Genomic DNA, 57,671 nt, shown 5'->3' with positions numbered 1-57,671 from the left:
GAGGGCCACGAGAGCCAACCTCTGCACGGTCGGAACCAGGTCCCAACCCACCCGCAAGCGTAAAGACCGACGCGAATTCGGACGGCGAGCCTGACCCGAATGGCGTCCTACACGGTGCGTACCCCTGCACCAGCCTAAGACGGCGTTGCTCCTACCCCAGGCCATCACCGCACCGAAAAGCGCATTCATACCGGTTGGTCGTGAGGACATGTCGTGCCGCTCTGTGGAAGGGGTCGCAGACTTTGGTGAGTTGTGGCGGTCCCCCGTCGCACTTCCTCGACCGACGCAAGAGTTCAACGTCCGCCAAGGCGTTCGGGTCTGAGACAGGGCGCCGCTCAAGAAGAACGTCCCCGGACGGTGGGCGAGTCACCTCGCCCGCCGCCCCCTCACACTCTGGTGTACTCCGCGACGGGTAGGTTGTCCAGCCCTTTGTCTGGCCTTGAGCTTTTCCCGAGGTCGGTGCCAGGGAACGCGACCTGGCGGCCGGCGCCCCCTTCGTCGCCAGAGCTGCCGTGTCCTACCGCCGTCCCACACCGGCTCCCTTCTGTTGTCAAGAGGTCGTGGCGAGGGTGCGATGGTGGGGCTGGGGTCGGGCGTAGCGTCGGTGTCGCGGGTCCGGGAAGTGGCTGATCCGAAGTGTCGATGTGCGGGGGTAGGTCGGCCGCGCTGGATTCTTGAGACGCCCCGCAGTGCCCTCCCGGACCCGTGCCCGCCAAGTGCTCGGCGTCGCGTTCGGCGTCGGCGAGGAGCTGGCGATAGATGGCGTCGGAGACCCGGCGCTTGAGGCACCTCAGCGCCTCGAGCGGCTTCTTACCCTCGGCGCGCTTGCGCCGGTAGTAGGCGCGGCCGTCGGTGTCCTGGCACAGTTGGGTGACCGCGGCGATGTGGATCATGTGGTTCATCCGCCGGTTCCCCGCGGGGGAAAGCCGGTGCCGGTTCTGCTCCCCGGACGACGCGTCCAGCGGCGCCGTCCCCGTCCACGACGCGAACCGGTTGCGATCGGCGAACCGGGTCACATCACCGACATCGGCCAGGACCCGCGCAGCGACCACCGGCCCGACGCCATAGATCTCCATCAAGCGGGACCGGCGGGCCACGACGATCGCCTTCAGCTCGGCGGTGGCCTTCTTCATCTTGACCTCGATCGCGACGAGCTCGGCCAGCTCTTCCACAGCGATCCGCCGACGGGTCCGGCCGGCGATGTCGCGGGGGCGCACGCTCGAGAGCATGGCCTTGGCCTGGGCGGTGGAGAGGTCCCGTTTCGAATGTCCGGGAAGGAGTTCAGCCAACAGCGCCTGCAGCCGGTTGACGGTCTCCACCCGGCGCGGGTCAGGGCCTCACGCCGGTCGGCGAGCATCCGCAGCGCCTCGAGCTCCCCGTCGACCTTCAAGACCCGCAGTCCCTCGGTGCGGACGGCGACGACCGCGATCGAGTGCGCGTCGAGGGCGTCGGTCTTGCGGTTGTGGCCGGTGTCGAACAGGCGCACCCGGGCGGCGAGCTTGGCCGGGACGTCGACGACGATCTCCCCGTCCTCGAGCAGCCGCTGAGCCAGCGGGCGACCGGCGCCGTTCGCGCCCTCGACCGCCCACACTCGATGAGGCCACGCCTTGACGTACCTGCGCATGCCGGCGTAGCCCGCCGAGTTGGTCGTGAACCGGCCCGAGCCGAGCAACTGCTCTCGGCCGTCGACAACCTCGATCGTCGCGGACAACTTGTGGGGATCGACCCCAATGATGACGTGCTCGTCGTTGTGCCTGCTGCGCTCCACGTGATGCTCCCGCCTGTTCGTGCCGATGAGGGGACGGCGAGGTGGGCAGTGCTACTACGAGCTACTACGAGCAGGGCAGTCCCTTCTTGAGCCACGCCTCGTCACGGTGACCGACGGGCTGCAGACCGGTAGTGAGCCACACCGATCCTGCTGGTGGGCAGCCGCAAGGAGAGCTGCCCGCCGATCACCTAGACCGAGTCTGGCCAGACGCCGGTCCTGCTGCCAGTGTCTAGGACGCTGCTGAATAAGGCGTGTCGTCCTGGTCGCGCTGGTCGGGGGTTGGGATCATGTGTGGATGCAGGGTCGTCCGCTGGATGCGCGTGAGCTGTTGGATGCTGAGTCGGTCGCGGGGCATCTGATCGACAAGGGCAGTGTGTTCGGGTTGTTGGCGCAGCAGCGGCGGGTGTTGTTCCCGGAGGTGATGTTCGCTGATCTGTTCCCGACCCGGTTGGGTCGCCCGTCGGTGCCGGCGGATGTCGCGGCGTCGGTGATGGTGTTGCAGTCGTTGCATGGGCTCTCGGACCGGGAGGCGATGGCGGCGTTGCGTACGGATCTGCGGTGGAAGGTCGCGTGTGGCCTGCCGGTCGGGCATGGCGGGTTCGACCCGTCGACGTTGACGTACTGGCGGAAGCGGTTGGCGGGGAGCGCGGCGCCGCATCGGATCTTCGACGCGGTCAAGGTGGTGGTCGCCGAGACGGGGGTGTTGACGGGGAAGAACCGGCGGGCCCTGGACTCGACCGCGTTGGATGATGCGGTCGCGACGCAGGACACCGTGACGCAGCTGGTCGCGGTGATCCGTAAGGTCGTCCGGCAGGTCCCCGGCGCGGGCGAGGTCGTCGCGACGGTGTGCTGCGCGCATGACTACGACGACCCGGGTAAGCCCCAGATCGCCTGGGACGACCGCGAGGCGCGGGCGGTGCTGGTCGACGCGTTGGTGCGTGACGCCCTCGCGCTGCTGGAGGTCGTGTCCGGGTGGGACCTCGACGAGGTCGGCGCGGAGGCGGTCGCGTTGCTGGCGTTGATCGCGGGGCAGGACGTCGAACCTGCGCCCGGGTCGGACGGGACCGACGGCCGGTGGCGGATCGCGCGGAAGGTCGCCCCCGATCGGGTCATCAGCATCGTCGACCCCGAGGCCCGGCACATCCACAAGACGGTGCACCGGCGTCAGGACGGCTTCAAGGCGCACATCGCGGTCGAGCCCGAGACCGGGATCACGACCGCGTGCGAGCTGACCAAGGGCGCGGGCCCGCTCGCGCCGGACGGGGCGACCGGGATGCGGCTGATGGACGCGGACGACACCCTGCCCGCGGCGGCCGATCTCCCCGACGGGCAGGTCGTCGACGTCCTGGGGGACAGCGCCTACGCCACCGGTGACGCGCTGGAGAAGATCACCGCGGCGCGGCGGCGTCCGCTGGTCAAACCCGGCCCCCTCAAGCCCGCCGTCGAAGGCGGGTTCACCCAGGACGACTTCACCGTCGACGAGCAGGCCGGCACCGCGACCTGCCCCAACGGCCTGACCCGCCCCATCAGCAAGAGCCGGACCGTCACCTTCGGAATCGGGTGCGTCGGCTGTCCGCTGCGGGCCCGGTGCACCACCGCGAAGCGGGGCCGGATCCTGCAGCTGCACCGGCATCACACGCTGCTGCGCGAGCATCGTCAGCGCGCGAAGGACCCGGCCTGGCAAGCGGACTACCGCCAGCACCGACCGATGGTGGAACGCTCGATCTCGTGGCTCGTGGCCGGGAGGAACCGCCGGGTCCGCTACCGCGGCGTGCGGAAGAACAACGCCTGGCTCCATACCCGCAGCGCCGCCCTGAACCTACGCCGGCTGCTCAACCTCGGCCTGACCCGCACCGACGGAGCCTGGGTCCTGGCCTGAGCCCACGAACGAGGCAGAACCCCCCGTCCACCACCCCTGCAGGCCCCACACAGGCCCCGCACTCCCTCACACCAACCGGAACATCATTCTGGTCTCGCGAGGAACAAGCCCTCCGGGGTGCCCTGAGCGCCCCAGTCGGCACCCTGCCGTCCCCTGAATGACGACCGCGACCCACGAACGAGCCTTGTTCAGCAGGGTCCTAGTAGCCGCGAGTGCAGCCCCCCGGTCTGCTTCCGAGCGGTTCGCTCAGCCGCGTGAACGCGGGTAGCCGTTGGCCCAGGGTTGCTATGTGCCGGCGCCCTCCGGTCCGGCGAGGGCCCAGTCCACCTCTGGGGCACCGCCTTGAACGAACCACTTGTTCACGTCGGCACAGGGGCGGGCGTCGCGGAACGGTCCCTCTGCCCCAGCTCTGCGATTGACTGATTGCGGCGAGGGGTGGCTCGCAGCGAAGACCTTGACGCTGGGCTCGAGGTAGTGGCGCATGCGGTGTGCTGCTGCCCCCCACAGCAACGCGGCTACCGGGCGCTCTGCTGCCTCCACGGCGATGGCCTTCATCGTGGGGATGATCACCGGCGCCCACCAGCGCAGATGCCGACGTGGTCGAGCCGTTACGTTGAGCGGCACAGTGAGCGCGCGGTTTAACAACATCACGCCCTGCTCGGTCCAGGCAGAGAGGTCTCCGTCGGCGGGAGGTGGGTAGCCGCACTGCTCAAGGTTGCGGTAGATGTTGTGAAGCGATGCTGGGATCGGGCCTTGAGGACCGGTGGAGAAGCTCAGTCCGACAGCGTGTTGCGGATTGGGGTAAGGATCTTGGCCGAGGATCAGTACGCGAACGTCCTTGAGTGGCACCTCGAATGCCCGCCAGAGGTTCGCTCTCGCCGGCAGGTAGGGTCCTGCCGTGGCGAGCCGGGTGAGGCAGGCGTCGATCCTGCGATCGATCTCGGGGTCGACGCTTCGCAGGGCCTCTGCCCAGCCGGCGGCGATCACGTGATTTTCGGTCAGTTGGTCCAAGATCGCCGCTCGGTCACTCATGGAACGGAGACTAGCCCTCGACGACGGACGTCGAACGGCTTCTCAGCGGACGCGTTTGCGGCCGTCCCCTTCGGCTGCGAGCCAACCATGCCTGGGGTTGTGGAACGAGAGGGCAGCGACATCATTCGGCGTCGGCCGTACCTTCCGGCCGGTGTTGTGATTCGAATCGGTCGATGACGATCGGTATTCCGGTGTGTGACCACCATGTGGGCTGAACGGCCCCAGCGGACATGCCATGACCGGGGTCGAACGCGGGGACATAGACCGCGGCGGCGGCGGCGTCGTGCCGGCCGAGCGATTCCTGGGGCACGAGGAGATCCCTGACCACCCTCCCTATGCCGTCTTCGAGGAGCTGGCGCAGCTCGTGCCAGTCCGAGGGAAGGGGGGTGGTCGCGAACTGGGCCCGCAGTTCGCGCCACAGGTAGGCGTCGCCGCGCAGGCTTAACTGGACCGGTTCGCGGTCGAACAGGGCGCCGACGGTACCGCGGGCGACCGGGGGTGGGCACCGCAGAAGCGCCGCGGCCCGCGTGTGCCCGGAGCCGCCCTTCCGAGCACCCTGCGTTAGACGCGGCGGCACCCACAGGACCAGTGGGGTGTCCGCGGCAACATAAAGCGGGTGACGAGGTTCCCCGTCTCGAGTTGTGCCGAGGCACATGGGTGAGCCCAGCAGGGGACCGACTTGTGCAGAGCGTCCGTTGAGTCGGCCAGATCCGCCCCACGCGGCGATTGTCTGCGCACCCGCTGTCGTGAAGACACGAAGTACCTCGTTGTTAGGGGGCCCGATGGGATCACGTGCGGTTCGCAGGTTACGTGGGTCGGTATTGCGCAGGGCGAAAAGATTGACGATGACCAACCCGGTGTGCCCGGCGGCCCGCGACCGGGAGATGCACCGCTCCAGGGTGGGTCGGTGACGCTGCTCGGTGTCGCCGGTTGCGGGGTTCAGCAGTACCCATATCGCGGTAGTGCCGAGTTCCGTGTCTCCCCACCACCGTCCAAAGGCGTATCGAAACACCATGTCTGACGAATACAGGTACCTCTCGGTCAAACCTTCCAGTGACCGGCCTACCCGATCCTCCAGGTCGTTGTCTGATGCAAGTCGTGCGAAGGTGTCGGGCACCGACCGATCATACCGCTCGGTTTCCGAACCAAGTTGGTTACGCGACGATCGCTGAGTATTTCGCCGGGAGTTGGGCCGTCCACACCCGCCACGAGATGGCGGTCTTGGTGGTGATCCCGACACGCAGGAGGGGCTGAACGGGATGCAGGCGTCACTTGCCCCGGCGGGCGATCGCAACGCCAGACCCACTGGATCCGAGGGTAGTCGCGGGTGGAGACTGCAGCATGGCCATCAATTTCAAGCTCAGCGACGTCCAGCACGTCGATCCCCAGACCGAAGGGTGGGGACGGTCCTGGTTTGGTTGGGACGAAACACTCAGCGACAACGAACTCTGGGAGCAGAACCGGGGCATATGGGTGCTCTCTGAAGCGAGGGTGCGGGTCGAACGCTACGCAACGCTGTCGCATGGCGGCCGCATCCAGGTGGTGGCCGAACTGTCAGGCCACGAGATTGTCTACGACAAGACAAAGGACAAGGACTACGTCGCGTTGCTCGGAGATGTTCTTCACCCAGGAGATCCGATCCGGGACGCACTCGTGGGCCAAGCTGATTGGCCCGACCGGAATCCAGTCACCTACTACGACACTCACGACCTCGATCGCCTGTCCACGAGCACTCGAGCCACGCCCCGTGCCACGCCAACCAACGCCTTCCTGCTGACCAACAACCCCGAGCGTTGGGCCCCAGCGCCCGGCGTGTGGGAACGGTGGGTCGATGCGACCATCAAAGGCCGCTCCGTCAAGGAGAACTGGTCCGTAGGCAACCGCGTCGGCGGCATCGAGCCAGGCGACCCCGTCTTTCTGCTGCTCCAGGGCCGCGGCCCTCGTGGCCTGATCGGCAGCGGGCACGCAACGAGCAGGGTCTTCGAGGACCAACACTTCGACGCTGACCGCCCTGGAGAGACAGCTCCCTATATCCTCGTCCAGTGGGAGCACCTCCTCGCCCACGAGGATGCCCTGCCCACCGCCGACCTCGCCGCCCGATTCCCGGAGCAGCACTGGGACACCCAGATGAGCGGAATCACACTGCAACCTACGATTCTGGCCGCGTTGGAGGCGATGTGGGCAGGACACCTCGGCGTGTCCCTCGCTGCGACACCACCGCCTGGTGGGGGGCAGGGTTGGCAACTGGACTCGGTCAAGAGGAAGGTGATCGAGGACGCGGCACAGACCCGCCTAATGGAGCACTTCGAAGGGCAGGGGTGGGTTGTACGCGACACCCGTTTTGGGAACCCATTTGACGCGACGGCCACCCGCAACGGCGAGATCCGCTACCTAGAGGCGAAGGGCACCGTCTCTGCTGGCTCAAGCGTCTTGGTCACGTCCGGCGAGGTCGACCACGCCCGACGACACCCTGGAGAATGCATCATGGGCGTCCTGTCCGATGTCGCCTTCTTGCCAGGCGGCGAGATCGACCCGACCGCAGGGAACTTTCGGCTTTTATCTTGGGACCCCGACGCGGGTGACTTGGTCGCACAGGGCTACTCGTGGACCCCAGCCACCACGACGGCGCTGACCTGACCTGACCTTCACCCAGCGACACAGACAGGACGCGGGTACTTGCTCGGAGCGAGGGTGCGGACGTGGGCACAGTGCGACTCGCGTCCCCAGTCGATCATCCGACCCCGACTGGTGCCTGCTCAGGTCGGGGGTGAACGACCAAGCCTTCTGTCGACATGCGGGCGGAATCGCGCCACACTCAGCGGGTGGATGCTCCCCAGCCTGACGACGACATCGAACAAGCATTCGCTGCAGCGATGCGGGACATCTACCTGAAAGCGAAGAGCGAAGCCGGCTACAACGCCACCTACTTCTTGCAGATGTTGTCTGAACTTGGCCCCCTGCAGACTGCCCGTCGCTTGGTCACGTCCACACAACCCTCACAGGGTTTCACCGCTCTTTGGGAGCGTGGTCGCCTCGACCTCACGGTCGAGGCGCGCATCCTCGAGCACCGCTTCGAATCGCTCTTCACCCACGTCGAGCGTAACGCCGCACGGGAGCGGCTCGCGGCCTACGGATACCAACCTCTCGACCGCTGATCGGTTACGCGGCCCGTCGTCGCTACGAGGGGAAATGGCAGCCTTGGGCATGTGCCCACGCGCCCGCACATCCCGCCATGTGCGTGTTCGGAGATGCGTCTCACCGCCGCGAGAGCGGCTGTCCCACACCGCCGCGATAGCGGCCGTCCCACACCGCCGCGATAGCGGCCGTCCCACTTCGCCGCCTGTAGGGTACTCACGTATCAGCTGACGAGGCAGTCTTGTGACGGCCTGGCTCGAGCATCCCCCTGAGCAGGCGCGCCGACATCCAGCGGTTCGCGCTCCCGCCGCCGAGAGAGCGGCCAGCGTCCCCCGCCGCGAGGGGCCCGGGCCACCCTGCCTCGGAAATGCGCCCTGTGGCAGCCCAACTGCGCCTGCCCTCCGCTCGCGGCAGTAGTCGCTTCGCCCGTCCGAGCCCGCCCCTAGCTAGGACAGTGAGACCAAGATATAGGAGTCTCCTCCTAAGGTGGCCTGCGGAAACCAGACTGCGTCGGGTGTCACCCCGGACGGCACCTGGTACACATCCACCGACTTGGTCGACTCGTGAGGGTTAACCTCATCGGCGTATCTAACCCCCAGCATGGTCTCCATGACGGTCCACGACATCAATTCGTCCTCTTGGCTCCGCGAACTCCGCTCGTCGCCGAGCATGAAGTCCCCGGACCTGTCCGGGTTAGCATGAATCTTCCCCACGTTCTGCCAAGACCAGAATAAAAGACAGAAGTCCTTACCGCTCGCGGGCTTTGCGTCGATATACTCGGGCTTATCGTCGCCCCCGTCCCATTCGGGGTTGATTTCCGCTTTCGCTATCGACTTCTTTCCACACTCCGCCTTGGTTAAGGTAACTTTCCATGCTCGGGGTTGCGGGTCATTGGCGTACTCCTGGAAATAGTCAAACGGTTGACCTAAGCGCGCAGCTGGCCCTGATGACTGAGGCGTAGTGGAATTCTTAGCACAGTTCGCCATCCACTCCGTCTGAGACGCCGTTTGGCAGTCAACGGGTGGTTGGGTGGAGGTAAGCGGGGAGCTCGGTGACGAAATAGAGGATGATGCATACCCGGGTTCAGCTCGCTCCGCTGCCTGCGAACATGCCGGAAGCGCGCCAATCAGGCCCGCGACAGAAATGGTGCCAATAAACTTCATCCTTACCCCTCACAGAAGTTCGGCCACGCCCATCGCGGCCTAATTTTTCCTAGAACCTGATCGCCGCGTCGCTCCTTCGGCTTCGGACGGTCGTCAGGCACAGGAACATTGTCTACGCTGAACCGACCCTAAGGTACCCATCGTAGGAGCTCGAGATCGAGGTGCCCATCATGTCGAGGACGGTGGACCAGAGGGGTGGGTCTACTGCCGCGAGTGCGGCCGTCCCCTTCCATCGTGAGAGCGGCTGTCCCACACCGGCTCCCTTCTGTTGTCAAGGGGTCGTGGCGAGGGCTCTCTGGTGGGTCTTCCGTGGGGCGGGGGTCGGGCGTAGCGTCGGTGCTGCGGGTCCGGGAAGTGGCTGGTCCGAAGTGTCGATGTGCGGGGGTAGGTCGGCCGCGCTGGATTCTTGAGACGCCCCGCAGTGCCCTCCCGGACCCGCGTGAGCCTCGCGTTCGGCGTCGCGTTCGGCGTCGGCGAGGAGCTGGCGATAGATGGCGTCCGAGATTCGGCGCTTGAGCTCTCTTGGTCAAGTCATGCGGCGCGGAGTCGCTGTTCGCTGCGGTGTCGGGAGGGGTCGTAGGGGGTGTCGGTGGTCCAGCAGGCCCAGATCACGCGCACCCATCCTCGGGCGAGGATCCGGACCGCGTGGGGGTGTCGAGCACCACGCGCCCGGGCCCGACGGTAGGAGTCGCCGGCCCATGCTGAAGAGTGTCGAGAGTTGTCGGCGAAGCTGGTGGTGGCGACGCGTGCTGGCTTGTTGGCGGTGTAGCGGAACCCGACGTTGCGGGACTTGCCTGATGCCTTGGTCACTGGTGCGGCGCCGCACATGGCGGCGACCTGTTCGGGGTTGTCGCATCGCTCCAGCAGCGGTCCTATCTCGGCGACTAGGGCGGCGAGGCTCACGGTGGCCACCCGTGGCAGCGTCTTGAGCAATGCAGCCTTGGGATGTGTGGCCAACGTGTCCGCCAGCTGACGTTCGAGACCGGTGATCTCGGCGTTGAGCAAGCCAAGCTGAGCGACGAAGGAGCGGACGATCGTCTCGAGCACCTTCTCCGCGATCGGGTCCGCGCTGGTCGGCGCTGATCGGAGGCGGCTGACCAACTCCGCGGGGGACTTGCCGCCTCGGTAGCTGTGTCGGCGGCAGAACTGGTGCATGCGCCCCTCCCCGAGCCGGGCCGCTGAGCGGGGTGTGGGGTAGTCGGCCAGGAACGCCAACGCGATCTGTGATGTCAATTTCTGGAAGACCTGCGCTGCCCCTGGCCAGTGCTCGGCGAGGATGGCCCACAGCTGGTTGGACGCCGCCGTGCGTGCCTCGACCATGGCGGTCCGCGCCCGGACCAGAGCGGTCAGCTCCCTCGTGGCCTGGGCCAAAGGTTCCACCCGGCGCAACCGGTGGCCATCGGTGCGGGCGTAGTCGGCGAGCATGAACGCATCCGCGGCATCGGACTTCGCGCCGGCTGCGCCCCAGCGCGGCCGCGAGGCCTTGAAGGCGGCGGGCTCGACCATGAGGACGGGGTGGCCCGCCTGGGCGATCAGTCCGACGACCAGACCTTCACCGCGTTCGATCGCCACCGGGATCAGCCCCGGGTCGCCCAGTTCGGCGAGCTCAGCAAACACGGCAGCGAGTTCGCTGTCGGTGTGCTTGACCATCCAAGTCTTGATCGTCACCCCGTCGTCGTCGAGGAGACACACCCCGTGAATCGTTGAAGCCCAATCCCATCCGCAAAACATCGCTGACCTCCTGGCCGGACATCGCCGTTGGTGGCCGGGTCGACAGTCGGTTCCTCATTGTTCGGCCCTCAGGGGGGCTGCTCTCTCGCGCCGATCACGCCTCCCGGCAACGACGAGGGCGACCAGCTCAAACAGGCCATCGCGTGGCGAGACATCGAGGCCGTCCCTCGCCGTTCCCGACGAACAGGTCAACATGACCCGCGTCCCCATACTCACCCAATGAGGCACCGCAGGGCCTCGAGGGGTTTCTTGCCCTCGGCGCGCTTGCGCCGGTAGTAGGCCCGACCGTCGGTGTCCTGGCGCAGCTGGGTGACCGCGGCGATGTGGATCATGTGGTTCATCCGCCGGTTCCCGGCGCGGGAGAGCCGGTGGCGGTTCTGCTCCCCGGACGACGCGTCGATGGGTGCGGTCCCCGGTCCAGGACGCGAACCGGTTGCGGTCGGCGAACCGGGTCACGTCACCGACATCGGCCAGGACCCGCGCTGCGACCACGGGCCCGACACCGTGCAGGTCCATCAGGCGGGACTGGCGGGCGAGGACGATCGTCTTCAGCTCGGCGGTGACCTTCTTCATCTTGACCTCGATCGCGATCAGCTCGGCCAGTTCTTCCGCGGCGATCCGCCGGCGGGTCCGTACGGCGATGTCGCGGGGTCGCACGGTCGCCAGGATGGCCTTGGCCTGGGCGGTGGAGAGGTCACGTTTCGCTTGTCTAGGACAGAGTTCCGCTAACAGGGCCTGGAGCCGGTCGACGGTCTGGACCCGTCGCCGGGTCAGCGCCTCGCGGCGGTCGGTGAGCATCCGCAGCGCCTCGAGCTCTCCGTCGATCCTGAGGACCCGTAGTCCCTGGGTGCGGACGGCGACGACCGCGATCGAGTGCGCGTCGAGAGCGTCGGTCTTGCGGTTGTGACCGGTGTCGAACAAGCGCACCCGAGCGGCGAGCTTGGCCGGGACGTCGACGACGTCCTCGCCGTCCTCGAGCAGCCGCTGGGCCAGCGGCCGGCCGGCGCCGTTCGCGCCCTCGACCGCCCACACCCGATGAGGCCACACCTTGACGTACCTGCGCATCGCGGCGTAGCCCGCCGAGTCGGTCGTGAACCGGCCCGAACCGAGCAACTGCTCTCGGCCGTCGACGACCTCGATCGTCGCGGACAACTTGTGGGGATCGACCCCAATGATGACGTGCTCGTCGTTGTGCCTGCTGCGCTCCACGTGATGCTCCCGCCTGTTCGTGCCGATGAGGGGACGGCGAGGTGGGCAGTGCTACTACGAGCAGGGCAGTCCCTTCTTGAGCCACGCCTCGTCAGCGGTGACCGGCGGGCTGCAGACCGGTGGTGAGCCACACCAATTGCGCCAGTGGGCAGCCGCGTGGAGAGCCGCCCGCCGGTCACCTAGACCGAGTCTGGCCAGACACCGGTCCTGCAGGGAAGTCTCTAGTAGCCGCTTGTGACTCGCCCCGCCGTCGCCGGAGGAGTCCGCGGCTGGGGCCGGCAGTCGGTTGGGCCGCCGCCACTCCATCCACTAGTGGGTGGCGCGCCTGGCCTGATTCACTGGGCCCGTGACCCGACTGCGACCTGTGCCCTCGGATCCTGCGTAGCTCGAGGCCTGGGTCGCCGCCCTGCCCAGCGAGCACCTCGATGCCCTGAACCAGCAGTCCGACGGCTCACCGACGGGCAGCCCATCGCCTCTCGGGGGTCTCGACACCCTTAACCACGCGATCGACCTCCCACCTGCCCCGGACAAGCCGAGTCTGCTTACTCTCAGCATCGAGCTCATGGGGGTGCAGCCCAGGATCTGGCGGCGTCTGGCCCTGCGAGGTGACCTAACCCTTGACGCGGTGCACCCGCTTCTCCAGGCGGCGATGGGATGGACCGACTCCCACCTGCACCGCTTCCGGCCCGGCAGCAGCCACGGCTACGACGAGCCCTACTTCGTTACGCCGTTCGACGAAGAAGAGGAGGGCGACGACGGCACCCGCGAGGCCGACGTCCGCCTTGACCAGGTCCTGCGCGCCCCCGGTGATCAGCTGACGTACCTCTACGACTTCGGTGACGGGTGGGAGCACCTGCTCACGCTGGAGTCCGTCGCCCCCCTGATGCAGACCCACCGTGCCCCGGTGTGTCTGGATGGTGCGGGGGCCTGCCCACCCGAGGACGTCGGCGGCGTCCCCGGGTACGAGGAGGTCGCCGACTGGCTCCGCGCGGGGGCCCGCGACGACGGCGTCCCCGGCGGGTTCGACGACGCCGAGCACGCCCGCGGGTGGCTGCCCCCCGGGTACGACCCCGACGTGTTCGACGCCGCTGAGGCAAGCGCTGAGATGCAGGTGTGGTGTGGGCGCGCGGTGAGCATCTGCTGTGGCACGGGCTCCCCCAGCCGCTGGCCGACCTCGTGCAGGGTCTGCGGGACGAGGGGTGGGTGCAGGCCACGACCTGGCTGACCGACCTGGGCCCACGCCTGCCGGTGCCGCTCGACGAGGACGACGTGCGCCGGGCGGCAAAGCCCTGGCAGGCAGTGCTCGACGCCGTCGGCGAGGGCACGAAGCTGACGGCGGCTGGCTACCTGCCCCCGCTCATGGTCGAGCGGATCGCGCAGGCCGCGGGGGTGGCGAACTGGTGGATCGGCAAGGCCAACCGCGAGGACCTCACATGGCCCGTCGCTGACCTGCGTCAGCCTACGCAGGACCTCGGCCTGCTGCGCAAGGCCAAGGGCACCCTGACTCCGACCGCCCGCGCCCGCACGGCCGCCCACCAGCCCCGTGACCTCGTCGCCGCCGTGCTCGAGCGACTGCCGATCGGCAAGGGCTTCGACGCCCACGCCGGGTGGTTCCTCCTGCTCGGCCTCGCCACCGGCCAGTCCGGGGCCACCCTCGACACCGGCGTGGCGGCGATGCTCACCGACCACGGCTGGCGCACTCAGGACAGCGCCGACGTCGACTCGACCCAGGCCCGGCGAGGAGCACGCGAGACCTTCGACGCGCTGGAGTCCATGGCCGGCCGGTATCGCTCGGTCAACCCTGACCTCCTCACCCGTCTGGCCCGCGCCACCCTGTTCGGCGTTGTCACCGACTCCTAGGTGCTCCAACCCGTTAGACCGTCGAGGCCACGGCCGGCTACACCCCCCTCCCCCGGGCATAGCCCTACATGCACACTGCTGGGTGTCGAGTGACCTTGCTCGCCCCGCCGGAGGAGCGGTCCCCGTCATGTCGGATCGTGTGTCGGCTTGCCCGTTCGGGCTTGGGCTAGTCGTAGACCTCACCGGTGACAGCGTCGACTTCGTGACCGTCGAGGACGCGAAGACGGGGACCGACCAAGGCCCCAGCCTCGTTCGTCCCCTCCGAAGTCAGCGTCACGGTGTCCCCGACGAAGGTCGTCTGCCGGTCCTGTGTCGCGGCCGGTCCGGTGTGGCGGGCGTGTCGTCCCCTGGCGGGCCAGGGTTGGTGCCCGTCGTCGCAGTGGACGCCGAGGCGCGAGGCCATCCGCTGTTGGAACGCGGGTAGTGAGTACCGGTGCCAGTCCTCGAGGGCGTCACTGTCGACGGTGTCGGCGGCCTGTCGTCGTTGGTCGGCCAGGACCGCGAGCTCACGGACCAGGTGCGGGTGGTGGGGCCAGCAGGCTGGCACCATGGCGTCGACGTCCCAGACGTATTCGGTGTTGACCCAGATGACGACCTCATCGAGCCATTCCCACAGCTGCTTCCGCAGGAGGGGATGGGTGACGCTGCCGGGGTCCCACGGTCGTGGAAGCAGTGAGGGGTCACCGAGCTTGCACTTGTGCTCTTGGGTGCCGGCGACAGCCGCCTTGAGCTCCCAATACGCCAGCTTGAGCAGTGGCCCGGGCTGAGGGAAGGGCCGCACCATGGGCACGGCAGACCGACTCTTCCCCTCCGTGGATGCGTCACCGTGCGCTGCTGTCATCGCCATCAGAACCTGGTGTCGTGGACAGCATCATGATCAGCATCCGGTGCAGCGACCCGGTCGGCAGCGAGGCCGTGACGCCGTGACATCTCGAGGGCTGCGGTCTTCCGGTCGTGGGCGGCGACGTGATGTTCTGGGTGCGCGCCTAGGCGGTTCTTGGCGTCCTGTTGGTCGGCCAGGAGGGCTTTCCCGGTGCGGCCGTCGAGGCAGCGGGTGAGTTGTGCGATGAGGGGTTTCCCGTTCTCGGAGACCACGAGGGCGTGGCGTTCCTTGAGCTGGCGGACCTCGGCTCCGGTGAGGATGGGGATGTCATCGCCGGTGGTGTTTCGCCCGCCCATGCGGCCGGTCTGCCAGGTGGTGCGGGATATCCGGACGGGCCCGAGGAGGTCGGAGATCTCCTGGTTGAAGGCGACGTCCTTGGACCCGCCGAAGAGGATGAGGTTGTTCGTCAGGCCCAGCAGGGTCCGCGCCTCCTGGTCGCCGAGGATCGCCGAGAGCTGGGGTCGGGTCTGCGCGGCCCAGATGAACGAGATCCCGAGCGCGCGCTCGTTCGCCATCCGGGTGCGCAGGGTCGGTAGCGGCGCGGTCGACGGCAGCTCGTCCAGGCAGGCCAGCATCGGTGGGCACAGCCGACCCCACGGGGATGTCTGCGCCAGCTGTAGGGCGGTGTCGAGGACGTGCTCGGCGACGGCGGTCATCAGGGGGGAGGCGCTGGCGTAGGGGTCTTCGCGGCCGAGGAGGTAGATGGTGCCGCCGGCGCGGATGACGTCGGCGATGTCGGTGGCGGGCCGGCCGGGGCCGGGGACGCAGCGGCGGCGGATCGGTTCCTGGAAGAACAGGTTCATCGCCTGCTGCACAGTAGTGGTGGTGTTGCCCGCGGTCCGGTCGTCGCCGTGGAGGGCGCCGTGCAGCAGCCCGTGCCAAAACGGGGCGGCGTGGGGGTGCTCGCGCAGGATCTCGGTCGGGTCGGTCGCGCTGCGGGGGCTCGCGACCCACCGCAGGACGTCCTCGAGGGACCGCCCGGTCAGGGCGGCGGCGTGGAAGTAGGCCTGGATGACCTTCGCGGCCTCGGCGGCATAGAACCGGGCGGCGTCGTCGCCATGGCCGCCAGCGACCGCACCCGTGACGGTCCCGGCGGTGAAGGCCTTGGCCCGCCGCTCGGCCACGACCGGGTCCACGCACCCCTCGATCGGGTCCCACACCAGCTCGGGCAGACCGACGGCGAGCCCGAACGGGTCGAGGACCACGCACGGACACTCCTGCCCCCCAGTCACCTTCGTTCCCGCTCCTCCTCGGTGGCCGGTGATGTGGTCGCCGCCGGGGGTGGACATCGGTCGGCTGCGGGCGGTGATGCTGAGCAGGAGGTCGTCGACCTTCGTCAGGGTCACCAGGGCCGCGCCGGGGGCGCCGAGGAGTGCGGGGATGAGCAGGTCGAGGGTCTTGCCGGAGCCTTGTGGTCCGATGACTCCGGCGGTGCGGTCCCACGGGATCCAGAGTTCCCCTCCGCGGGGCTGCTGCCCGCGGCCGAGACGCCACCCCACCTGCTCGGGGACGAATCCCCTCCACGGCCACGGCACGGCGGGCCGGTTCATCAACGTCGCCCGTACAGGTCGGGCCGGACGACCGCGCTCGTCCGGCGCAGTCGGGAGCGGCCGAGGAGCCGTTCGGCCTCTTCCCGTGTGGCCATGCCCTGGATCCGACCAGGGCCCCACCGGTCGAGTCCGACCCTCCCCGCCCACATGAGCAGCGCCAGCAGCAGCGTCTCGACGACGGTGACCCACGCCGTGACCGCCGCAGCTCCGGCCAGCCGGGCCGCCGGAACGTGTGCGCCCGTCAGCCCCGCCCCGGCATCCCCCCGCAAGACAGCGACCACGCTGGTGAACAGCTCCGCTCGCGGGGGGAGGGTGAGACCAGCGCCAGCAACCAGGTTCGCCACTGCCCGTCCGGCGTGGACGCCGAGGACGGCCAGCAGGACGGCCGCGACGAGGACGGCCAGCGGGATCTCCCAGGTGAGGGGGTACGGGTTCCTGCGACGTTCTCCCTGCATGGTGAGTCTCCTTTCTCTTCTCGTATGCCACGGAACCCGTCGCCGGTGGACACTCACCGGGTTCTCGCTTCGACGGCCCGCTCCGGTGGGTGGGTCCGCAACGGTGGAGTTGGTCTAGGGGGTCGGTGGGGTCGTTAGGTTGCCGACGCGCCAGACCTCGAAGATGTGGTGCCTAGACGCGGCGCCGGCGTAGGTGCCGTAGGTGACGCCGCGGGTGCTGTTCATGGCTTCGACGGTGGTCTGCTGGGTGGGGTCGAGGACCATGGCGACGTGCCCGATGGTGTTGGGCCCGAGGTAGGAGTCGTAGAAGATCAGGTCGGCGGGTCGGGCCTGGGTGGGGTCGACGCGGTAGCCGTTGCCGGTGGCGAGCCAGTCCCGTTGTGCTTGGGCGGTGCGGGGGGTGGTGATGCCGATCTGTGCGTAGGCGGTCTGGGTGAAGGAGGAGCAGTCCCACGCGTTAGGGCCGGCTGCGCCCATCACGTACCGGTCTCCCACCTGGCTCAGCGCCCACTCCAGGACCGTCCGCAGCCTGGCATCGGTCAGCGGCGGGAGCTGGGGGTTGCCGGCGCCCGGCCCGCTCGGTCCAGTAGGGGTGGGGCCGCAGTCGGTGCCGCCGCCGAGGACGGTGCCACCGCCGTAGGCGGCGGCGTAGAAGAGGACGTCGTTGACGTACCAGTCGGCGTGGTTGTACGCGAAGATCGCGCGGCGAACCCCGTTAGGGCTGCTGGTCGCTCCTTCCTGGGTGAGGTAGTTGGCGGCTGACATGGCGCTGTCGGCGGGGTTGGTGATGTCGGCGCGGCCGTCGCCGTTGCCGTCGACGCCCATGACGGCCCACGTCGCGGGCATGAACTGCATCAGCCCCTGCGCGCCGGCGGGACCGGTGGCGGTGGTCCGGCCGTGCCCGGTCTCCTCCATCCCGATCCCGGCCAGCAACGTCCACGGGATCAGGTACCGGGCAGCGGCGGCCTCGTAGACGTTCTTGATCGCCGGCGGGATCGGCAGTGGCGGGTTGCGCAGGGAGTTCTGCCGGGGCACTCCAGGGGCAGGGAGCGGGAACCCGATGCCACCCTCCCCCACTGCCCGGCTCACCGGATCAAGCACCGGCGAGGAGACATTCGGCGTCGGGGTCGCAGTGGGCGTCGACAGGTCGATTGGAAGCGTCGGTGTTGCGTTTGGGCCGGTGGCGGGGGTCGCATCCGCACAGGCGATGGTGCGGAGCTCTTCGCCTGCGGCGGGGCCGGTGAGGGCGACCACGATCAGGGCCACGCCCAGGGGAATGCCGAACAGGAGCACCAGGACAGGAGCGACGATCAGTGCGATCTTCTTCACGGCCGTGGTCCCGTCGGGGACGCCGGGCCCACGTCGAGGCCGGGGCGTGGGGCGTCGGGGTGGTCAGGCGGCACTGGTGATGGCCTGGTTGGTGAAGGTGAGCTCGCGCTCGATGGGGTGCAGGATGGTCTGGACCTTGTAGTGCTGCTCGCCGACGCACCACAGGGCGCGGCCCTTGCCCTGCATGGCCCAGCCGGTGACGAGGTCGCGGGCCATAGGCCGCAGGCCGAGAAGGCTCTCGAGCTCGCGGGCGACCCCGACGTCTTGCCCGTGCAGGATGGTGATGTCGGCCAGGTGCAGCAGGTCCTTGGCGATGGCCACAGCTTGGGAGCCGGCGTCGCCGGCGGAGAGCAAGTCGGAGGGTTTGTGCGCGACGGCGAACTGGATGTCACCGTCGCGTCGGGACAGGCGCAGGTCGGCGTCGAACGACTTCAACGCTTCGGGCCCAAGCCGCAACTGCTTCCACGACTCGTCCCGAACCACCACCCGTAGGTCCCCAGGTGGGGCCATCTCCCGCATCCCGCGACCCCAGGAGTTCAGACAGGTCAAGGCGATCCCGACGGCGTCGTCACCTAGGGCTTCGAGCCGGGACAGGCTCAGGGACTGGATGGGCGCAGCCCAGTCGACGTCGATGGTGGTGTGGTCGTCGAACAGCCCGGCCAGCGCCCCGCCGACGAGCTGGGACAGGGCGTCCCGCAGGAGCCGGGTGGAGTCGAGGAAGTGCCGTTCGTTGGCGTACCGGCACTGCGCGATCAGCTCGGGGGTCGGGGTGTCGAGCAGGTGCCACAGCTGCGGGATCGTGGTCTCCCGCATCGTGGTGTGCCCGGCGGCGTACCCGGTCAGGTGGGCCAGGGCGGCTTTGGTGACGACCTCGTCGGTCGGGCCGAACGGGACCCGGTGCTCCCCGATCCGTTGGCTGCCGACCAGCCCGCGGATCAGGGTCAGCCAGCGTCCGAAGACGACAGCAGCACGACCTTGCGCCTGCGCGGGGCTCAGGTCGTCCCAGCCCTGAAGCAGGGGCCCGAACGCGAGGGGGTTGATCCTCGTCGGCAGGCCGTGGCCGATGGCGACGGGCTCGACCCCGAAGAACCGGCACAGGCCTTCATACTCGTCCTTCGGGTCGCCCAGGACGAGGATGCGGTAGCCGAAGTCGGTCATCCGCAGGCAGAACGCCTTGGTCGTGGCGGACTTGCCGCGGCCGGGTTTGCCGAAGGAGAAGATGTTGGGGTTGGTGACCGGCACGTCGTCGGACAACACCCAGCCCAGCGGGTCCGCGTAGAAGCAGCCACCGGAGAGCAGGTCGACCCCCATCTGCGCGCCGGTCGGCGGCAGCCCCGGGGCCGCGATGAACGGCCACAACACCGGGGCCTGGTCGGACGTCATCCGCCAGGTCGACACCGGCGCTGACGCCGGCGCCCACCCCCGACCTGCGCGACGGGGACCCTGCCCGAGGAAAGAGCCGGAGTCGGAGCGGAAGAGGCGAGTCTCCTTCGGGGCCGCGCCGCTGGCCGGCATCGAGGGCAGGTCATGGCCGAAGTCGGCAAGGAGACGGGCGACGCCGCGGCCGGCGTCCGTGCCGAGGTGGCCGCGGTGGTGGCCACCGCGAGGTCCCCGTATGGGGTTCCAGGTGTGGTTCACGGGGTCAGTCCTTGGTCCGGGTGAGGCTGATCCCGAGCGGGACGGTGGACGCGGCGAACGCGACGTCCTGGGCGAGGTCGAGTCGCAGGGGGGCGAACCCGGCCCGGCGGATGGAGGCGTCGAGGCGGCGGCCGAACTCGGAGGCGCGGGCGGTCTTGGGGACAGTGACGGTGCACACGGCATACGGGCGGGTCATCGCGTTGCCGCTGGCGAGCTTCCCGTCGAGGCGGCGGACCTTGTCGGCCTCGTCCCGGGCCTTTGCGGTCTGCTTCATCTTGGCCTTGGTCCGCAGCTCCTCGCCGATGTCGGCGGCCCACTCGCTGGTCGCGGACTGCCGGCCGGCCGCAGTCGAGGACAGGATCGGGTAGGCGACCATCAGGCTGCGTCGCTCGCCCGGGTCGGCGGGGGTCAGGACCGGCAGCAGCGCGCCCATCGCGGCGCCCTTGACCGGCAGCTTCACGGTCGCGCTCACACTGTTCCACGCGTCGTGGCTGTAGTGCCGGACCGCGGGGTCGGCCCCGGACGGCCCGGCCAGCGCCCACGGGACATCCGCGTAGACCGGCGCGTCCACGTGTCCACTAGCTGCGCCGGCCGGCTGGTCGTGCTGGGTGGTGCGGGCGGCGAGGGCGGCGAGGGCGTCGATGATGCCGGCGCGGTCTCCGGGGGCGAACCCGGTCCGGCAAGCCAGGGCGAGCTCGGGGCTGGTCAGCCAGGTCACGGCGGTCATCCCGAGCCCACCGCGCAGCTGGGCCTCGATCTCGGCCAGGACCCCGTAGATGACGCGAGCCCGGCCCTCCAGCCCGCCGCCGGACTCCCTCGCGGACTTGGCGAGGCGGCCTTCGGGGATGACGACCGTGACGAACGACTCGGTGCGGACGCTGGCCCGGGTCAGGCACTGCTGGAGCTCGTCGTTGATCACCCGCACCCCGACCAGTCCTGCAGCAGAGGCGTTCTGCGCTACCCGTTCCCCTTGCAGCCCTCGCGGCCCGTGCGACTCGCGCGGCGGGTGCTCGAGGGGACGGCGGTGGCGGGTGAGCCACTGGTCGCGTTCAGCGCCGTCCTCGGGGACGGTACGCACCAGCAGGATGATCTCGTCGACGAGCTCGGTCTGGGAGGCAAGGTCGAGCAGCTCGGCCAGTCCGCGGCCGTACCGGTCGCGGTCCTCGGGCTCGCGCAGCCCGATGCCGGGGTGGACCACGGCCGCGGTCACAGCCCAGGTCCGGGTGGCGTGGTTCTGGATGATCGCGATCCGGGAAAACGAGGCCCCGCCGCGCAGCATCGGGGGGCCGTCGTGGATCTGGACCGCGGCCAACACCCCGGGCAGGTCGGCCGCGTCGAGGGTGTCGGCGCGGCCGTGCGAGGCGGCGGACCGGAACCGGGTCCACCCGGTCAGGCCACCGAGGGCGAAGGCCAGGGACGCGGCGATCCACCCGGTCGCGGACCGACCCCGGACGGGGGTGACGGTGACCGCGGTGACGACGGCCCAGAGCAGCAGGAAGAGTCCGGCTGCGGCCCAGGACCCGGCTTGGATGCACCAGAACACCGGCAGGGTGCCCAGGGCGACGACGCCCAGCTGCCACCCGGACAGGCCGAAGAACCACCCGATCCGGGCCCGGCTGTAGTCGCTGTAGATGACGCCCACGATCACTTCTCCTTCGCTCAGAACGGGATGGGGTGCGGCGGGGGTTTAGACGGGGACCACCGGCACGGCGCCCGCAGCACCGGTCGCTTCGCCGGCGCCGGCACCACCGCCGCCCGGGCTGGAGCCACCGGCTCCCCCGCTCGAGCGGTTGCTGGGGCCGGCTCCTCCGCTCGGCGCGGCAGCAGCGCTGAAGAGTTGCGGCACCGGAGGGGAGGGCGCACCCCCGGGGTTCGGCGAGCTGGGGTCCTGGCCGGGTGCAGGGTCGTGGGGTCCGGAGCCGTTGATCTCGGGGTTGTCGTCCTCGTTGCCACCGTCGGAGGGCTGGCCGTGGGGGCCGGCCGTGGATCCTCGGGTGGAGGTGAAGTCGGGGACGTAGGTGTTGTGGCCGACGCCCATCTGGTTGGTCAGGTCGGCGCCGACCGCGGCTGCGCGGGCTCCGACGGTGGCGAGGGCCCCGATGCTGGCGCTGGCGAGCTGGCCCCACGCTCCCCCGGCCGTGCTCGTCAGACCCCCTGCGGCGTGGGTCAGGCGGGAGCTGGTGGCGTCCGCGCCGGCGCTCTCCCCTTGGGAGCGTCCGTACTGGTCGGTCTCGGACGCGGCGGTCGTCGTCTCCTGCCCGTCGCCCTGCGTCTCGCCGCCGCCCTTGTCCCCGGTGACAAGGCCGCTGAGGCCGCCTTGGGCGGCGAGGCCGGCACGCAGGGAGGAGCCGGAGCTGGTGCCGGGGTCGACGAACGCGAGGAGCTTGAACAGTGCCAGGGGGCTGAAGCAGCCGATGCAGATCAGGACGACTCCCGGCACGGCGGTCCCGATCGCCTGCTGGAGCGTGTCGGTCATGCCGGTGGCGACGCCGGAAGTCATCTTCACGCCAATGCCGAGGACCAGGATCATCAGCACCGGCGTGAACGCGGCGGCGATGAACCAGCGCAGGCTCTTCCAGAACCAGCTCTGCCCGGCGTTGCTGACCAGCCCCCCGGCCGAGATCGGGGTGGTCGCGGCCAGCACCATCAGCGCCCCAGCCCGGGTCAGCATTACCAGCAGGTGCCCGATCGCGGCCAGCACCATGAAGATCCCCAGGAACCCCAGGACAGTGGCGACGGTGCCGTCTGTCAGGTCCTGGGTGGCGATCGGGGTCCCGAGCGGGTCGAACTGGGCCCACCGGTCGATGTGCAGCAGCGTCGACATCAGCGCCCGAGTCAGCCCCCCACAAGCCGCGACCACAGTGACGGCCAGGGCGATCCAGCCGACCCACACCATGACGAACTGCCCCACCCCGGCCAGGACCCGAGCGATCGAGCGCCCGTCCCGGCGGACGGCCGCGACCCCGAGCTGGACCATCGTCAACAGCAGCATCAGCGCCCCAGCGATCCAGAACGTCACCTGGTATACAGCCGCGGCCGGCCCGTCGGCGCGCAGGTCAGGGGTGGTGAAGGAGTCGACGAGCGTCAGGACCAGCTTCAGGAGCCACAGCCCGGCGTTCCACAGGCCGAGCATGGCGGCGGTCCACCCGTCGGCGACGATCTTGCCGGCGGCGGAGCCGAGATAGGTGAAGGGGTTGAGGAAGTTCACGCCGATCCCCGCACTCGTACGGGGTCGCCTGGGGCCGAGGTGGGCGGGGTCGGCGACGGGGCCTCGGTGACCCAGGTGCGCCAGCCTGCCGCGAACGACAGCTCGGTCCCGGGCCAGGTGGAGGGGGCGGGTGCAGCGGGAGTGCCCGGCGCGATCATCCACCGGCCATGCGTGCTGGTCCCGGCTTGCGCGCCCGGGTCGGCGGGACCACCCGTGTCGGGGGTCCACTGCATGCGTTCGCAGTAGCCGAAGGCCATCCGCGCCTCGGTCGTGACGGTGGCGCGGATGTCGAGCAGGACGCAGGCGAGGACCCAGTCGGGTCCGTCGCTGCCCTTGACCTGGGCGGCGACGGGGACGGTGGTCACGACGACGGCCAGGTCCTTGGTCTGCCCCTGGCCGGCGCTGCCGAGGAAGCTCTGGACGTTGCTCGTCATTGCCCACTTGGCCGCGCCGACGCCTCCCGGCAACGCCCACCGCTGGTAGACCGTGGTCGTCTGCCCGATGGACATGCCCCGCAGGACGGTCGTCTCGATCGCGGCGAGCTGGCCCACCGCCCCCTGCGGGGTGTGGGGGAACCCGGTGGGTACCCCGGCTGCCCCGGGAACGGTGGCCGCCGGGACGTGGATGACGGGACCGGCCACCGCAGCCGGGACCCCGCGGCGGGCATCCTGCGCAGTCACCGACATCATGGGCCGGGCGGCGACCACGTCACGCATGGAACGACCAGACCCAGCGACAGCCGCACCGGTGACCGGGGATGAGGCGGCCGGCGACGCAGACGAGGCCACGTCGTGGACGGAGCTACTGGAGCCACCGTCCGTCCTCAGCCCGTAGAACACGGCGAGCCCCAGGCCGGTGACGAGTGCCACCGCGCCCGCGATCCCGGCGGCGAGGATGGCCCTCAGCTTGGCCCTCCCCCAGACCCCACCAGCGGCACCCGGGGCGGTGCTGGTCAATCGGGTCGCGCGCATCAGATGCACCCGCTGCCGGTCATGGTGTGCACGATCCCCGGCAGGACCAGGTAGGCGATCACGGCGAGGAAGATGACCGCGACGCCGACGATCCCGGCTTTCGACGCGTGCGGCATCCCGAAGATCCGGCCGGCGACGATGGCACCGATGCTGACGACGACACCCAGGACGAACAGGATGATCACACCCCACAGGACGTAGCCCATGAGCTGGTCGGCGTACACCTGCGCGCCCGGTGGAGCGACCGGACAAACCTGTGCCAAGGCGGTCGTGGTGCGGGTGAGGAGCGTCATTCGGGGCGTCCCTTCGTCTGCGCGGATGGGGCGGATGGGGCGGATGGGTACGGTGCCGCGGTCGCGGCGGCCAGGAGCCGCTGCGCGGCACTCAGGAGCGGGGCGGGCAGCGGTTGCGAGTCCAGGCCTCGATGCGCCAGGCGAGGATCGAGCAGGATGCGCTGAACCCGGCCGTCCCGGTCGAGCTCGCGAGTCCGCGCGCCCATGCTCGACTCGATGCCACGCAACCCTCGACCCCCTCGAAGATGTCCGATGGGCGGGCGAGGCCCAAGGACGGCGGCCGTGACCGAGGTCCCGGCCAGCATCGCCAAGACGCCCTCGAGTCGACGCAGCCCGGGGACCGTCGCGCGCGCCACGGCCACGACATGGGGCGCCCGCCGCACCTGGTCGCTCAGCCAGCCGGCGCTTCCGAGAAGCAGTCCCAACTCCCAGCCGACGTCGAGGACGGTCAATGACACGGGGTACGGAGCGTCGATACTCGGACGAGGGACCTCGTCTGGGGCTCGAACCGCGTCAACGACCCGCTCCAGGAGGACCTCACCGCGGGTGCCTTGGACCCAGCCGGCCGGGTGCGGGCCGAGCTCGGCCGTCGTGGCCGCCGCCAGCCCGGACGCGGTCACGGAGCAGCACTCGACGACCCGAGTCCGCGCGATCCCGGCGTCCGGACTGCTCGCCGCGGTGGCGAGGGCCAGGGCCAGGGTGGACGCCCCGACCGAGCCGGCGCAGCCGACGACGGGCAGCACGGGCTCCACGGCCTGCCATGCGACGTCCGCACCTGGGGCTCTCGACTGCTGAGCCGGGTGGATCGTCACCGTCCGGGATCCACCGACGCCGGGCTGCCGGAACTGCCCCCGCTCCAGAGCGAGCCACGCCCGCTTCAGCTCGTGGACGGTCACGACACTCTCCCGGGTCGTGCCGAGACTCGGGGTGGCCGTCATCGCTGGTCTCGCCGTGCGGCGCGCCCGTTGGGGACGTTGCGCGTGGCGCCGTCGCCGGCATTGATGAGGGCCCTGATGAGCAGGGTCCGGAGTCCAGTCGGGTTCGTCACGGTCATCACCTCCCGAACTAATGCCGCGATCGGCGGCTCGGTGGACACCATCAGCCGGCGAGACACTCGGCGGGGACACGCAAGTGGACACGCAGATCACGGACCGAGCGGGCAGCATGACGCCGTACCGTCCGGCCACAGACGCCTCGCGCACTGGCGACGGCGTCAGACGCCTCGAGCGACATGAGCCCCCCGTGACCGCGGGTCGAGCGGGAGAGTGCGCACTGGTCGGCGGCCGAGGCCAGGGCGAGGAGGAGCTCTACGTCGGAAGGGTTCACGACGCGCTTGGCCATGGCACCGGTGAGGAGGTCCTGCAGCTCCTGCTCCGGGGTGCACGCATCCGGGTCGTCCTGGGTGAGACAGAAGACGGCCTCGAGTAGAAGGTCGGCGGTGGGTTCTAGGGGGACAGTGTGGGCCCAGGTCTGGTCGGCCAGGACACCGATCCCGAGGTCACGCAACACGCCCTTGCGGGTGTTCATCAGGACGTTCGCGGCGACCTTCCACCCCCGCCGCCACGGAAACGTCCTGGCTTCCATCCACAGCTGGGCGGCCACCAGCTCGTCCACGCGAGCGCTCAGCCCCCCCAGGCGATGCGCCAGCATGCTCGCCCCCGGCACGAGCAGCCAGGCCAGCGCGCTGGTCGCGACCACGTCATCGCCGCCGTCAGGAGCCGAGAGCTGCGCCATTGCGAGCAATACACGATCTGCTGAGGCGCAGTCGGCATCACTGAGCCAAGCGGGCAACTCCGCCAAGTCATCCACCACGTGCAGCGCCTCGTACCTCGAACGCCAATGGGTCCACCGCTGCCTTGCCACGGCCAGGTCGCCGATGTCGGGGTCCGTCAAGCCCAAATACTGTGCCACGCTCATGTCGAGTTCCTTCCGCCGTTGGGTGACGGCGAGACGGTCTCGATCGGACGTCCCCGGATACGTACCCCCGTCTGACCTACGGAAGGGGGTACGCATCCGGGTGGCTGGGGGGTACGAAGACGGCGACGGTGGCCTGGGTGCGGGTGGTCTCGCGGATCGTGACCTGGTGGTTGGCGACCACGGCGGCGTCGATCCCGGCTTGCACGCGCACGACCCGATCAGCGACAGGGTCGCTGCTGAGGTCGGTAGTGTCGATGGACACGAGGGTTCCTCCATTCGTTGCGAACGGACGACTCCCGGCCCGTGCTCTCACCGGCCAGTGACCACGCGGGACGGGGTTCGTCATGACGGGTGGGAGAACCCTCGTCCAGCCCGCCAGCACCCTTGCTCGAGATCTGTCTCGTACCGGGTCTAGCGGAGGCTCGTAACCGACGCCTCAACAGTTCTCGTCGCGGTGTTCTGAGCGTAATAGTTGATCTTGTACTCGGTGGGTGGGATGGTGCCGATCTCTCCGTGGAGGCGGCGGCGGTTGAACCAGTCGGCGTACTCGGCGGTCGCGATCTCGAGGTCGTCGATCCCGGCCCAGGGCCCCTTGTTCCGGATCAACTCGGCCTTGAAGAGGGAGTTGAACGTTATCTGGAGCACTTGGTCGGATGTGGCCGGTGACCTGCATGTCTGCGTCGGCTACATGTCGCTGACGGGGGCGTCGCGGCCGGCGGTGCGGTCCTGCCCGATGCGGGTGGCGAGTTGCAGGCGGAGCGCGTGGTTCTCTGCTCGCAGGGTGTGGAGTTCCTGGCGGAGGGTGGTCAGCTGTTCGTCGCGGGAGGCTTGGCTCATCCGTTGGGCTGCGGGTTGACGGGGGCTGCGGGTGGCGGGAGCTCGAAGCCGGTTGATTTGCTCGCGGAGCTGGGGATCGCGATAGAGCAGGGTCCGCGAGACGCCGGCGGTGTGAGCGACGGCGGCGTAGGTGATGGGGGTGCCAGCGTGGTCGAGGGTATGGATGGCCGCGCGGGCCCGCTCCCGAGCCGATTCGGCTCGGTGCCGGCTCGCGGCAGTGAGGGCTGTGGTGTTGTCAGCGCGCATCGGGGGTGTCCTGTCCGGCTGGGGCGTCATGGATCCCGAGGGTCTCGAGGGTTTCCAGCGCGGAGATGATCCTCGTGAGGTTGTCGGCGACCTTGCGGTGGTTGTCGGCCAGCCGGTGGTTGCCGCGGTGCTCGGCCAGGTCGATCAGTTCGAGGGTGTCGTCGTGTTGGCGCCGGTGGATCGGCAGGAACGTCGTGGTGGTTTGGAAGTCCGGGCAGGTCAGGCAGGCGTTGGGGTGTGGGCAGTCCTGCTGCGGTGGTCGTCCGCAGTAGCCGTTCGGCAGGCTGGCCTGCACCCGGGCGAGGTTGTGCTTGATCCACTCGGCGTCGGCGCTGGGACCGTGGGGGTCGAACGGGAGGCGGTCACCGTGGATGTCCACGCGCCGCTGCTGGTAGTCGTCGAAGGCCGCGCGGACGGTGGCGTCGTGGATCGTGGCGTACCGGGCGGTCATCTGGGGTGAGGCGTGGCCGAGCATCTTCTGAACGACGTGCTGCGGCACACCGGCGTTGATCAACCGGGTCCCGAGGGTGTGACGGTACTGGTGCGCGGTGACGGACACGGCCTGGCCGGCTTCGTCGTGGAGACTGATCTTCTCCTGCCAGTCGGCTAGGCGCTGGCGCAGGGTGGCGTAGGAGAATGGTTGGGCCCCATCGGGATTGGCGTGAGGCGAGGGAAACAGCTTCGGGCATCCGGCTGGCCAGCGGCTGCTCAGGTGCAGTTGTTGGGCGCGGACGGCGTCGGCGGCCCGCTGCGACAGCGGGACGAGCTGCTCGGTGGACATCTTGTGGTTGACGTACTTCAGGCAGGGCCAGCCGGCGCTGTCGACGATGACGGGGTTGTACTCGAGCAGGCAGGCGTCATTGGCGCGTAGGCCGGTCTCCTGGATGAGGATCAGCAGGTGTCGGGTGGTCTCGTCGGGGAGCAGGGCGAGGTTGTTGGGGTCCTCGAGCTGGGCCATCACGAACTCGGGGATGAACCGTGGCAGGGGACGCGGCCGCGGTGGCAGCTCGTCCAGGTACAGCGCGGCGTGACCGGAGAGGCCGGGCATCCAGTCGTGGCGGTGGCAGGCCTGCAGGAAGCTGCGCAGGATGACCAGGTAGGTGTTCGTCGTGTTGCCCGACAACTGCGGCGCCGCGGTGAGCCAGGACAGGTAGTGCTCCAGGACCTGCCGGCTGATCCCGCTGGCATCATCGACGTCCGGGTGATGGTGATGCAGGAACCCGGCGAACCAGCGCAGGGCACGCTCGTCGATGCTGACCGATCCGAACGCTTTACCGGCGCCGAGCCGGTAGCGGCAGGCTCGCTTGATCGCCTCACGCAGCCACGGTTGTGGGATGTGGTCGAACCGAATGGGTGGGACCTTCTTCGGCGACGGTCGCGCCCCGAGTGCGGCTGCCCGCCAGGTGTCTCGAGCGAACTCGGCCTCGGCGTCGATGCCCTCGTCCAGGTCGAGCACCTGCCGCCACGCGAAACGCAGCTGGCCCATCGCCCGGCCACCGGTGTCGGTCAGGCCGTGCTCGAGGGCCAGCAAGGTCCAGCGCTCCAGCCCGTGGTCCAGCAGCGAGTCGACCCTGGCGGTACTGACCAGCCTCACGAGGCGGTTGATCATCATCGGGACGAGGCGGATCGTTCGATGATCGTGGCGGATCTGAATGGAGTAGGCCACCTCCAACCGCAGCTGCAACGGCAACCCGCGAAGATCGAACGCGTCGATCCGGTCGCTGTGACCGCCGACCACCGGGCCGGTCGTGGCCGCGAACAGGTCCAGGTCGTGGCGGCCCTCGTGGACCCACCGTCCGTAGTGGCTGTTGCACAGCAACTTGGTCCAGGCGCCGCGTTCGCAGTCGGTGACGCGGCACTGCCCGCGCGCGAAGACGGGGTGGGTGGGATCGATGTGGATCAGGTCGACCGCGAACTCCGGTCGGACAGCCGCTCCCAGCTTGTCCAGCAGGCTCAGCGCGCCAGCCCGGTTGGCGTGCAGCGCGATGGTCATGACGGGTCCGCCTGCAGGACCGGGCGAGTGGCTGGCCGCTCGACCCAGAATCCCGCGCGGACGAGCTCGGCCCGCACGTCCTCGACACCGAGATGGACGTACGTTTCGCTCGTGGTCACGACCGAGCGGTGGGTCAGCATGTTCGAGACGATCTCGATCGGGACACCGGCCCGGATCAGCTCCGTCGCCCGGGTATGGCGCAGCATGTGGGGGCTGAACTCGATCCCGGTCCCGGCCCGCAGGCGGGCCACGAGCTTCGCGACCGCGTCGTACCGCAGGGGTCGCCCGACCGGTGCCGCGAACAGGTTGACGAAGACGTAGTCGCTGTCCAGGTCGCCGTATTCGGTGTGCATGTACTCGCTGTACAGGCGCACCAGCGGCGCTGAAACGGGCAGCACGGCAACGGTTTTGGTCTTGGCGCGGGCGCCGTTGGCGTTGTCGTCACGCGGCACGATCCGCAGCTCGCACCGACGAGAGATCAGATCGCTGTGGCGCAGCCCGAGCGCTTGACCCACCCTGATCCCGGTCTCGGCCAGCAGCGCGAGCAGGAACCTGTCTCGCAGCCGCGTGCAGGCGCCGAGGATCACCGCGACCTCCTCAACGCTCAGCGTGGACGGCAGCCGCCTCGGTGCCTTGAGCTTGACGGGTCTGGTCGCGATCGGGCGTCCCTTGGTGACATGGTGCAGGAACGGCTTGAACGACCCCCTCGGTACACGGCGCCACGCGACCAACGACTCAGCCAGGGCCACACCCGTGCGGGCGTGGAAGTCATAGAAGCCGAACACGCCCGCCAGGTGACGGTTGACGGTGGCCTCGCTGCGGCGGGCCGTTGCAGCATCCAGCACGATGACGTTCGCGGCCGGTGCCCGCAGCCACGACACGAACCGTGAGACGTCCTCGACTCCGGCGCTGGCCCAGTCGACGCGTCTCAAGGCGAGGAACTCGAGCCACAACGCCAGACTGTGCGCGTACGCCCGCACCGTGTTCGGCGACCGCTCGATCGAGGACAGGAACGCCAGGTACCGCTCCGCCGCCTCGACCGGACCGAAGTCGTCGTCGACGACGGTCCACGACTCCACCCCCGTCACCGGCATGAGCACCCGTTGCGCCTTCACCAGCACCGCCACCTCGAGGTCGGCCTGCACCGGCTTCCAGCCGGATACCTACTCTTCTACTCCGACCCGCCAGCCACGTGGGGGACGTCGAAGACATGCTCCAGATAACGTGTCGCTGACGCACCGGATCGGCCTCGTGAGCTACGTCGGACACACCCTCCGGAGGGCTCCAGATAATGAACGCTTCGGCGAGGGCGTTGTCGTAGCTGTCGCCGGTCGAGCCGACCGACGCGACGGCGCCGGCCTCGGCGAGGCGCTGGGTGTACCTCACGGCGACGTACTGAACTCCTTTGTCGGAGTGGTGGATCAGACCGCTGGTGTCATGGCCGTCGCGGCGGCGGGCCCACAGCCCCATTTCGAGGGCGTCGAGGGCCAGGTCGGTGCGCAGGTTCTTCGACAGCTGCCAGCCGACGACCCGGCGGGAGAACACGTCGACCACGAACGCGGCGTACACCAACCCGGAGAACGTGCGGCAGTACGTGATGTCCGCGACCCACAGCTGCCCGGGGGCAGTCGCGGTGAACGCCCGCTGGACCAGGTCGGGGCGGGTGTCGGGTCCGATGCCGGGGATGGTGGTGCGCGGGCCCTTCGCGCGGGAGATCCCCCGCAGCCCAGCGGTCCTCATCAACCGGTGGACCGTGCACCGAGCCACGCGGTGGCCCTGCCGGTGCAGCTCGGCGTGCACCTTCCGCACGCCGTACACGCCGTAGTTCTGCTCGTGCACGGTCCGGATGACCTCGGTCGTGGCGGCGTCGGTGACCGACCGGGCCGAGGCCGGCCTGGGTCTTCGCGGCGTAGTACGTGCTCGGGGCGATCTTGGTCCCAGCCTCCGTCAGGACCTCGCAGATCGGCTCGACCCCGAACCTGGCGCGGTGCTCGTCGATATAGGCGACGAGCACCCCGGTGGTCACTTCAGTCGGCGGTCGAGGTCCGCCGCGGCGAAAGACGCCGACGCCGCACGCCGTACACGCCGTAGTTCTGCTCGTGCACGGTCCGGATGACCTCGGTCGTGGCGGCGTCGGTGACCGACCGGGCCGAAGCCGGCCTGGGTCTTCGCGGCGTAGTACGTCTCGGGGCGATCTTGGTCCCAGCCTCCGTCAGGACCTCGCAGATCGGCTCGACCCCGAACCTGGCGCGGTGCTCGTCGATGTACGCGACGAGCACCCCGGTGGTCACTTCAGTCGGCGGTCGAGGTCCGCCGCGGCGAAAGACGCCGACGCTGTCTTCAAGATGTCGTTGGCTCGACGCAGCTCCCTGACCTCGCGCTCCAGCTCGACAATCCGTTTCGCCTCGGCCGTCGTGGTCCCGGGCCGGTGCCCGTCGTCGACCTCGACCTGCGTGACCCAGTTCCTGAGGGTCTCGGGGTTGATCCCGAGCTGCTCGCCGACCCGACGCAGCGCCCCCTGGCGCGTCTGCGGGTCACGCCGCAGATCGACGGCCATCCAGGTTCCGGTGGCGGCCTGAGACCCGGGGAAGGTCAACCGCGACAGCGCTCATGAGAACCATTCTCCCGTACTCCAGGTCGAGAGGGGATAACCCAGAGCACTCAGGCTGGGCCGGCCGGCCGGGCTTGCTCCCGCTAGGCCTGGTTCTGTCGTCCCGGGAGACCCGGTCGCTCGGTCCGCGATAGGCAGGGGGTCATCGGCCCCAGTCGCCGAACTCCTCGTTGGCGGGTGTGTCGGTGATCTGGGTGAGGTCGGATCCGTCCGTGCGGACGGTGTAGATGTCTTCTTGGGCGCCGACCTTGAAGGAGAAGATGATGTGCGAGCCGTCCGCCGAGAAAGCGCCCCGTCCGGCCGACCCTCCGGTCGCGATTGGAATCGGTGTGGGCGTACCCGACGGGTCGAACAGGACCAGTGAACCCTTCATCTCGGACAGGACGGTCCGCCCGTCGGGTGACCAGTCACAGGACAACCCCACGGCGCTCTGGGTGATCAGGTGTTCGTGGGAGCCGTCGACCTGGACGGTCATCAGTTGGTTGTGCTCCTCGCCCTCCGCGGTGAGGCGCAGGAAGAGGATGCGTGTTCCGTCGGGCGAGTAGGAACACGGCACGTCCCGATGCTTCGTCACCTGGACCAGCTGCAGCCCATCGCTGGCCCGCACGGTGTACATGCCGGCCCGGTCCGGGTGGGCGTCGTCGAAGCCTTCGCAGGCTAGTCGCTGCGCATCGGGTGACCAGATCCCGCAGGGTAGAGAGGGGGGTGCCCCGGGGGGCAGCCGGAACACGTGCTGGTGGGTCCCGTCGGCACGGACCGTCGACCCGACCAGGGGGCCGTGGTTCGTGGCGATGACGGCAAGCAGGGTGCCGTCGGGGGACCATTGCCGGGGTTCCCCGCCTGATCCGGCCAGCAGCGGCCTGACTCCCGAGCCGTCGGGCCGGGCGGTGAACATGCTGACGCCGGCGGGGTCGAACCTCCCGTAGACGATCCTGCCGGTCAGGAGGGCCGGTGACGACGTCGATGTGGATGGCGTCGTGGGCGGAGCCGACGAGGTCGACGCTTCAGCAGGCGTCGACGCAGACGTCGGCGGAGCTGCCGGGCTGGAACAGGCCGACAAGAGGATGAGCAGAGCCACCGCTGCGGCGGCACTCCGGCCGGTCTGGGCGGTCTCCGATGCACCGAGGAGCACTGCCGTGTGGGTGCGACGGGAGCTCCGCGGGTGGTTGAGGCCTGGGACCATCGTGTGGGCTGACGATGCGCTCAGCGAAGTAACCGCGGGCAGGTCATCGCCAAGTCGAAGAGAGGACGGGACAGTAACGGCCCCCCTCTGTGGAGTACGTCGTGGCCATCGACGTGGGGGGTGGGGTTGCAGCCGGGGGGACAGGGGTGTGGTGGTTGTTGAGCTCACGCTTCCTCCTGAGCTGCCGCCCCGACCGACGTTCGCAAGCGTGGGTGAGGTGGCGGAACACGCAGTTCGGAGGCTCGGGGCCACGAGATCCTCCCCGGTCCTCGATCTGGCGTCCATGATGGTTGGTCACTACGACGCTGGGACCGGCCACACACGGCGGCGTGATCTCTTGGCGCCACCCCTGGCCTTCGTCGGATGCTAGACCCGGCGGGGCTTGGTCAGGAAGCAGCCGACGGCCTGAATCTGGGATGACCCCGCAGGTGGGCGCTGGCGCACATCCAGCTCTCTCGACCGCCCAACCGGCCACCGTGCGATGTCCCGGTGCCGGGGTGGGCCCTGGAGACCCCGATCTCGCATGCCAAGAGGGGTAACGCTTAGTCATACTCCGACGAGACGCGCCTTCGTGTGGCGCCATCGGTAGTCGAGACCGAGCCACGAAGCAGGCGGGTGCATGCGGTCGGGCTTGACTCGAGTCGCGGGGGTCGGGGTCGGCGGTGGCCGAAGTGGTGAGGAGGGGCGGCGTGGGCGTCGTGGACGTCGTGTGCGGCGTGGGCGGCGTGGGCGGCGTGCCCAGGCCCGTTGACGTTCCTCGCCGCGGACACGTTGTAAACGCTGTGGTCCTGGTGGCGACCGGCGTCAACGGCGACGGCCACCGGGAGGTCCTGGGGATGCGGGTCGCCGCCTCCGAGACCGGGGGGCGTGGGACGAGTTCTTCGCTGACCTCGTCGCTCGCGGCCTCGGTGAGGTCCGCCCGGGGCCTTCCCATGGACTGCGAAGAGCTCAACCTGTCACTCGGCAGCAGCAGCCCTTCTCCTTGCGAGCGCCGGCCGGCCACACGAGCCACGGAGTACGCCCGGAACGGAGAGGACCACGCACGCGACAACGGCATCCCGGCGTGCGGCTCCGGTTGATCGACCACCGGGCCCCCCGGGTCGGGCGAGGTAAAGCCCGCCAACGGATTAGTCCGATTTCAGGCGTTCTGGGGCGGTGGGTAGGTCATGCTTGGGGCGTGCCCGATGTCCTGACGATGCAGCGCTTGCTCCTCGACCTGGGCGAAATCGAGCGAATCGCCCGTGCCTGGAGGTTCCTCGAGGCCTCCACACTGCGCGACCAGTTCGTGAAGGAACTGGAGATGCGCAAAGACAGCCTGCCCCCGGGCATCAATCTGCACATTGCCAGCAGACTATCCCGGTTGGATGAGTCCCTGTCGTCGTACCTCGCACTGCGGCGACTCACACCGAACCCAGGCGACAGTTGCCGATGGTGCGGAACATCACATGGAGACAGACAGACGTGTTCGCCGACGGAAATTTGGAGATGAGTAACGGCGGTGTGCCTAGCCCGGAGATTTCCTCGGGCTGTGTTGCTGACGGTCGTGGCGTGACCTGAAAAGTGCCTCTGACCTGCGGAAATGGGGATTGCGATGTCTTCATCAGCACAGCTCAAAGGGGCACCTTCCAGGTGAAGAAGATTACCGGCTCTTCACAAGCAGGGTGTAGTTGAGGTCTGAAGCCGCCGCTCTCGAGTAGGGAGCGGGCGATGTAGTTGGTGAGGTTGCGGAACCCGAGGGCGGACCCGCGGAGGTTCTCGAGTCGACCATTGTGGTGGCTCCGATGTTGTACGTCAGGGCGCCCTCGGCGCCGCCCCGACTCGCCCGGTGGCAGTCGGGGTAAGTCACGGGCTCGACGGCTCATCCGCGTTGCATTTTGCAATCAGGCGCGCAACAGGCAATACTTCGACGTATGGCCCGTACCGTGATTGAGCAGATTTCCGACGACCTCGATGGCTCGACCAACGCCTCCGCTGTCACCTTCAGTTACGACGGCACTGAGTACACGATCGACCTGAGCTCCAAGAACAAGACGGCGTTCGACAAGGTGATGAAGCCGTACATCGCAGCCGGCACCAAGGTCACGGGGCGTCGGGCGACGCCACGCAAGGGCGTGCGGTCGACGACGGCGAAGCGCAACGATCTGAGCGCGATCCGGGAGTGGGCCACGGCCAACGGCTACGAGGTCTCAGCTCGCGGCCGGGTCAAGGCGGAGATCATTGACGCATACACCGCCGCTCACTGATCTAGTGCGGCGTATTCGAGGACCCTTCGACGGTTGGTCTTGCCGAGGCCGGTTCGGGATCTTGATCCAGGTCGTCAACCTTAACCCCATCACGCGCACCCGTAACCCGTTCCTTCTAGACGCTCGATAGGGAATGAAGCGGAGCGCGGGACCGACTGAGCTGTGTAACCGGCGGCATGCAGTCGAAGGCGGGTCGACCAGCCCGATGGCGCAGTCGACAGCCTAGAGGACGTCGTGCTTTCGCTCGCAGACGACAGCGAGGACCGGGCTGGTCCTTGACCACTGCGGCTGCGCGGCGAGGGGTCAGCGTGCGGCCGCGACCAGGGATCGCAAGTCCCGGAGCCCGGTGTCCAGGTCGGTCAGGTGTCCGCCGTCCTTGTTCACTGTTACCTGGGCGCTCGGGACGTGGCCGGCGAGCCATGCCCCGTGCGCCGCCGGGACGAGCACGTCCTCGGCCCCGTAGTGCACCTCGACGGGCACGCGGATCTCGGCGAGGTCGAAGCCCCATGGCTGCAGGAAGGCGAGGTCGTCGTCAACCCACCCCCAGACGCCGTTCCGGTAGGCCTCTCGCATCATCTCGCCCGCCATAGCTTGTATGCGGGGGTCGGCCAGCACGGCCCGGTCGGCGTCTGCGAGCTCCCAGTCATCCGACAGCAACTTCGACGGGTCGGCCGCCATACGCTCGAGGTCAGCCGTTGCCATCCGGTCGAGCTCGGGCTGCAGGACGCTCTCACCCTGCTCGGCAAGACCAATCTCCCTGATGTTCTCCGGGTCCATCCCCGCGTAGAAGTCCAGGCCCTCAGCGTCGAAGGGTGCGAGCCCGACGACGCACCTCGCGCGAAGTACCCTGTCAGGGAGCCGGGCCGCGATGGCGAGGCAGTGCGGGCCGCCCCCCGACGCACCGGTGACCGCGAACTGCCCCAGACCAAAGGCATCCGCGACAGCGACGACGTCACGAACGCAGTCGACGACCCGCCGTCCTACGTGTCGAGTCGAGCCGCCGTAACCGGGGCGGTCGTACGTGATCAGGCGAATGCCGAGCTCACGCACCGCGCCCTCATCCGGGTGACGACCGAATCGTGAGCCCGGAGTGCCGTGGAGAGCCACAACGGGGAAACCCTTGGGATCCCCCCATTCCGCAGCTGTGAGGATCCGCCCATCGATGTCGGCCACGGAGACAATGCGCTCGATCATGCTGACCACCCTACGTCGGCAAGGAGCTCGGCCAGCAGGGGACGATCCGCCGGCAGTCAACTCCTCACGGCGAGGTGACCTCGTAGGCGTCTGAGGTGGGGCCCAGGCGATCGAACGCATCCAACGCGCGGCCGACGACGGGCGCCGGTTCCGCTTCCACGGCAGCACGGTCCGGTCCGGTCCGGTCCGGTCCCAGTTGTAGGAGCTGATCGCCGATGGCGCGACCGCGGCAGAGGCCGCGAGTTTGTTGACGCAGTGTTGGCTTGTCGCCCACCACGCTGTGAGCGCATGGTGGGGTCATGGCCAAGATCGTCGGCCCCCGCTACGAACTGCAGGTCGTCGGGCCACCGCTTCCCGAGGACGCCTGAACCATCATGGCGCCACAGGTAGGCATCACACGTCGGGAGGTCAGTCCAGCCCCAGGGCCGCACGCTCCTCAGACAGCAGAACCACAGTGCGTCCCGCCGTGGTCGGCGGGGATCCTGCGCCTTCCAGTCCGAGGAGCTTCACCCGCGCCATGACGACCGCTGTCGCGACCCTGACGGCGTTTAGGTCGCCGGCCATCGCCTGGTCCCAGACGCTATGCAGGAGCGCGTCGAGGCGATCGCTCTCGAGCCTGCGCAGCTCGGAGACGGCGTTGACGGTCTCGTTCATGAGTGCTGTCCGCACCAGACGGTGCACGGTGCCCCGGTTGCTGTATCCGAGGTGGTCGGCGACCTGCTGATAGGTCTGGCCTTCGGTCACCAGCCGGATCGCCCGCGCTCGGCGCGCAGAGGCCAGGGCGTGGTTTCTGTGGCGGCCTGAAACCCGAGGTAGCGCCACTGCAGCTGTGTCCACCGCGATAGCGCTCCTGAGAATCATTCTTGCTTACGTTAGGCCGAGGTGCAGCTACCCCGGCGTGCCGAGCCCTCAGGCCGGCGCCCGGGGCTCTCGCTGCTTGACGACGAGAGGCACTCCATCCTCGCGAACCCCCAACTACAGGGTACGAATTCCTGCGCAGGCTGCCACGATCCCTTGGCGTCCCGCGCAGCCTGGGGTGTGGCATCGGAATCACGGGTTGATGTGTAGACGTCGAGGACTACCGAGATCCGTTGTCAAACAAGCGAAGTCGGGGCCGATCACGGTGAGGAAGCCATTGACCCAGATCGCGGATGACCCCCGCCAGCTCGGTCGCCCAGTCGACATCTGTGACCAACGGTGCCCGGGAGGGCTGCTGGATGCGCTCTCTTTGCACGATGCCCCTTCCCAGCCTGCCTGATTGGCGGGAGGATGGGGGTTTCGGGAGGTGCCGCATGAGCCTGTGCCAACAGACGTCTTCTCGACACGCTGCTGCCCGCCGCACAGTGACGGGCTCGGTACTGTGCGCCGCGGGGGTTGCGGTGATTGCGATCAGCGGAGGTTGCACCGTCCAAGGGACTGACTCCTCGCGCGGCCCGGCATCGACGCCCCCTGACCAGTCGTCCGCAGCCCGATCCCGTGCACCCGACCCCACCCAGGTGGCCTCGCGCACCCAGAAGTACCTGACGAACATCCTGTCACCGGCGATCGCCAACGTCCGGGCGGTGCTGGTCACCGTCGACCGACGACCACTCGTGCAGCTCTACCGCTCCAGCACACCCGCCCAGGCGCATGACATGCACTCCGTGACCAAGAGCGTCATCGCCACGCTCGTTGGGATCGCCCTCGCGGAGGGGCGTCTGCATTCCCTCGACGACACGCTGGCAACGCCGCTGCCGCAACACGCCCGCGACATGAGTCCCACGGTCGCCGGGATCACCCCGCGCCAGCTCCTGAGCATGACATCCGGGCTGCCCCCGGACCAAGCCAACGGCGACCCCCCCGCCTCGCTGTCCGGGCCAGACTGGGTCGCCAACATCCTGCACACCGGCACCGAGACACCGCCCGGCACGTTCGCGTACTCCAGCGTGGGGTCTCACCTGCTCTCCGCCATCCTCACCCACGCCACGGGCATGTCGGCGCTGGACTATGCGCGGCTGCGCCTCTTCGACCCGCTGGGCATCGACACCCGCAACGCGGCACAACCACGCGTCACGGACAGGGCGCCCATCCCTGCGTATGACAAAGCGACCTTCGGGTGGCTGCGCGACCCGACCGGCATCCAGTTCGGCTTCGCCACCCTCAAGATGGTGCCACGCGACCTGATAAAGATCGGCCAGCTCTACCTCGACGGCGGCCGGTGGAACGGGCAGCAGATCGTCCCCACGGACTGGGTGAAGGCCGCCACCACCGCCCAGGTGTCCACGCACGGCGATGCCACCGCCCTCGCCGAGAACTACGGCTACCAGTGGTGGGTTACCCAGGAGAGAGGACACCCCGCGTACGCCGCCTTTGGGTTCGGCGGCCAGGTCATCGAAGTCGTCCCTGACCTGCGCCTGATCGTCGTGATCGCTGCTGACGTCGGCGAGTCCGACCTGCACTGGGAGCACGTGCGGGGCATGGTCAGGGACGCTATCGTGCCCGCTGTTGGCGGGTGACGGTCAACGACCGCGGGTTTACACGACAGGCGTGGAGACGGGTACCGGGTCGCCCGGTGCGCCACTCGCGAGGCTGGATCAGGGGATCAGCCGGATCCCGGTAAACGTTCCTGTCCCGGAGAAGAGCACGGCTCCGTTATCAGCGTCCAACGCCCTCACGGTGTACGTCCCGGACATCGTGTTGCCGTGGACTCGGCCGCGGGGGCGGACCTCGACGATCACGCCCGGGTCGGTCGCAGTCTGGCCAGGAGCCCCGGTCTGGAACACCGACTGGAACCTCCCGCCGCCCAGACTCCGCCACGCGCCCGCACCGACGCCGGTAGGCGGGGCAATCTCCACATTCTCCAGCGCTCCGCCGAGGGCGGCGGTGACGATCGACTTTCCAATGTTGGGTGGACCGGGCGGGTCGTCGCGGTGGGTGACCACCCAGGCGCCCAGGACCGAGTCGCCCCCTTCGCCGTCATCGGCGCGAGCCGAGTCTGTGAGCGCGAGTCCTGTAACCGCCGCCGCTCCGGCGGCACTCGCGGCACGAAGGACGTGTCGGCGTTCCATGATTCTCTGCATGAGATCGACCTCCAGCGAGACGATGTCCGCTGCCCTATCGGACCTTGCAATGTAACCCTTGGGCCCACCCGGGGGGAAGACTTCGGGACGCCGCCCTGGCGGTGTGCGATGTCCTCACCTCCGCACGAGCGCCTTCGTCGAGTCCGAGGGCCGCGCGCTCCTGGGGCAGCAGAACCACGGTGCGCCCCGCGGCACTCGACGGGGCTCCTGGCCCCCATCGCCTGATCCCAGACGCTGCGGAGGAGCGCGTCAAGGCGATCGCTGTCGAGCCGACGCAGCTCGGAGACGGAGTCGACGGTCTCGTTCATGAGGGCTGTCCGCACCAGAGGGTGCACGGTGCCCCGGTTGCTGTAGCCCATCTGGTCGGCGACCTGCTGGTAGGTGTGGCCTTCGGTCACCAGCTGGATCGCCCGCGCTCGGCGCGCAGAGGCCAGGGCGTGAGTCTTGTGGCGGCCTGAGACCCGGGGTAGATCGACCGCGACAGCCCTCATGAGAACCATTCTCTCGTGCCCCGGGTCGCGAGGGATGACCCCGGACCGATCCGACTAGTCGTGTGGAGCCCAGCGGCGCCCCGGCCGGCCACCGCGGCTGCGGTGACCGGCCCGGGTCGCGGGGGGGGGGGGGGTTCAGGGAGACCCCGGCGGCGGTGAGCGTGCTGCGCAGGTCAGACACCGACGCGTCGCGGGTGGCGACCGCGGCGGCCCCGAAGCCGCGCTCGATGGTGGCCATGATCGACGTCGTGTCGAAGGTCGTCTTCGCGACCCCGCTGTGCGGGAGCCCCGCGGACACGACGAGGGCCGGGATCCGCGTCCCCGGACCGTAGAGGTCGGTCGTGCCGGCCGGGGCACCGGTGGCGGCGCTGGGTGGCGAGACGTGGTCCCACTGCCCGCCGAACTCGTCGTAGGTCACGACGACCAGCGTGTCCTTCGCCTGGGGGCCGCTGGTGACGGCCTTCAGCAGGTCGACCAGGTGGCTCTCACCGTTGGTGGTGCTGGCGTACCCGGGGTGCTCGTTCTCCTCGCCCACCGGCTTGACGAAGCTGACCTGTGGCAGGGTGCCGCCCTGGGCCGAGGCGATGAAGTTCTTCTCGTCCTGCAGGTGGCTGCGGCCGGGGCCACCCTCGGCGTAGTTGCTGAAGTAGTTGAGGGGCTGGTGGTGGAACTGGAAGAGCTTGTCAGGGCAGTAGGGGTAGTTGCCTGGGATGGCGTTCGGGTCGGCGCACGTGCCGGGGGTCGCGCCGTTGGTCCAGCCGAGACCGGTCGTGTTGCCGGCCGCGTTGTCCCAGCCACCGGAGTACCAGTTCCACGACACGTCGGCGGCAGTCATCGTGTCGCCGATGTTCTTCGCCGTGGTCGCGTCGTCGACCTGGAGCCGCTTGGCCGGGATCGTGCCCGGGGCAAACGGCTGCGACAGCGGCTGGATCGTGTTGACGGCGTTGTCACCGCAGGCCACGGAGGGGTTCGTCGTGCCCTGCGCGCAGGCCTGCGTCAGCTGGGCGTCCTTCACGGTGGAGGTCGGAGAGTAGAGCGGGTAGGTCGTCGGCATCCCGTTCGTGTCGACCACGGAGTGCAGGTCGTTGGCGGAGCACACCGCGGCCGTGTCCACGCAGGTGTACGTCGGTGCCTGGGCGGCCACGAGGTACTGGTGGTTAAGGAACGACCCGCCGAAGGCGGCCTGGAAGAAGTGGTCGGCCACGACGTACTTCGGTGCCCCGCTCTGGTGGAGGTAGCGGTAGACCGGGGTCGTGCGCGTGTCGTAGGTGCCCATGGTCAGCCCGGCGGCGTCGCTGCCGGTGACGTAGCGGTCCTGCTTGCCCCCGTCGATCTGGTACTGCTCCTGGTAGAAGCGGTGCACGATGTCGCGGGTGCAGCCACCCGGCAGCCCCGAGCCGGCCTTGACGCCGTTGGGGGCGAACACTCCCGGCGCGGGGCAGGTGGTGGCGGTCGGTGGGATGTAGGTGTTGATCGAGAACGGCTAGGAGACTGCTGAATAAGGTGTGTCGTCCTGGTCCGGCCTGTCGTGGGTTGAGATCATGGGGTATGCAGGGTCGTCCGCTTGATGCGCGTGAGCTGTTGGATGCTGAGTCGGTCGCTGGGCACCTGGTCGATGAGGGCAGCGTGTTCGGGTTGTTGGCGCAGCAGAGGCGGGTGTTGTTCCCGGAGGCGATGTTCGCGGATCTGTTCCCGTCGCGGTTGGGTCGCCCGTCGGTGCCGGTGGATGTCGCGGCGTCGGTGATGGTGTTGCAGTCGTTGCATGGGCTCTCGGATCGGGAGGCGATGGCGGCGTTGCGGACGGATCTGCGGTGGAAGGTGGCGTGTGGCCTGCCGGTGGGGCATGGAGGGTTCGACCCGTCGACGTTGACGTACTGGCGGAAGCGGTTGGCGGCCAGCCCGTCCCCGCACCGGATCTTCGACGCGGTCAAGGCGGTAGTGGCTGAGACGGGGGTGTTGACGGGGAAGAACCGGCGGGCGCTGGACTCGACCGCGTTGGATGATGCGGTCGCGACGCAGGACACGGTGACGCAGCTGGTCGCGGTGATCCGCAGGGTCGCCCGGCTGGTTCCGGGGGCGAGTGACGTCGTGGATGAGGTCTGCTCGGCGCATGACTACGACGACCCGGGTAAGCCTCAGATCGCATGGGACGACAAGGAAGCGCGGGCGGTGCTGGTCGATGCGCTGGTGCGGGACGCCCTGGCGCTTTTGGAGGTCGTGTCCGGGTGGGACCTCGACGAGGCCGGCGCCGAGGCGGTCGCGTTGCTGGCGTTGATCGCGGGGCAGGACGTGGAGCCCGCACCAGGGTCGGACGGGACCGACGGCCGGTGGCGGATCGCTCGCCGGGTCGCCCCGGATCGGGTCATCAGCGTGGTGGACCCCGAGGCCCGGCACATCCACAAGACGGTGCACCGGCGTCAGGACGGCTTCAAGGCGCACGTCGCGGTCGAGCCCGAGACCGGGATCACGACCGCGTGCGAGCTGACCAAGGGTGCTGGCCCGCTCGCGCCGGACGGGGCGACGGGGATGCGGCTGATGGACGCGGACGACACCCTGCCCGCCGCGGACGATCTCCGCGAGGGGCAGGTCGTCGACGTCCTCGGTGACAGTGCGTACGCCACGGGTGACGCGCTCGAGAAGATCACTGCGGCGGGGCGGCGTCCGCTGGTCAAGCCCGGCCCGCTCAAGCCCGCGGTCGAGGGTGGGTTCACCTTGGACGACTTCATCGTCGATGAGCAGGCCGGGACCGCGACCTGCCCCAACGGCCTGACCCGCCCGATTACGCCAGCGCGCAGCGTCACGTTCGGGGTCGGCTGCGTCGGCTGTCCCTTGCGTGCCCGGTGCACCACCGCGAAGAGGGGCCGGGCCCTGCAGCTACACCGGCATCACACGCTGCTACGTGAGCATCGTCAGCGCGCGAAGGACCCTGCCTGGCAAGCGGATTACCGCCAGCACCGGCCGATGGTGGAACGCTCGATCGCGTGGCTCGTGGCGGGGAGGAACCGTCGGGTTCGCTACCGCGGTGTGCGGAAGAACAATGCCTGGCTCCACACCCGCAGCGCAGCCCTGAACCTGCGCCGGCTGCTCAATCTCGGCCTGACCCGCACCGACGGAGCTTGGGTCGTCGCCTGAGCCCACAGGGGAGGCAGAACCCCCCCACCCCCACCCCTGACGGCCCCGCGAACGCCTCGTACCCCTCACACCGACCGAAGACCGCTCGGGTCTCCCCCAGGATCAACGCCGTCCAAGGCGTCCTGAACCCGACAGACGGCGCCCCCGTCACCCCCGAATGACGACTCCGACCTCCGAACACACCTTGTTCAGCAGGGTCCTAGTTGACGAAGTGGCTGTCGAAGGTGGTGCCGGCGGTCGAGCCCGAGCTCGACCCCTGGGCGCACTTCGACGACAGCGGGGGCGTCGTGAGGTTGACGTCGTTCTGCAGGAGGCAGCCGTACGCTCGCCCGTCCTGGGACACCTGGGTGGTGTTGGCGCCGACCGCCTGGTTCAGCCCCTCGACCGGGATGCCGCGGACGTCGCGCCAGTTGCCGTAGAGGTTGTCGAAGCTGTGGTTCTCCTCGTAGATCACCACGAGGTGCTTGAAGTTGCCGAGCACCGGGTTGGCGGCGACCTTGACGGCAGGGACGGCGCCGCTGCCGGCGGCGAGGGCGGCACCTGTGGGGGTGCCGGCCACGGCCAGGAGGGCGGCGGCCAGGGCAGCGGTAGCGACGACCAGTCGCCTCGAACGTGCTCGAGTGGGCACGGTGGTTCCTTTCGACGGGAGTGACGGCCACGCCCGCGCGACCGCCGGCCGAACGTACAGACGGCATCTGAGCAAGCCCCGCACGGCGGGTGACGGCAAGGTGAACGGGGGATGTTCACCTGGCGAGGGCCAGTAGGACGTCGAGTTCAGCACTCCAAAATGTCCATGGTGTGCACGATTCGTGAGAGCCATCGGCTGCAGCTTTCGGCTGACGGGGCGGGGCGTAACCCGCTGGTGGGCCTCTCGAACGGCAGACATATCTGAGCCGCCTTCCCTCCTTGGCGCCAGCTTCGTGTGCCGCCATAAGGCCCTGGGACGGCGGCGGTGTCGTCTGGGCCGGGCGGGCTGGACATGCCCTGCGAGCTGAGCACCGCGGTGCGAACCGGCCGATGACGGCCCCATGACCGGGGGCGGTATCGGGACGGGGTGGCCGTCCGGGCGCTGAGCGCAACCTTCGGCAGGGGATCCCTTGACCTGTACGGGCCCGAACCTTCCCTCCCCGTTCATGTCCGACTCACCTGCCCGCAAGCGTCCACGAGAAGGGTGAGGGTCGGTCACGCCGTGCCGTGGTCGGTTCAACGCTGACCGGCTAGTCGTGGCAGTGGTTGAGACGCAGACCGAGTCCGCGCCCATCTTGGGCGCTGCTGGAACAGGCGAAGGAGCAGAGGATGAGCATGAGCAGGAACATGAACCCCAGGCGGATGCGGAAGGGGGTCGCGGTACCCGCGGCCGCGTTGACGGTCGCGGTCGTCGCGGGCGGCGCGTATGGCGCGGTCATGCACGGGTGGGGGGACGCCTTGATCGGGCGGCAAGCGGACGGGTCGGTCCTGACCGCCACGAACCAGAGGATCACTCGGCAGGGATCAGCACCGAACAGTCAGGACGGCCCATGGTGATGGCCGTGGCCCCGAACGGGCGGACCGCGGTCAACGAGACGTGGGACGGCAAGGGCGAGTTCACCGTCACCGACCTCGTCGGCCACAAGGTTCTGCAGCAGATCAGCCCCGCGCAGGGCTCGGGCGCCTCGTACGGGGGCTTGCTGTACTCCAAGGACGGCTAGACCCTGTGGGCGGCCCAGCCACGCAATCTGGTGAAGTTCACCGTCGCTGACGACGGCACCTTGTCCAACCCGGTCACGATCGCCCTGCCTGGAGCCAACGGCAGGGACCCCATTCCGGCCGGACTGGCGTTGGCGCCCGGCGGCAAGCAGATCCTGGCCACCCTTAACGGCGTCAACACCCTGGCCGTGCTGGACGCCGCCACGGGCGCGGTGATCCGCCAGATCCCGGTCGGTAACGCTCCCCGCGACGTCGTGGTCCAGGCAGGTCACGCGTTCGTGGCCAACCAGGGCGGGCGCACTGCCAAGCCGGGTGACCGGACCAACAGTTCTTACGGCACCGACATCGTCGCCAACACCCGCGACGGGTCGCCGTCGACGGGTACCGTCTCGGAGGTCGACCTGGCCACCTCGAAGGTGGTTCGCAGCTACAGCACGGGCCTGGCTCCTTCAGCTCTGCTGGTCCACGACGGTGACGTGTTCGTGGCCAACTCCAACTCTGACACGGTCTCGGTCCTCGACCCCAAGCACGGCAAGGTCGGACAGACCATCAATGTCAACCCGCTGCCCGGTGCCCCGGTGGGTAGCTCCCCGACGTCGCTGACCATGCTCGACGAGACCCACCTGGCCGTCAGCCTCGGTCAGGCCAACGCGGTCGCGATCTACGAGTACAAGAACCAGAACACCCCGGCCACGTTCGAGGGGCTGGTCCCGACGGGCTGGTACCCGGGCACCGTCGTGTACGACTCCGCCCTGCGGCAGATGGTCGTCGCTGCCCAGAAGGGCGTGGGGTCCCTCGGTGCCCCCGACGCCAGCGGCGCTCACACGGTGTACTCCGACCTCGGCATGATCAGCACGGTCCCCACACCCAGCCGCCAGCAGCTCCCCGCGTACACCAAGGCGGTATGGGCCAACAACCAGTGGACGGCCGCCCAGACCGATTTGGCCCCCGGCACCGGCGGTAAGCGGGACGCCGTGGCCGTGCCGCGCCGCGACGGTGACCCGTCGACGATCAAGCACGTGTTCATGATCATCAAGGAGAACCGCACCTACGACCAGGTCCTGGGTGACGCCCCCCGAGGGAACGGCGACCCGTCCCTGGCGGAGTTCGGCGGCAAGACCACCCCCAACCATCACGCCCTGGCCGCCGCCGGGCCGCTGCTGGACAACACCTACTCCTCCGGCACCATGTCCGCCGACGGGCACCAGTGGCTGACCCAGGCCACCGTGGACGAGTACCTCACCCGGTCGATCGGCAACTACGACCGCAGCTACCCCTACAACGGCGGCGACGCCCTGGCCTACGGCGCCACCGGCTTCCTGTGGGACAACGCCGCCAGGCACGGCGTCAGCGCCAAGGGCTGGGGCGAGTACACCAACAACTGGACTGACCGCGCCGGCCACAGCGACACCCACACCTGGACCCAGTGGTACCAGAACACCAAGGCTCTCGAAGCCGGGCAGCCGGCCACGATCCCGGCGAACCAGTACCACGCGTCCACCGACGTGCCATCGCTGACCAGCATCCTGCACCCGGCCTTCCCCGGGTTCCAGCTCCAGGTCCCCGACCAGTACCGCGCCGACCTGTTCATCAAGGACCTGCACCAGGCCGACCGCTCCAACACCCTGCCGCGGCTGAACATCCTGACCCTGCCCGCCGACCACACCGCGGGCACCGACCCCACCGAGCCGACCCCATCGGCCATGGTCGCTGACAACGACCTCGCCGTCGGGCGGATCATCGACGCGATCTCCCACTCCACGCACGGCAAGGACTCCGCTGTGTTCGTGATGGAAGACGACAGCCAGGCCGGCGTCGACCACGTCGACGGGCACCGCCAACCGGCCCTGGTCTGGAGCCCGTACGCCAAGACGTCGCCGCGGGCGTCGGCCGCCCGCAGGCAGGCGCCGTCGTCAGCACGTACTACACCCAGCTCAACATCGTGCGCACTATCGAGCAGATCCTCGGCCTGCCCCCGATGACCCAGATGGACCTGGCCGCCCAGCCGATGTTCGACGCGTTCACCAACAAGCCCCACTTCGCGCCCTACACCGCTCGGCCCAACCAGATCCCCCTGGACACCCTCAACGGCACCCCCGCCGCCCCCGCTGCGCCCGCTGCAGCCAAGACCTTGGCTAAGGCGTGGACCACCTGGTCCTCCAAGCAGGACTGGAGCGGGCCCGACCGGGCCAACCCCGCCGCGCTCAACCGGGCCGACTGGTACGCCACCCACAGCTACACCCGGCCCTACCCCGGCGACCGCACCGTCCTGACCCCCGACCAGGTCACCACCCTCCCCGGCCAGGCACTCGAAAAGTCCGACGGCTAAGGACCCATCCCCCTGCAGCCCCACACCCCCACAGGTGCGGGGCTGCAGTCATGACCCCACCCCCTAGGTTGCCGGTCCGGGTTAGACGACGACGATCCCCGTTCAGGCCGACGCTTGTTCCCCGGCGTGCACGTGGAACGTCTTCCCCACCGTCGGCAGCAGCAACCCGACCTGCTCCGGCAGCGGTACGGAGAAGGCCCCTGTCGGCTCCGACGCCGACGCCGTCCGACTCGAGGCCACCCCGGCCGGCAACGCGTCGGGCAAGGCCGGCTGTGCCTCGTCGTACCAGTGCAGCTCGAGCACCCGTCTGAACTGCTCCGACTACCCGCCGGACGCCGTGGGCTACCCCGCAACAAGGGCGCCATCGTCTGAGCCATCACGTGACACGGCGGACCGACGGCGTGCCGGCCCGGGCCAGGCAGTGCGCTCGGGGTGGCCTCCGGCCTCCTTCGCGCGGCCTCATGCGCGCGGTCGGCGGTCCTTGGGCGGTGGTGGCCCGGTCAGCTGCGGTAGCGCTCGGTGGACCAGCTGGCTCAGGGGCTTCGTGTGAGCGAGCGGCGCACGGTGCGCCAGGCCTGCGAGGTCTGGGGGTTGAGAGGGGTGGCCCCGCGCGCGAGCCACGCTTCGGTGCGGTGTCCGGGGTGCTCGAGGTCGAGCTGCCGCAGGACGTGCTCGACCCCGGAGAGCACCGAACCCTGGAGCATCCAGAGGTCTGCGTGCTGGCGCGGGTCGACGTCGACCAGCATCAGCTCGGTGACCACGGCTCGGCTCTCGCGTACGACGTCGAGGGTGCACTGGAAGACCTCGTCGACCCGTTCGGCTGGGCTCGGGCCGTACTCGGCGTCGATCAGGTCGGCATAGGAGCGCAGGCCGCCGGCGAGGTCGTCCAAGACCACGGCGAACGCCCGCCTCAGCTCGACGGCGACGGCGCGCTCGGCGGTGTCCACGGTGGGCGGCACCTGGTGGGCGATGACGTTCAGGAGGGCGCGAACGGCGGCGAGACACCGATCGAGGCGACCGAGCGCGTCAGCCAGTCCGTGGTGCACGGTGGGGCTGGCGAGCGCGAGCGGGTTGAGCTTGCGACTCTGTTCGACGGCCTGCACGCAGGCGGTCGCCGTGTCGATGTCGCGGTCGATGTGGTCGGCCCAGGTGAGCCAGGCGGTCGTCTCCTCCGGGTGCGGGGTCCTGCTCGCCACGGTCAGGGACACCTCGTTGAGCAGACCGGCCTGCGCGCGGGCCACACCGCGTACGGCGTCGCGCGCCCGCGCGTTGGGTATCGTCACCGGCGCGAGCAGACTGAAAGCGATGCCGACGACCGCGCCGATGAGGGTGTTGATGATGCGGACCTCGGCGGCCAGCTCCGGCGAGGAGACGGCCAGGATCAGCATCGCGCTGATCGGAGCCTCCAGGGACTGCTCGCCCAGGCGAAAGACCTTGGCCAGCGCGAGCGAGGCGACGATGACGGCGGCCAGGCTCCACCAGGTGAGCCCGGTCGAGCTGGCCAGGCCGACGGCCACCAGGACACCGGTCAGCACTGCTCCCACCCGGACCAGTCCCATCCGGAGGGTTCCGACCGTCGACGCCTGAACGACCAACAGCGCGGTCAGCGGTGCGGTGAGGTCGGTGAGGCCGGGAGAGACCCGGTTGGCAATGAGGTACGACAGCACCGCGGCCACCGTCAGCCGGGCGATCTGCGCGGACCCCGCCCGCACTCGAGCGGGCACCTGAGACCAGGACGTCGGCCACGACGGCCAGAGCCACCACAGCAGGTGACGTAGGCGCACACGCCACCGCAGCGGGTCCTTTCCCAGGTCACCATGCACCCACACCACCGCCTTAAGGCTCACCGTGCCAGTGACCGAGTATGGGCCCGGCAGTGAATCCCCCGTCAGGCCACCCACCGCTGGCCCCGTTGCTACGACATCTCGTCGACCCGGTCCGGCACAGGACAGCGAACCAACTCCAGCCGGCCGGGAATCACGGGGATCAGGCGAAGAGCTTGCTCCAAGCGGTGATGGTGCCGCCGCACCGAGCAGGGTCCCGATCAACCAGGTCGCGTTCTTGGAGGCGAAGTGGCGCACCGTGCTGAGGGAGGGAAACCGACACCTGGATCAGGTGCCGCAGGGTCTGCCGGGACTCTCGAGAGCCGTCAGGGCCGGGGATGCGGAGCGAGACGAACGCCTCGAGGGTGCGCAGACCAGTGGCGAGTGCCTTCACCCGGAAGGTCCAGGTCGCCCCGGTTGTCCAGCAGCGCCACTGCCGCTTCGCCGAAACGGAGGCGCGCGCTCCCGATCGGGATCGTGTCACCCAGCTGTTGACAGTCTCGCCGCCGCCCTGTACACCCGGAGGAGACGGGGGTCATCGTTGTCTCGAGCCCGGGTGACCGGGCTGCTCGGACCGGGCTGCACTTCCCTCCCGATCAGACCCCACCCTCCGAGCTCCGTTAGGAGTTGGTCATGACCAAGGGTTGTTCGCCGGGGGTCACCCTCGGGCTGTGGCCGGCGGTCGTCGTCCTGGCCGTCTCAGGGTGTGCTACACCGGGCGGCCCCGGCGCATCGCCAGCACCATCCTCATCGCCGTCGGGTCCGTCGACGGACGACACCCTCCCACGTGCGTCGACGACTGCTCAGCCCACGCTGAAGGATGATCCGGTCGACTCCGCTTTTCACACGAAGGTGGACTCCTTCTGCACGGGGCAGTTGACGGAGAAACTAAAACATCAGTACCCCGTCGGCTATGTGGCGAACGATCCGGACCAAGCGACGCTGGCTGAGGCCGGGGCGGTGCTCGAGGCCGAACCGCTCACGCACACCTTGGTGGTCACCGCCAAGGCCCTGGGGAAACCCCGTGCAGGCGCCGCGGCGTGGGCATCGGTCGTCGCCGACTTCGGCGCCTACCAAAAAGGTGCTGGGGCGGCGGCAACGGCGGCGAAGGCCCAGAACCCGCCTGCTTTCGTGTCCGCCCGAGACTTGCTCGAAGGCACCAAGACGACCATCTTGAATGACATGCGGGCGGCCGGTTTCGGCGCTACCAGCCCCTGTGCACTCCTCTTCGCGAGTGCGGGTGGTCACTGACTCATCGCCCATTGAGCGTGGATTCCTCTGTCTGACAGTGGATTTCGCTTTCTGAACCTGGTAGAATGGACCTACACGAAGGAGGGATAACCACGCCCAAGCAGGGGCTGGAGAAACCCTCTCGTGGCGGGCCCGACACCAACTGGTGGCGGGCCTTTTTTCATGTCCAGACGCGGTGATCCGCGAGATCGAAGGAGACGCATGTCCACCCACGCGATACGACTCCGCAGCTCGGAGGAGCTGCTGGCCGTCGTGCCCTACCTGCTCGGGTTCCACCCACAGCACAGCCTAGTCGTCCTCACCCTGCACGCGGACCGCCTCGGTCTCACCGCGAGGGTCGACCTCCCGGCCGAGCCGCAGTCCGTGCGCGGAGCGGCCGTTCTGGCTCAGTCGCTCCTGCCGTCCCTGCTGCGCGAGAAGCCGGACACGGCCGTCCTCCTCGGCTACGAGAACACCGCCGGTGACAGCATCCCGGTACTGGAGTGCCTCTCGCAGGCCCTCGCCTCGCACGGCGTCGACCTCAAGGACCGGCTCATCATCCGCGATGGTCGCTGGCGTTCGCTCGACTGCCCGGACCCGGGCTGCTGCCCACCGGCCGGGTCGCCCGTCCCGCTACCCATCGACGCACCAGCGGTCGCGGCCGAGTTCGTCGGGGCGGGAGTCTCACCGCACCAGACCCGTGCCGCCCTGGCGGCGGTGCTCAAGGCCGGCGCCCAGGCTCACGTGGTCGGAAGGGTCCTCGCCACCCCCGGAGCGGGCGACGTCCCCCGTTCCGGCCCAGCGGTGGCCGCCCTGCTCGCACGGATCCTCGGGCTGACGACGCCAGGCTGCCCGCTGTCTGTGGAGGATGCTGCTGCCGCAGTGGGCGTGCTGCGCGACGTGCAGGTGCGTGACGCGCTCGTGGCGTGGCTGACTCCGGGCAGCATCGACCGGAACGCCTTCGGCCCCGCTGCTCAGGAGGTCCTCGCCGGCCTGCCGCACCCGTCACCCGGGGAAGCGTTCAGCGACGTCGACCGGGATGGCTCCGGTGAAGGCAACCATGTCGCGGCGAACCACCACCTCGTCCAGGACCGCCTCATCCGTCTGTGCACGATGCTCCCCGACGAGCACGCCGCGCCAGCCCTGACCGTGCTCGGGTGCCTGACGTGGTGGCGCGGCGACGGGGCCCTGACTCGGGTGGCTCTCGACCGGGCACTGCGCTGCGAGCCGGAATACCGCCTCGCGCAACTGCTCGAGCACATGGTCGACCTCGGGATCCGCACCGCACCCACGACCTGACCCACCCCTACGCCGGGCCTCCCCGGTTCTCACCTCCAGGCCTACCGCTGAGCGCGGTGGGCCTTTCGCATGCCCAGACCACCGCGCGGACCCCGTCCCCGCGGCCACGACCCACGCCATCCGGCGCGGGTCACCATCCCCATGAAGGAGTTGCCTCAGCATGAGTACTGCCACGTCTCACCTGTACGCCGTTCCACCACCCACGAACCCGCGCGACCCGAGCGACCCGACTGATCAGCTGTCCCGGATGGGCTGGCTGCTGCGGCTGCGCCGGGTCGTCCGCCAGGCCCTTAACCTCACTCTCGCCCTGCCGCGGCAGGCCGCCGACGGGGCGCTGCGTCAGGTCCAGACCGCCACCGGCATCATCCGGCGCACCGACCTCTCCGGGTGGGCAGGCCGCGCCCTGCGCGCCTCCGCGGTCCTCGCCCACAACGTCGGCGTCGTCCCGCTGGGGCTCGTCGTCGCCACGGCCCCCCCGGTCCAGCGCCTGATCACCCGAGGGATCGGCACCTGCCTGCGCTGGGCCGGCACCCTCCTGCGCCGCACCTGGGCCGCGACCTCGGCCCTGATCGCCCGGACCGGCACCCCCGGTCTCACCGTCCTCGACACCCTGGACCGGTGGGCCGACCGCGGGGCGGCAGTCGTCTCACACATCACCCACCACAAGGTCACCCTCGCCAGCCTCGAGGTGGCCCAGCGGACCTTGGCGACGGTGGCGCCCCTCGCCCGGATGTTCACCCTGCACCGGCTTCTGGCCGTGCTCATCCCGGCCCGGTGGGTCCGGTCGGTGGTGGAGGCCGTCGTCGTCCCGGTTGTCATAGCCCTGGTCGCACCCGCGGCCCTGCTCGTGCCCATGACGGCGTCAAGGCAGTGCAGTGCCACCCCGTCCACCGTTGACGGCGGCCACCGCACGGTGGGGAAAGGAGAGGTGCTGGATGGCGGCCCCAACGGTGGGGAGTCGCCGCAGGCCCACGAGGTCTTCGGCCGGGGTGTCCCTGGCCAGGCGACGGCCGAGGTCATCGCGGATCACGGGTCACAGCAGTTCGCTCAGCCGCGGAACCGGGCTGAGCGGCGGGCGATGCAGCAGGAGCAGGCCCGAGCCCGCAGGGCGGCCAGCCACCGCCCGAGTGGCTCATGACCAGCCATCGGAGCCACCACCCGGCGAGTCCACCGTGCTGATCGTGCTCGGCGTGGCCGCAGCTGCCGTCGTGGTCGTCATCGGCTACCACCGGCTCAGCGACCGCTCGCCCCAAGCCGGCGCCGCCAGCCTTCACCTGGTCCGGGAGCTCGCCGCAGTCGTCCTGGTCTGCACCAAGGCCGTCGAGGGCATCGTCAAGGTCCTCGGCCGTAGCGAGGTCCTCGCGGCGCCGGTCACGACCTGGGGCGGCGAGAACTACAGCCGGTACGGGCCAGGCCGCGACTTCGAAGACGACGACGAATGAGGGCAATCTCCTTCGCCTCGTCGACGTCGCATCCCACCGAGTGGAGGCACTCGGGAACAGCGGCGTAACTCGCAGTACAGCCCGGGGGTGGGGTGCAGATCCGCACCCCCACCCCCGGGTGCCACCCGTCGCAAAAACGAACCATTCCGAGACGCCTCGCCAGCGCCCCGCCGGCGGGGCTTCTCGCCGTCCACAAGCCGTGGCCGGAATCAACGTCTCAGAAGGGACCCAATCCATGAGCAGTGACAATCCCGCCGACCACACCCTGCTCGGGTAAAAACTAGCTAACCCGCTAGGATCACGCAGCTTTACACCACGACAAGGGCCTTGACCCCGAGGGCGAAAAGCTCGAGAGGCTGCGGGCTCCAACCAAATAGGCCGCCAGCCACAACCCCCACGCCCTCGGGAGCCGCTGACCTTTGAGGTCCGCCAGCCGTGTCTGGTGCTGAGTTTGGACCATGGGGCCGACCCCGGCGTCGAGAGGGTGCATGGTCGACGGTTGTTGCGCACCCTTGAGGGAACCTGCACGACCCTATCCAGACACGCCCTCCAGGGGGTTACTCTGTGCACGTGAGCAGGGCGGCGAGGGGGGCTGAGATGAGATGTCGTACGTGTAGATCCTGGGTGGTTCCGGGACGCAACTGTCGTCGGTGCGCCTCCATCCGCTCGGCGGCGCCCCCTCCTCCGTCCTGGGTGCAGGCGTCACCCCCCGGCGTGACACTTAGCAAAAGTCCACCACCGCCCGCCTACAACAGTCCTGCAGGTCGTGGTGTACCGGTGCCGTCAGTCCCTCCGGTGCCCCCCCCGCCGTCGGTGTCGACGTCGGCACCCGCGCCGCTGAAGTCCTCCCCCTCGGGACGGCCCAGGTGGTCACGGATGCTCCCGGCTCTCGGCGTGGGTGTTCTCCTAGCCCTCGGTGTCGTTATAGCTATCGCGACCCAGGTGCTGCCTTCGTCCCGTTCGACGTCGACATCCCAAAGTCGTCCGACTGCTGAAGCAACGACCGTCTCTCCCGCACCCCCCACGGTTGGTGATATGGCTGCTACCACCGCCCCCGCGCTTCCCGTCACGGTGACCGTCACCGCGTCGGCCTCTCGTACGGTTGCTCCCGCACCTGCCGATCCCGAAAACGTCGCGCTGGCCGTGCTTCAGAAGCAGCAGGCCCAAGACCTCGACTCAACCACCTTTGACGGGAGGTGGGTCCTGCAGGTAGCGAGCAAGTTTGATGGGGTGACTGACGCGTTGCAGGTCACGCGTTCCGGCAGCCACACCTTCCATAACGTCGACATCCTGAGCGAGTACCGCAGCCTGCGGACCCGGCTCGAGGCCAGTGGCATCACTGTCCACCTATTGAGGTCCAACGACTTTGGCACCACGACTGTCAGCCACCCGGAGCGCATCTGGGTCACCCTGGCCGACCCCGGGGGCCTTTACTCGGCCGACGACGCCATGTCGGAGTGTCGCAGCCTCTTTCCCGAGCTCGACGATCGTCACCTCCGCAACGCCTGTGTGGGGCGACGTCTCCTGCCGCCGGGGGTCTCATGACCGCGCGGCCGAAGGGGACCGCCGTGGGCGGTCTGCCCGGAGGCTCCGTTCATGCCCGCTGACCCGACGTTCGACCCGTCCTCGGTTAGCTGGGATGACCCTCCGGGGGACGACCGCACGGGAGCGTCAACAGTGGCGTCGAACCTCACTGGGTCGCAACCCGCGACGGCGTGGCCGCCATCCGAGCCCACGTCACACGCGTCCTCACCGGTCCCAGTACCGGTGGCACCGAACAGGACACGCGCGATGGGCGTGTGGGCCCTCGGCCTGTCTGTAGCAGGCGCCCTCCTCGGGTCCGGTGCGCTGTGGTTGGCTCTGGACTCGATGTCGGTCTCGGGCGATCCTCTCGGCTCAGCACCCCAGTGGCTCGCGGTGGGCGGCGGTGCGGCCATGGTCCTGGTGGTCGCTGCCGCGCTGGGACTCGGGGCTGTGGTGACGGCACGGGGCCGCGCGCTGGGCATGTGGGCCCTCCTCACCGCCTTGGTGCTATCGCCCCTGCTGTCGTTCGTGTCGGTCACCCTGGGCGTGAATGCACTGCAGGACAGGGCGAAAGCCAGCCTGGCATCCGGTGCCGGCACCGGGGTGGAGAGAGTCGTGCACGCACTGGGAGACCTGGGCGTGCCCGAGGGTCCAGCCCGCATCCTCATCGAGGGTAGGAAGTGACATGCGAGCGTTCGATCGCCCTGAGAACCGAGGCTCAGCCACTCCTCATCCGGCATACTCTGCGAGCGACACCGAGATTGGGGGACACGAGGACGATGACGTTTGACTTCGACAGTGACGACACTCCGGTGACGGAGCGCCCGCGCCCTCTCGACGACGACTCGTGGACCACCGAGAGCGAGCAGGCGCCGGTCGGCGTCGGCGACGTGTGGGACACCGACGGTCAGACCTACACCGGGGACGGGACGGTCTCTGGCCTGTCCACCCCCGCGAGTCCTCCGCTGGCCTGGCTCCTGGCGTCGCTGGGCACCGTGGTCGCGGCGCTGCTCGCAACCCCCGTCGGTCCGGCACCCTTAGGGCCGGTGCTGACGTGGGTCGTCGCTGGCCCCGTCTCGATCCTCCTTCTCGGCACCTTCTTCTCACGGGACCTGCGTGAGCGTGCACGCGCGCTCTACCAGTCCCCGACGTGGGTCCCCTGGGCCACCCGGGCTGTTGTCGTACTAGTCCTTGTCGCGGTGGTCGCATCGTCCTGGCGCTTTGCCGACTGGGTGGCCCGGCAGTGAGGGCTGTGCGCGCACGGCGCGAGCTCGGCCGACCGGCCGCCGCGCTGGTGGCCCTCGTCCTCGGTGGGCTGGTGCTGGGCGCCGCAGTACTCCCGGCGCCGCTGGCGGCAGGCGCGGCACCGGCCAAGACCTCGACTGCCACCAGCCCCACTCCCGACCTCACCGCCTGCGTCGCCAGCAAAAAGGCCGTCAGCGTCGTCTTCGTCGTCGACGAGTCCCGTTCGCTCAAGCAGACTGACCCCTCGGCCGCGCGGGTGACCGCGGCTACCTACCTGGTGAACCAGTGGGCGCAGGGTGTGGCCACGAGAGGTGTCACGGTCTCGCTAGCCGTCACCGGCTTTGGCCAGTCCCCGGACCCGGTCCTGGGCTGGACCACCGTCACCGCCGGTGCCCTACCGACCCTGCAGCCGGCGCTCGAGTCGTTCAAGAATCGCAACACCGGCACGGGCACCGACTACTGGCTCGCCCTCGACGATGCGCGGCGCAGTTTGGCCAGTCGCCCCGGTCGTCAGCCGGGTGACTGCCAGGCCATCGTGTGGTTCTCCGACGGTAAGCTCGACACCGCCGCCACCTACGCCTCCTCCTCAGGCCGCACCGTCCGCAAGCCGTACGTCGGCCCGTCGGTCAGCTCGGACAAGGACGCCACCACCGCGGCCGCGACTGACCTCTGCCGCGATGGGGGCCTCGCCGACCAGGTGCGCAGCTCGCAGATCACCACCTTCGGGATCGGGCTCCAGGTCGGAGGTCAAGCGGCTGACTTCGACCTGATGAAGGGGGTTTCCACAGGTGCGGTCGTGGCCGGGGCCCCCTGCGGTCGCATCCACAGCCCGGTCCCCGGGGTCTTCCACCTAGCCTCCGATGTAGACGGGCTGCTGGCCCTCTTCAACGACATCATCATCGGGCCGCCGACCGTCGACCTGTGCCCGGCCTCTCCCTGCGCCGGTGAGCGCCAGTTCGTGCTCGACGCCTCGATCAACTCAGTACACCTCTTCGGAGGCACCTTGGTCGAGGGGGCGGGCCTGCGCCTGCGGGCCCCCGACGGGAAGTCCGTCGACCTGCCCCGGGGTGTAGCGGGCACCACCCCGGTGACCGTGGGCACGGCAAGGGGCACGGTGGAGTGGCTGGGACCTAAGACCGTCTCGGTCGACCTCGTCCCGACGAGCACCGCTCGCACAGGGGGCTGGTCGGGGCAGTGGGGGCTGCAGTACCTCCGAGATGCCAAGCCGGTCGAGGCACGGCTGACGACGTTGCAGATCAGCAGCGACATCAGCCCGAGATGGGACCAGAAGTCGACCTTCTCGCCCCGCGCGGGCCAGAAGAGTTCTCCGGTGACCTTCGGGCTGACCACCCCGAAGAGCCCGATCAAGGCGACCGACCTGCTGGGTTCGGTGCGGTTCAACGCCAGCGTCATTGACAGTGCCGGCACCTCGATACCGGTCGTCTCGGGGGTTGGCAAGGACGGGGTCGACGTCCGGCGCACGCTCGACCTCACGACGGCCAAGCAGGGAGCCGCCAAGGTCAGGGTGACGCTCGAGCTCACCACTGGGGCCACGACCGTGAGCGGAAAACGCATCGCCGGCACGGCCCTCGCGCCCCAGTCGATCGACCTGCCCTTTACCATCCGACCGCCGGTCGGGTCCGCCACCCTTGTGACCGATCGCCTCGACTTCGGCGAGATCCAGACCGCGGCCGACGTGACTCGGACCATCGCCTTCGAGGGACCGGGTTGCGTTTGGCTGCCCGCCGACGCCACCACGGTGGCGGCCGCGCCAAAGGCGGCCGGGGCGGTTGCCGTGTCGAGCACGGCCAACACGCCGGCCTCCTGCCTGCGGCTGGCCGAGGGCCAGCGTGCCCAGCTCCCGATCACCCTCACCAGTGAGAGCGCTGCCAACGGGGCGATCACCGGCACCGTTGAGCTGGCTACGGCGCCCGTCGATGAACTCGGACGCGTTCAGACGGTCACCCTGCCGTTCCAGGCCAGCCTGGCCAAGCCGGTCGACGTGATCACCAGGACCTGGGCGTTCATCGTCTGCCTGTTGGTAGGCATCCTCTTGCCGCTCCTGTTCCTCTATCTCGTCAAG

General features: G+C 69.1%; 52 protein-coding genes, 4 pseudogenes and 2 other annotated features (2 of these 58 cut by a window edge). Of the genes and pseudogenes, 22 read left to right on the top strand and 34 right to left on the bottom strand.

Annotated features, from left to right (window positions below; all coding sequences use genetic code 11):
- The 3 genes and pseudogenes from V3N99_21600 to V3N99_21590 all read right to left on the bottom strand — a co-directional run.
- Positions 1-9 carry the beginning of a hypothetical protein gene (locus V3N99_21600; protein ID MEO3939315.1) on the bottom strand. Its footprint begins 882 nt before the window's first position, so the window shows 9 of its 891 coding nt (coding positions 1-9); the start codon lies at positions 7-9; the stop codon falls past the left edge of the window.
- 377 nt (positions 10-386) lie between these two features.
- Entirely contained in the window at positions 387-1,319 is a 933-nt protein-coding gene (locus tag V3N99_21595) for a transposase (GenBank protein MEO3939314.1), read from the bottom strand.
- Between the two features lie 50 nt (positions 1,320-1,369).
- Positions 1,370-1,768 (bottom strand): annotated as a pseudogene (locus V3N99_21590) (transposase).
- A gap of 295 nt (positions 1,769-2,063) precedes the next feature.
- Here V3N99_21590 and V3N99_21585 point away from each other — a divergent pair.
- Positions 2,064-3,647 (top strand): IS1182 family transposase, encoded by a 1,584-nt coding sequence (locus V3N99_21585; GenBank protein ID MEO3939313.1) that lies wholly within the window; start codon positions 2,064-2,066, stop codon positions 3,645-3,647.
- Positions 3,648-3,932: 285 nt separating this feature from the next.
- Here the strand turns inward: V3N99_21585 and V3N99_21580 are convergent, their stop codons facing one another.
- Together V3N99_21580 and V3N99_21575 are read right to left on the bottom strand one after the other, a co-directional pair.
- The gene (locus V3N99_21580; protein ID MEO3939312.1) at positions 3,933-4,679 is read right to left on the bottom strand and encodes a uracil-DNA glycosylase; all 747 of its coding nucleotides are present in this window, start codon (positions 4,677-4,679) and stop codon (positions 3,933-3,935) included.
- Between the two features lie 121 nt (positions 4,680-4,800).
- On the bottom strand, positions 4,801-5,796 hold the full coding sequence (locus tag V3N99_21575) for a DUF1643 domain-containing protein (protein ID MEO3939311.1): 996 nt from the start codon (positions 5,794-5,796) through the stop codon (positions 4,801-4,803).
- A gap of 224 nt (positions 5,797-6,020) precedes the next feature.
- Between V3N99_21575 and V3N99_21570 the strand changes: the two genes are divergently transcribed.
- Together V3N99_21570 and V3N99_21565 are read left to right on the top strand one after the other, a co-directional pair.
- Positions 6,021-7,316, top strand: a complete 1,296-nt coding sequence (locus V3N99_21570; GenBank protein ID MEO3939310.1) for a DUF3883 domain-containing protein — start codon at positions 6,021-6,023, stop codon at positions 7,314-7,316.
- A 185-nt stretch (positions 7,317-7,501) separates the two neighbouring features.
- Positions 7,502-7,834 (top strand): hypothetical protein, encoded by a 333-nt coding sequence (locus V3N99_21565; protein MEO3939309.1) that lies wholly within the window; start codon positions 7,502-7,504, stop codon positions 7,832-7,834.
- Positions 7,835-9,508: 1,674 nt separating this feature from the next.
- On the opposite strand, the gene V3N99_21560 is transcribed toward V3N99_21565, so the two are convergent.
- The 3 genes and pseudogenes from V3N99_21560 to V3N99_21550 form a co-directional block, all read right to left on the bottom strand.
- A complete protein-coding gene (locus V3N99_21560) occupies positions 9,509-10,708 on the bottom strand; it encodes an IS110 family transposase (protein ID MEO3939308.1) in 1,200 nt (399 codons plus the stop codon).
- A gap of 212 nt (positions 10,709-10,920) precedes the next feature.
- Positions 10,921-11,109: a transposase gene (locus tag V3N99_21555; GenBank protein MEO3939307.1), complete on the bottom strand. Its 189-nt coding sequence runs from the start codon at positions 11,107-11,109 to the stop codon at positions 10,921-10,923.
- A gap of 65 nt (positions 11,110-11,174) precedes the next feature.
- Positions 11,175-11,917 (bottom strand): annotated as a pseudogene (locus tag V3N99_21550) (transposase).
- A gap of 406 nt (positions 11,918-12,323) precedes the next feature.
- Here V3N99_21550 and V3N99_21545 point away from each other — a divergent pair.
- Positions 12,324-13,142 carry a plasmid pRiA4b ORF-3 family protein gene (locus tag V3N99_21545; GenBank protein ID MEO3939306.1) on the top strand — a complete coding sequence of 273 codons (819 nt, stop codon included), beginning with the start codon at positions 12,324-12,326 and terminating at the stop codon, positions 13,140-13,142.
- Positions 13,121-13,777, top strand: coding sequence for a hypothetical protein (locus V3N99_21540; protein MEO3939305.1), 657 nt, complete (start codon positions 13,121-13,123; stop codon positions 13,775-13,777). The genes V3N99_21545 and V3N99_21540 overlap by 22 nt, the downstream gene beginning before the upstream one ends.
- A gap of 166 nt (positions 13,778-13,943) precedes the next feature.
- On the opposite strand, the gene V3N99_21535 is transcribed toward V3N99_21540, so the two are convergent.
- From V3N99_21535 to V3N99_21460, 16 genes are all read right to left on the bottom strand, one after another.
- Positions 13,944-14,561: a hypothetical protein gene (locus V3N99_21535; protein MEO3939304.1), complete on the bottom strand. Its 618-nt coding sequence runs from the start codon at positions 14,559-14,561 to the stop codon at positions 13,944-13,946.
- 62 nt (positions 14,562-14,623) lie between these two features.
- Positions 14,624-16,210, bottom strand: coding sequence for a TraM recognition domain-containing protein (locus V3N99_21530; protein ID MEO3939303.1), 1,587 nt, complete (start codon positions 16,208-16,210; stop codon positions 14,624-14,626).
- A complete protein-coding gene (locus tag V3N99_21525) occupies positions 16,210-16,665 on the bottom strand; it encodes a hypothetical protein (protein MEO3939302.1) in 456 nt (151 codons plus the stop codon). The genes V3N99_21530 and V3N99_21525 overlap by 1 nt, the downstream gene beginning before the upstream one ends.
- A gap of 114 nt (positions 16,666-16,779) precedes the next feature.
- Complete coding sequence (locus V3N99_21520; GenBank protein ID MEO3939301.1) at positions 16,780-17,994, bottom strand: NlpC/P60 family protein; 1,215 nt, start codon at positions 17,992-17,994, stop codon at positions 16,780-16,782.
- A 63-nt stretch (positions 17,995-18,057) separates the two neighbouring features.
- On the bottom strand, positions 18,058-19,632 hold the full coding sequence (locus V3N99_21515; protein ID MEO3939300.1) for an ATP-binding protein: 1,575 nt from the start codon (positions 19,630-19,632) through the stop codon (positions 18,058-18,060).
- A 4-nt stretch (positions 19,633-19,636) separates the two neighbouring features.
- Complete coding sequence (locus V3N99_21510) at positions 19,637-21,274, bottom strand: SCO6880 family protein (protein MEO3939299.1); 1,638 nt, start codon at positions 21,272-21,274, stop codon at positions 19,637-19,639.
- Between the two features lie 45 nt (positions 21,275-21,319).
- Positions 21,320-22,840, bottom strand: coding sequence for a hypothetical protein (locus V3N99_21505; protein MEO3939298.1), 1,521 nt, complete (start codon positions 22,838-22,840; stop codon positions 21,320-21,322).
- Entirely contained in the window at positions 22,837-23,811 is a 975-nt protein-coding gene (locus tag V3N99_21500) for a hypothetical protein (GenBank protein MEO3939297.1), read from the bottom strand. The genes V3N99_21505 and V3N99_21500 overlap by 4 nt, the downstream gene beginning before the upstream one ends.
- Positions 23,811-24,104: a hypothetical protein gene (locus V3N99_21495; protein MEO3939296.1), complete on the bottom strand. Its 294-nt coding sequence runs from the start codon at positions 24,102-24,104 to the stop codon at positions 23,811-23,813. The genes V3N99_21500 and V3N99_21495 overlap by 1 nt, the downstream gene beginning before the upstream one ends.
- The gene (locus V3N99_21490; protein ID MEO3939295.1) at positions 24,101-25,000 is read right to left on the bottom strand and encodes a hypothetical protein; all 900 of its coding nucleotides are present in this window, start codon (positions 24,998-25,000) and stop codon (positions 24,101-24,103) included. The genes V3N99_21495 and V3N99_21490 overlap by 4 nt, the downstream gene beginning before the upstream one ends.
- Positions 25,001-25,202: 202 nt before the next feature.
- Positions 25,203-26,021, bottom strand: coding sequence for a hypothetical protein (locus tag V3N99_21485; protein MEO3939294.1), 819 nt, complete (start codon positions 26,019-26,021; stop codon positions 25,203-25,205).
- A gap of 76 nt (positions 26,022-26,097) precedes the next feature.
- Positions 26,098-26,283, bottom strand: coding sequence for a hypothetical protein (locus tag V3N99_21480; GenBank protein ID MEO3939293.1), 186 nt, complete (start codon positions 26,281-26,283; stop codon positions 26,098-26,100).
- Positions 26,284-26,432: 149 nt separating this feature from the next.
- Positions 26,433-26,666, bottom strand: coding sequence for an IS3 family transposase (locus V3N99_21475; protein MEO3939292.1), 234 nt, complete (start codon positions 26,664-26,666; stop codon positions 26,433-26,435).
- Positions 26,667-26,705: 39 nt separating this feature from the next.
- Positions 26,706-27,104, bottom strand: coding sequence for a DUF6262 family protein (locus V3N99_21470; protein ID MEO3939291.1), 399 nt, complete (start codon positions 27,102-27,104; stop codon positions 26,706-26,708).
- Positions 27,094-29,097, bottom strand: coding sequence for a tyrosine-type recombinase/integrase (locus tag V3N99_21465; protein MEO3939290.1), 2,004 nt, complete (start codon positions 29,095-29,097; stop codon positions 27,094-27,096). Before V3N99_21465 ends, V3N99_21470 begins: the two co-directional genes overlap by 11 nt.
- Entirely contained in the window at positions 29,094-30,242 is a 1,149-nt protein-coding gene (locus V3N99_21460; protein ID MEO3939289.1) for a tyrosine-type recombinase/integrase, read from the bottom strand. Before V3N99_21460 ends, V3N99_21465 begins: the two co-directional genes overlap by 4 nt.
- 350 nt (positions 30,243-30,592) lie before the next feature.
- Between V3N99_21460 and V3N99_21455 the strand changes: the two genes are divergently transcribed.
- Complete coding sequence (locus tag V3N99_21455) at positions 30,593-30,922, top strand: hypothetical protein (protein ID MEO3939288.1); 330 nt, start codon at positions 30,593-30,595, stop codon at positions 30,920-30,922.
- Positions 30,923-31,018: 96 nt separating this feature from the next.
- Positions 31,019-31,162: a sequence feature (AL1L pseudoknot), on the bottom strand.
- Positions 31,163-31,283: 121 nt separating this feature from the next.
- Positions 31,284-31,427 (bottom strand) — a sequence feature (AL1L pseudoknot).
- Here V3N99_21455 and V3N99_21450 read toward each other — a convergent pair.
- Together V3N99_21450 and V3N99_21445 are read right to left on the bottom strand one after the other, a co-directional pair.
- Positions 31,311-31,591, bottom strand: a pseudogene (locus tag V3N99_21450) (transposase). It overlaps the preceding feature by 117 nt.
- Before the next feature lie 259 nt (positions 31,592-31,850).
- Complete coding sequence (locus V3N99_21445; GenBank protein MEO3939287.1) at positions 31,851-32,603, bottom strand: hypothetical protein; 753 nt, start codon at positions 32,601-32,603, stop codon at positions 31,851-31,853.
- Between the two features lie 1,058 nt (positions 32,604-33,661).
- Between V3N99_21445 and V3N99_21440 the strand changes: the two are divergent.
- The 3 genes and pseudogenes from V3N99_21440 (at position 33,662) to V3N99_21430 (ending at position 35,134) form a co-directional block, all read left to right on the top strand.
- A pseudogene (locus V3N99_21440) lies at positions 33,662-33,810 on the top strand (transposase).
- A gap of 258 nt (positions 33,811-34,068) precedes the next feature.
- On the top strand, positions 34,069-34,380 hold the full coding sequence (locus V3N99_21435) for a hypothetical protein (protein ID MEO3939286.1): 312 nt from the start codon (positions 34,069-34,071) through the stop codon (positions 34,378-34,380).
- A 421-nt stretch (positions 34,381-34,801) separates the two neighbouring features.
- On the top strand, positions 34,802-35,134 hold the full coding sequence (locus V3N99_21430; GenBank protein MEO3939285.1) for an Lsr2 family protein: 333 nt from the start codon (positions 34,802-34,804) through the stop codon (positions 35,132-35,134).
- Positions 35,135-35,437: 303 nt separating this feature from the next.
- Here the strand turns inward: V3N99_21430 and V3N99_21425 are convergent, their stop codons facing one another.
- On the bottom strand, positions 35,438-36,328 hold the full coding sequence (locus tag V3N99_21425; GenBank protein MEO3939284.1) for an alpha/beta hydrolase: 891 nt from the start codon (positions 36,326-36,328) through the stop codon (positions 35,438-35,440).
- Between the two features lie 408 nt (positions 36,329-36,736).
- Positions 36,737-37,165: a helix-turn-helix domain-containing protein gene (locus tag V3N99_21420; GenBank protein MEO3939283.1), complete on the bottom strand. Its 429-nt coding sequence runs from the start codon at positions 37,163-37,165 to the stop codon at positions 36,737-36,739.
- A 659-nt stretch (positions 37,166-37,824) separates the two neighbouring features.
- Between V3N99_21420 and V3N99_21415 the strand changes: the two genes are divergently transcribed.
- Positions 37,825-38,823 (top strand): serine hydrolase, encoded by a 999-nt coding sequence (locus tag V3N99_21415; protein ID MEO3939282.1) that lies wholly within the window; start codon positions 37,825-37,827, stop codon positions 38,821-38,823.
- A 78-nt stretch (positions 38,824-38,901) separates the two neighbouring features.
- Here the strand turns inward: V3N99_21415 and V3N99_21410 are convergent, their stop codons facing one another.
- A complete protein-coding gene (locus tag V3N99_21410; GenBank protein ID MEO3939281.1) occupies positions 38,902-39,387 on the bottom strand; it encodes a twin-arginine translocation signal domain-containing protein in 486 nt (161 codons plus the stop codon).
- A 249-nt stretch (positions 39,388-39,636) separates the two neighbouring features.
- A complete protein-coding gene (locus V3N99_21405; GenBank protein MEO3939280.1) occupies positions 39,637-41,304 on the bottom strand; it encodes an alkaline phosphatase family protein in 1,668 nt (555 codons plus the stop codon).
- A gap of 122 nt (positions 41,305-41,426) precedes the next feature.
- Here V3N99_21405 and V3N99_21400 point away from each other — a divergent pair, with 122 nt between their 5' ends.
- Complete coding sequence (locus tag V3N99_21400) at positions 41,427-43,010, top strand: IS1182 family transposase (GenBank protein ID MEO3939279.1); 1,584 nt, start codon at positions 41,427-41,429, stop codon at positions 43,008-43,010.
- A gap of 199 nt (positions 43,011-43,209) precedes the next feature.
- Here V3N99_21400 and V3N99_21395 read toward each other — a convergent pair whose 3' ends face one another.
- Positions 43,210-43,638 (bottom strand): alkaline phosphatase family protein, encoded by a 429-nt coding sequence (locus tag V3N99_21395; GenBank protein MEO3939278.1) that lies wholly within the window; start codon positions 43,636-43,638, stop codon positions 43,210-43,212.
- A gap of 589 nt (positions 43,639-44,227) precedes the next feature.
- Positions 44,228-44,416 carry a hypothetical protein gene (locus V3N99_21390; protein ID MEO3939277.1) on the bottom strand — a complete coding sequence of 63 codons (189 nt, stop codon included), beginning with the start codon at positions 44,414-44,416 and terminating at the stop codon, positions 44,228-44,230.
- 111 nt (positions 44,417-44,527) lie between these two features.
- Here V3N99_21390 and V3N99_21385 point away from each other — a divergent pair, with 111 nt between their 5' ends.
- The 3 genes from V3N99_21385 to V3N99_21375 are packed head-to-tail and all read left to right on the top strand — an operon-like array spanning position 44,528 to position 47,025.
- A complete protein-coding gene (locus tag V3N99_21385) occupies positions 44,528-44,698 on the top strand; it encodes a hypothetical protein (GenBank protein MEO3939276.1) in 171 nt (56 codons plus the stop codon).
- A gap of 30 nt (positions 44,699-44,728) precedes the next feature.
- A complete protein-coding gene (locus tag V3N99_21380; protein ID MEO3939275.1) occupies positions 44,729-46,678 on the top strand; it encodes a hypothetical protein in 1,950 nt (649 codons plus the stop codon).
- Positions 46,639-47,025, top strand: a complete 387-nt coding sequence (locus V3N99_21375) for a hypothetical protein (protein ID MEO3939274.1) — start codon at positions 46,639-46,641, stop codon at positions 47,023-47,025. The genes V3N99_21380 and V3N99_21375 overlap by 40 nt, the downstream gene beginning before the upstream one ends.
- 102 nt (positions 47,026-47,127) lie before the next feature.
- On the opposite strand, the gene V3N99_21370 is transcribed toward V3N99_21375, so the two are convergent.
- Positions 47,128-47,328: a hypothetical protein gene (locus tag V3N99_21370; GenBank protein MEO3939273.1), complete on the bottom strand. Its 201-nt coding sequence runs from the start codon at positions 47,326-47,328 to the stop codon at positions 47,128-47,130.
- A gap of 230 nt (positions 47,329-47,558) precedes the next feature.
- On the bottom strand, positions 47,559-48,872 hold the full coding sequence (locus tag V3N99_21365; GenBank protein ID MEO3939272.1) for an FUSC family protein: 1,314 nt from the start codon (positions 48,870-48,872) through the stop codon (positions 47,559-47,561).
- A gap of 609 nt (positions 48,873-49,481) precedes the next feature.
- Here V3N99_21365 and V3N99_21360 point away from each other — a divergent pair.
- The 8 genes from V3N99_21360 to V3N99_21325 all read left to right on the top strand — a co-directional run.
- On the top strand, positions 49,482-50,099 hold the full coding sequence (locus tag V3N99_21360) for a hypothetical protein (protein ID MEO3939271.1): 618 nt from the start codon (positions 49,482-49,484) through the stop codon (positions 50,097-50,099).
- 201 nt (positions 50,100-50,300) lie between these two features.
- Positions 50,301-51,377 (top strand): DUF4192 domain-containing protein, encoded by a 1,077-nt coding sequence (locus V3N99_21355; protein MEO3939270.1) that lies wholly within the window; start codon positions 50,301-50,303, stop codon positions 51,375-51,377.
- Between the two features lie 160 nt (positions 51,378-51,537).
- Positions 51,538-52,515, top strand: a complete 978-nt coding sequence (locus tag V3N99_21350) for a hypothetical protein (GenBank protein MEO3939269.1) — start codon at positions 51,538-51,540, stop codon at positions 52,513-52,515.
- Positions 52,516-52,549: 34 nt separating this feature from the next.
- Positions 52,550-52,819: a hypothetical protein gene (locus V3N99_21345; GenBank protein MEO3939268.1), complete on the top strand. Its 270-nt coding sequence runs from the start codon at positions 52,550-52,552 to the stop codon at positions 52,817-52,819.
- Between the two features lie 1,035 nt (positions 52,820-53,854).
- Positions 53,855-54,364, top strand: coding sequence for a hypothetical protein (locus tag V3N99_21340; GenBank protein ID MEO3939267.1), 510 nt, complete (start codon positions 53,855-53,857; stop codon positions 54,362-54,364).
- Between the two features lie 246 nt (positions 54,365-54,610).
- Complete coding sequence (locus tag V3N99_21335) at positions 54,611-55,027, top strand: hypothetical protein (protein MEO3939266.1); 417 nt, start codon at positions 54,611-54,613, stop codon at positions 55,025-55,027.
- Positions 55,028-55,122: 95 nt separating this feature from the next.
- Entirely contained in the window at positions 55,123-55,590 is a 468-nt protein-coding gene (locus V3N99_21330) for a hypothetical protein (GenBank protein ID MEO3939265.1), read from the top strand.
- A gap of 5 nt (positions 55,591-55,595) precedes the next feature.
- Positions 55,596-57,671, top strand: partial view of a VWA domain-containing protein gene (locus tag V3N99_21325; GenBank protein MEO3939264.1) — the 5' portion only. The gene runs 645 nt beyond the window's last position; the window shows 2,076 of its 2,721 coding nt (coding positions 1-2,076); it begins with the start codon at positions 55,596-55,598; its stop codon lies beyond the right edge, outside the window.

The sequence above is a fragment of the Dermatophilaceae bacterium Soc4.6 genome (assembly GCA_039889245.1).
Taxonomy (GTDB): domain Bacteria; phylum Actinomycetota; class Actinomycetes; order Actinomycetales; family Dermatophilaceae; genus Lapillicoccus.
This window is presented reverse-complemented; position numbering and strand designations above follow the sequence as displayed.

What these genes read in the sequence shown, in the direction of transcription:
- V3N99_21585 (MEO3939313.1), top strand. Translation starts at nt 2,064, where the DNA reads ATGCAGGGTCGTCCGCTGGATGCGCGTGAGCTGTTGGATGCTGAGTCG.
- V3N99_21580 (MEO3939312.1), bottom strand. Translation starts at nt 4,679, where the DNA reads ATGAGTGACCGAGCGGCGATCTTGGACCAACTGACCGAAAATCACGTG.
- V3N99_21570 (MEO3939310.1), top strand. Translation starts at nt 6,021, where the DNA reads ATGGCCATCAATTTCAAGCTCAGCGACGTCCAGCACGTCGATCCCCAG.
- V3N99_21560 (MEO3939308.1), bottom strand. Translation starts at nt 10,708, where the DNA reads ATGTTTTGCGGATGGGATTGGGCTTCAACGATTCACGGGGTGTGTCTC.
- V3N99_21535 (MEO3939304.1), bottom strand. Translation starts at nt 14,561, where the DNA reads ATGGTGCGGCCCTTCCCTCAGCCCGGGCCACTGCTCAAGCTGGCGTAT.
- V3N99_21530 (MEO3939303.1), bottom strand. Translation starts at nt 16,210, where the DNA reads ATGAACCGGCCCGCCGTGCCGTGGCCGTGGAGGGGATTCGTCCCCGAG.
- V3N99_21525 (MEO3939302.1), bottom strand. Translation starts at nt 16,665, where the DNA reads ATGCAGGGAGAACGTCGCAGGAACCCGTACCCCCTCACCTGGGAGATC.
- V3N99_21500 (MEO3939297.1), bottom strand. Translation starts at nt 23,811, where the DNA reads ATGCGCGCGACCCGATTGACCAGCACCGCCCCGGGTGCCGCTGGTGGG.
- V3N99_21495 (MEO3939296.1), bottom strand. Translation starts at nt 24,104, where the DNA reads ATGACGCTCCTCACCCGCACCACGACCGCCTTGGCACAGGTTTGTCCG.
- V3N99_21485 (MEO3939294.1), bottom strand. Translation starts at nt 26,021, where the DNA reads ATGAGCGTGGCACAGTATTTGGGCTTGACGGACCCCGACATCGGCGAC.
- V3N99_21470 (MEO3939291.1), bottom strand. Translation starts at nt 27,104, where the DNA reads ATGCGCGCTGACAACACCACAGCCCTCACTGCCGCGAGCCGGCACCGA.
- V3N99_21465 (MEO3939290.1), bottom strand. Translation starts at nt 29,097, where the DNA reads ATGACCATCGCGCTGCACGCCAACCGGGCTGGCGCGCTGAGCCTGCTG.
- V3N99_21445 (MEO3939287.1), bottom strand. Translation starts at nt 32,603, where the DNA reads ATGTTCACCGCCCGGCCCGACGGCTCGGGAGTCAGGCCGCTGCTGGCC.
- V3N99_21430 (MEO3939285.1), top strand. Translation starts at nt 34,802, where the DNA reads ATGGCCCGTACCGTGATTGAGCAGATTTCCGACGACCTCGATGGCTCG.
- V3N99_21425 (MEO3939284.1), bottom strand. Translation starts at nt 36,328, where the DNA reads ATGATCGAGCGCATTGTCTCCGTGGCCGACATCGATGGGCGGATCCTC.
- V3N99_21410 (MEO3939281.1), bottom strand. Translation starts at nt 39,387, where the DNA reads ATGCAGAGAATCATGGAACGCCGACACGTCCTTCGTGCCGCGAGTGCC.
- V3N99_21400 (MEO3939279.1), top strand. Translation starts at nt 41,427, where the DNA reads ATGCAGGGTCGTCCGCTTGATGCGCGTGAGCTGTTGGATGCTGAGTCG.
- V3N99_21390 (MEO3939277.1), bottom strand. Translation starts at nt 44,416, where the DNA reads ATGACCGCGCCATACGCGCCGCCCGCGACGACCGCGACCGTCAACGCG.
- V3N99_21385 (MEO3939276.1), top strand. Translation starts at nt 44,528, where the DNA reads ATGGTGATGGCCGTGGCCCCGAACGGGCGGACCGCGGTCAACGAGACG.
- V3N99_21360 (MEO3939271.1), top strand. Translation starts at nt 49,482, where the DNA reads ATGACCAAGGGTTGTTCGCCGGGGGTCACCCTCGGGCTGTGGCCGGCG.
- V3N99_21355 (MEO3939270.1), top strand. Translation starts at nt 50,301, where the DNA reads ATGTCCACCCACGCGATACGACTCCGCAGCTCGGAGGAGCTGCTGGCC.
- V3N99_21350 (MEO3939269.1), top strand. Translation starts at nt 51,538, where the DNA reads ATGAGTACTGCCACGTCTCACCTGTACGCCGTTCCACCACCCACGAAC.
- V3N99_21340 (MEO3939267.1), top strand. Translation starts at nt 53,855, where the DNA reads ATGGCTGCTACCACCGCCCCCGCGCTTCCCGTCACGGTGACCGTCACC.
- V3N99_21335 (MEO3939266.1), top strand. Translation starts at nt 54,611, where the DNA reads ATGGGCGTGTGGGCCCTCGGCCTGTCTGTAGCAGGCGCCCTCCTCGGG.
- V3N99_21330 (MEO3939265.1), top strand. Translation starts at nt 55,123, where the DNA reads ATGACGTTTGACTTCGACAGTGACGACACTCCGGTGACGGAGCGCCCG.